This is a genomic window from Mitsuaria sp. GD03876, from assembly GCF_029840635.1.
Classification (GTDB): Bacteria; Pseudomonadota; Gammaproteobacteria; order Burkholderiales; family Burkholderiaceae_C; genus Roseateles.
The window spans coordinates 54,705-108,037 of sequence record NZ_JAOCCU010000021.1; the positions used below are offsets into that span (position 1 = coordinate 54,705).

The window sequence follows — 53,333 nt, forward strand, 5'->3', positions numbered from 1 at the left end:
CGGCGGCGCGTACCCGGACGGCATCCGGCGCATCGTCGATGCCTACGCCGCGGGCGACCGCGAGACCGCCGTGGCCGAGTACGGCCGCTGGCTGCCGCTGATCAACGCCGAGAACCGCCAGGGCGGCATCCTGACCGCCAAGGCGCTGATGAAGGAAGGCGGGGTCATCGCCTGCGACCTGCCGCGGCACCCGTTCCCGACGATGCATCCGCAGGTCCGCGCCGGACTGCTCGACGCGGCGCGCCGCCTCGACCCGCTGGTGCTGCGCTGGGCGCGCTGATCCCGCCGCGGCGCCCCGCGCCGGGCTGCTGCCGATTCCCTTTCCGAGGACCGTGATGAGCCAGATCCCCGAGTTCAAGAACCACATCGCCGGCGAGTGGGTCGCCGGCGCCGACCAGCGGCCCAACATCAACCCGTCGGACACCGACGACGTGATCGGCCTGTATGCCCAGGCCGACGCGGCGCAGGCGGAGGCCGCGATCGCCGCGGCGCAGGCGGCGTTCCCCGCCTGGGCGGCGAGCACGCCGCAGCAGCGCTTCGACGTGCTGGACGCGGTGGGCAGCGAACTGCTCGCGCGCCGCGAGGAGATCGGCCGGCTGCTGTCCCGCGAGGAAGGCAAGACCCTGGCCGAAGGCGTGGGCGAGACGCACCGCGCCGCGATGATCTTCAAGTTCTTCGCCGCCGAGGCGCTGCGCGGCGGCGGCGAGACGCTGGCCTCGGTCCGCCCCGGCGTGTCGGTGGACGTGCTGCGGCAGCCGGTCGGCGTCGTCGGCCTGATCGCGCCGTGGAACTTCCCGATCGCGATCCCGGCCTGGAAGATCGCCCCGGCGCTCGCCCATGGCAACACCGTCGTGTTCAAGCCCGCCGAGCTGGTCCCGGGCTGCGCCTGGACCCTGGCCGAGATCCTCTCGCGCACCGCGCTGCCCAAGGGCGCCTTCAACCTGGTGATGGGCGCGGGTTCGCAGGTGGGCCAGGCGCTGGTGGACTCGCCCCGGGTCCGGGCGCTGAGCTTCACCGGCTCGGTCGCGACGGGACGGCGCCTGATCGCCGCCGCCGCCGCGCGCCAGGCCAAGGTGCAGGCCGAGATGGGCGGCAAGAACCCGCTGGTCGTGCTCGACGACGCGGACCTGGGCGTCGCGGTCAACGCGGCGGTGCAGAGCGCCTTCTTCTCCACCGGCCAGCGCTGCACCGCGTCGAGCCGGATCATCGTCACCGACGGCATCCACGACCGTTTCGTCGAGGCGGTCGTCGCGAAGATGAAGACGCTCAAGGTCGACCATGCGCTCAAGGCCGGCACCGACATCGGACCGGTCGTCGACCAGCGCCAGCTCGACCAGAACCTGCGCTACATCGACATCGCGCGGCGCGAGGGCGGCACGCTGGCCTTCGGCGGCGAGGTCGTCGAACGCGAGACCCGCGGCTTCTTCCAGGTCCCCGCGCTGATCACCGGAACGACCAACGCGATGACGATCAGCCGCGAGGAAGTCTTCGGCCCGGTCGCCAACGTCGTGCGCGCCGGCGACTACGACGAGGCGCTCGCGCTGGCCAACGACACCGAGTTCGGCCTGTCCGCCGGGATCTGCACGCAATCGCTGAAACACGCCGCCCACTTCAAGCTGCATGCGCAGGCCGGGATGGTGATGGTCAACCTGCCGACGGCCGGCGTGGACTACCACGTGCCGTTCGGCGGCACGAAGGGCTCGAGCTACGGCCCGCGCGAGCAGGGCAGCCATGCGCGCGAGTTCTACACGACGGTGAAGACCGCCTACACCTTCCCGGGCTGACGATGGGCCTGCCCTGCATTGGCCTCGCCGGCGCCCGTCAGGGGAGGGCCGCCGAGGCGCGACATGGCCGCCGCCCCGGCGCCCGGCTTGTCCGCGCCCTCGTGGTGGCTTCGGCGGCGACGCTGGCCCGTGCCCAGGGTGTCGAGGACCCGGCCCCGGCGCACGACCCCACGCTGATCGAGCAGGGCGGCGTCTTCCACGTCTTCACGACGGGCCAGGGCCTGCAGCACCTGCGCTCGGAGGATGGCCGCGGCTGGCGGCGGCTCGCGCCGGTGTTCAGCCAGGCGCCCGCCTGGTGGGCCGAGGCGGTGCCGGCGCATCGCGGCCTCGATGTCTGGGCGCCGAAGGTGGTCGCGCTCCAGGGACGCTACTGGCTGCTGTACTCGATCTCGACCTTCGGCAAGAACCGCTCGGCGATCGGGCTGACGAGCAGCGAATCGCTCGACGGCCCTTGGCGCGACGACGGCCTGGTGGTCCGCAGCGTCGAGACCGACGACTTCAACGCGATCGACCCCGACCTGTTCATCGACGCGAAGGCCGACGGCGGCGACGGCCGGCTCTGGTTCAGCTATGGCTCGTTCTGGGGCGGCATCCGCCTGGTCGAGTTCGATGCCGCGACGATGCGCCCGCGCGGCCCGGCGCGTTTCATCGCGCGCGGCCGCGGGAAGGATGGGGCCGGCGGCGGCGGCGGCGGCGCGATCGAGGCGCCGACGATGGTCCGCCACGGCGGCTGGGTCTACCTGTTCGTCTCGCACGACTTCTGCTGCCGCGGCCTCAAGAGCACCTACAACATCCGAGTCGGCCGGTCGCGGACGCCGACGGGCCCGTTCCTGGACCGCGACGGCCGCGCGCTGATGGACGGCGGCGGCACGCTGGTGGAGCAGGGCGCCGGCCGCTGGATCGGGCCCGGTCACCAGGACGTGGTCGGGCGCTGGATCGTGCGCCATGCCTATGACGCCGAGGACGGCGGCAAGCCCAAGCTCCGGCTGGACGAACTCCGCTGGGACGAGGACGGCTGGCCGCGGCTCTAGTGGCGACCCGCTCCCGGCGCGCCGGGAAGATCGAAGAAGATCCGCGGCGCCCTCAATAAGAAAACATCAGGAGACATTCCGTTGGCTGCCCTCAAGCTGGAGCAGATCTGCAAGCGCTATGGCGCGGTGCAGGTCATCCCCGACCTGTCGCTCGACGTCGCGACCGGCGAGTTCATCGTGTTCCTCGGCCCGTCGGGCTGCGGCAAGACCAGCCTGCTGCGGATGATCGCCGGGCTGGAGGAGGTCACCGCCGGCCGCATCCTGATCGACGGCCAGGACGTCACCCATGCCGCGCCGGGCCTGCGCCAGCTGGCGATGGTGTTCCAGCACTACGCGCTGTACCCGCACATGACGGTGCGCGAGAACCTGGCCTTCGGCCTACGCAACATCGGACTGCCCGGGGACCAGATCGACCGCCGCATCCAGGAAGCGGCGCGGATGCTGGAACTCGACGCTCTGCTGGCCCGCAAGCCGGGGCAGCTGTCCGGCGGCCAGCGCCAGCGCGTCGCCATCGGCCGCGCGGTGGTCAAGGAGCCCGGCATCTTCCTGTTCGACGAGCCGCTGTCCAACCTCGACGCCGCGCTGCGCGGACGCACGCGGCTGGAACTGGCGCAACTGCACCGCCGGCTCGGCGCCACCATGGTCTTCGTCACCCACGACCAGATCGAGGCGATGACGCTGGCCACCCGCATCGTCGTGATGAACGCCGGCCGCATCGAGCAGGTCGCGCCGCCGTCGGAGTTGTACCGCCGGCCGGCGACGCGTTTCGTCGCCGGGTTCATCGGCACGCCGGGCATGAACTTCGTGCCGGTGCGGCGGCTGGCCGACCGCGAGGGCATGGCCGCCATCGAACTCCCCGGCGGGCAGGCGATGGCGACCCATGTCGCCGCCTCGGTCCCCGGCAGCGAGCTGACGCTGGGCATCCGGCCCGAGCACCTGGTCACCGACGCCAGCGGCCCGCTGCCGGCGCAGGTCGAGATGGTCGAGTTCCTCGGCGAGCGCACGCTGGCGCATGTGCGCCTGGTCGACGGCACCCGCGCCATCGCGACGGTCGCCGCCGGAGCGTCGCCGTCCGCCGGCGAGCCGGTGCGGCTGGCGCTGGCGATGACGGAGGCGCATCTGTTCGACGCGCAAGGCCGCGCGCATCACGCCGTCGACGGCCAAGGACCGACCCCGTGAGCGGCGCCGTGTCGTCGTCGCTCCCGCCCGCGGGAGCGGACCGGGGCGAAGCGCCTCGGGCGGGGCGCCGGGGTGTCGGGCTGCGCGCTTCGCGGCCGGCCCACCTGCTGTTCGTCGCGCCCTTCCTGATCGTCTATGTGCTGTTGCTGCTCTGGCCGCTGGCCAAGGGCTGGTTCATCAGCTTCCACGACCATGACCTGCTGTCCAACGACAGCTTCTTCGTCGGCCTGCAGAACTACCGCGAGCTGTGGGAGGACGACGTCTTCCACCAGGTCGTGTGGAACACGATCCGCTTCGTGCTGATCAGCGTGCCGGTCTTCGTCGGCCTGTCGCTGATGCTGGCGCTGGCGCTGAACCGGCCCGGCCGGCTCGCGGCGATGCTGCGCGCGGTGTTCTTCTGCGCCAGCGTGTTCTCGGTGACGCTGATCACGCTGGTGTGGCAGCTGGCGCTGATGCCCGAGCGCGGCCTGGTCGCGCAGGGCAGCGCGGCGCTCGGGCTGCCGCAGCTGCCCTGGCTGACCAGCGACCTGCTGGCCCTGCCGACGCTGGCGCTGGTGACGGTGTGGTGGATCATCGGGCTGCCGATGATGCTGTTCCTGTCGGCGCTGCAGCAGATCCCGTCGGACGTCTACGAGGCCGCCGCGCTGGACAACGCCAGCCGCTGGCGCACCCTGACGCACGTGACGCTGCCCGCGCTCAAGCGCACGGTGGCGCTGGTGGCGGTGATCGAGGTGATCCGCCAGTTCCAGGTCTTCCCGCAGATCATGCTGATGACCAACGGCGGCCCGAACAACACGACCCGGCCGATCGTGCAGTTCATCTATGAGCAAGCCTTCATGCAGCTGTCGCTGGGCTACGCGACGGCGGCCTCGCAGGTGCTGCTGGTGGTGATGCTGCTGGGCGTGTCGGTGCAGATGTGGCTGGAGCGGCGCGAGGCCGCGCAGGGAGGCCGGCGATGACCCCGATGCTGCGCAAGGGCGCCTTCGACCGCGCGGTGATGGCGGCGCTGGTCGTGCTGGCGGCGCTGTGGATGCTGCCGCTGGCGTGGGTGCTGGCCCTGTCCTTCAAGCCCAACGAGCTGCTGATGGTGCGCACCGACGTGTTCCTGTCGCCGCCGTACACGCTGGCCAACTACGCGGACATCCTGCAGACCTCGCAGGTGTTCCGCTGGCTGGGCAACAGCGCGCTGGTGGCGGCGCTGCAGACGCTGGGGGTGCTGGTGCTGTCCTCGCTGGCCGGCTACGGCTTCGCGCGCTGCGAGTTCCCGGGCCGCCGCCTGCTGTTCCCGCTGGTGCTGTTCGGGCTGGCGATCCCGGCGCAGAGCGTGTTCATCCCGCTGCACCGGCTGTTCTCCGACTGGGGCCTGCAGAACACCGTCGCGGGCCTGGCGCTGCCGGGGCTGGCGGCGCCGTTCGGCGTGTTCCTGATGACGCAGTACTTCAAGGCGGTGCCGATCGACCTGGAGGAGGCGGCGCTGCTGGACAACGCGTCGCGCTTCAAGACCTTCTGGCGCGTCGTGCTGCCGCTGACGCTGCCGGCGCAGGCGACGCTGGGGATCTTCACCTTCCTGGCTTGCTGGAACGACTACCTGTGGCCGCTGGTCATCGCGACGCAGCCCGAGATGTACACGTTGACGCGGGGCCTGGCCTCGACGCAGACCAACTTCGCGCAATCCGAGGGACTGGGCTTCCTGATGGCGCAGGCGGTCTTCGCCGGGGCGCCGGTGCTGATGATCTACCTCTTCTTCCAGAAACACCTGGTCACGGCCGTCGCGGGGACGGGCCGGTCATGAGGGCGACCTTGCGTTCGATGGCGCTGGCCGCCGCCGTCGCCTGCGCCGCGCTGCTGGCCGCTTGCGGCGACCCCCACACCGGCCCGGCCGGCAAGCCGAAGACCGAGATCACGCTGATGCGCTTCTTCGGCAGCTGCGACGCGAAGTTCGGCGCGGTCAACGACGCGAGCCAGGGCGTGGGCGAGTGCGGCATCGTGACCGCGCTGGTCAACGAGTTCAACGCGACCAACCCGGACGGCATCGTCGTGAAGACGCAGGTGGCCGAGTGGGCGCCGTACTACGACCAGTTGACGGCGCGGCTGGTGGCCAAGGACATCCCGACGGTGGCGGTGATGCACGAGTCGGCGCTGGGCGACTACGTGCGCCGCCGCCTGATCGAGCCGCTGGACGCGGAGCTGCCGGCGCTGGGCATCGACACGGCGGACTTCACCGACCACGCCCGCCGCGGCGTGACGCAGGACGGCCACGTCTACGCGCTGCCCTTCGACACCTGGGCCTGGCTGTGGCACGTCAACACCACGCTGATGGGCCAGGCCGGCCTGATGGGCGCCGACGGCCAGCCGCGGCTGCCGCGGTCGCCGGACGAGCTGCTGGCGATGGCGCGGCAATTCAAGCAACGCACCGGCAAGCCGTACTTCGCCTGGGCCATCGTCAAGGAGACGGCGGCGACCAACCGCACCTTCCAGACGCTGATCGCGCAGCAGGACACGAAGCTGTTCAGCGACGACGGCCGGCGCATCGACATGCACCAGCCGCAGGTCGTCAACGCGCTGACGCTGATGCAGCGGCTGTATGCCGAGGGGCTGGTGAAACCCGACCTCGACTACGGCGCCGCCAACCAGGCCTTCCTCAACGGCGAGGCCGGCGTGGTCGTCGTCGGGACCTGGACGATCGACCAGTTCCTGCGCGAGGCGAAGAAACCCGGGTCGCCGCTGCGCGGCGGCTACACCGTCGTGCCGTTCCCGCAGCTGTACCAGCGCCCGGCGGTCTTCGCCGACGGGCACAGCTGGGCGCTGTTCAAGGGCGGCGCGGCCACCCCGGCGCAGCACGCCGCGGCGCTGCAGCTGCTGCGCTTCATCTGGCGGCGCAGCGCGGAATGGGCCCGCACCGGGCACCTGCCGGTGCGGCGCTCGGTGGCCGACAGCGCCTCGTTCAAGGCGCTGCCGTTCCGCGAGCACCTGGCCGAGATCACCCGCACCGGCACCTCGATGCCGGCCAACGTGCCCACGCAGCGCGCGATCGAGCTGCTGATCGGCGAGGACGTCAGCAACCTGCTGGTGTCCGGCAAGCCGGTCGCGGAGGTGCAGGCCGATGTCGAGAAGCAGGTCAACAAGGCCTTGAAGAAGGTCAGGCGCTGAGACGATGCGTCCCGCGATCGTTCCCCATCCCCGTCCCGAACCCCATTGATCGTCGATCCCATGTCGCTGAACTGGTCCAACCCGCTGATTCCCCAACGCGCCGATCCGCACCTGTCGCTGCACGACGGGCGCTACTGGTTCACCGCGTCGGTGCCCGGCTTCGACGCGATCGAGCTGCGCGGCGCCGCCCGCATCGAGGACCTGCCGCACGCGGCGCCGAAGATCGTCTGGACGCGCCATGAGCGCGGTCCGGCCAGTTGGCACATCTGGGCGCCGGAGCTGCACCGCGTCGACGGCCGCTGGCTGATCTACTTCGCCGGCGGCGAGCGCGAGGACATCTGGAAGATCCGCATGCACGTGCTCGAGAACACCCACGCGGACCCGACGCAGGGCGAGTGGATCGAGCGCGGCCAGATCCGCACGCCGCTGGACGACTTCGCGCTCGACGCGACCACCTTCCACCACGGCGGCGAGCAGTACCTGTGCTGGGCCGAGGCGGACGCGTCGCGCCAGGGCAAGACCAACCTCTACCTGGCGACGCTGGCCAATGCCTGGACGCTCAAGAGCGCGCCCACCCTGATCGGCGAGGCGGTGCTGCCGTGGGAGCGCGTCGGCTTCGCGGTCAACGAGGGGCCGGCGGTGCTGCAGCGGCACGGGCGGGTGCTGATCGCGTACTCGGCGGCCGCGACCGACGCCAGCTACTGCATGGGCCTGCTGTGGGCGGAGGCGACGGCCGACCTGCTCGACGCCTCGGCCTGGCGCAAGTCGCCGGTGCCGGTCTTCGCCAGCGCCAACGGCCAGTACGGGCCGGGGCACAACAGCTTCACGACGACGCCGGACGGACGGACCGACCTGCTGGTCTTCCATGCCCGGACGTATCGCGAGATCCTCGGCGATCCGCTGCACGACCCCAACCGCCACGCGCGGGTCCAGCCCTTCGGCTGGCGGGCCGACGGGCTGCCGGACTTCGATCAACCACGGCCGGACGGTCCGGTGCAGGAGTGGGGCGCATGAGCATGAGCGTCAGCAGGAAGCGCTTGAGGCGATGGGTCGCGGCGATGGCGGCCTCGGTGGCGGGCGTGTCGTTCATGCCCGCGGCGACGGCCTTGAGCCCCGTGGGACCGCCACCGCCGGCGCCGCCGTCGTCCGAGGCCGTCGCGCACGCGGCCGCGGCGCCGGCCTTCGCCAGTCCCGACGGCCGACTCAGCGTGCGCTTCTCGGCGGCCTGGAACGACGGCCTGAACTACGAGGTGCTGCGTGACGGCAAGCCGGTCGTGCGGCCGTCTCCGCTGTGGATCACGACGGACGGCGCCGAGTTCTTCTCCAGGCTGTCGCTGGTCGACTGCACGGCGCCCACCGAGGGCCGCGAGCGCTACACGCTGGTGGGCAAGCGGCGCGACATCGACCGGCCGTATCGCGCGATGCGCTGCGAGCTGCGCAATGGCGAGTCCCAACGCGCCGCGATGGAGTGGCGCGCCTTCGACGACGGCGTCGCGTTCCGCTACGTGCTGCAGGACCCGGCGCCCAAGCGCAACGTGCACGACGGCAGCGGCGTGCGTTTCCCGCCGGGCACGCGGGCCTTCCTGCAGCCGATGCAGGTCTGGCGGACCGGCTGGAAGTCCACCAACCCGGCCTACGAGGAACACTACGCCCCCGAATCGGCGGTCGGCGCCGAGGCGCCGGCGCGCGAGGGTTTCGTGCTGCCCGCGCTGTTCCGCAGCGGCGACACCTGGATCGCGGTGACCGAGGCCGGGATGGACGGCCGGTACCACGCCTCCCGGCTGCGCCCGACGATGTCGAGGGACGGCTATGACTTCGACGGTCCCCAATGGGGCGAGACCTGGCCGGGCCGGGAGCGCTTCGGCAACGCCGACGGACCGCTGACGACGCCGTGGCGGGTGCTGGCGATCGGCGAGCTGAAGACGCTGGTCGAGTCGACGCTGGGCACCGACCTGGCCGCGCCGGCGATCGACTTCCCGAAGGACAAGGTCCAGCCGGGCCCGGCGTCCTGGAGCTGGGCGCTGCTGAAGGACGACGGCACGGTGGAGGAGGTGCAGCGGCGCTTCATCGACTACGCCGCCGACATGCACTGGCCCTACACGCTGATCGACGCGGACTGGGACCGCAAGATCGGCTGGGACCGCATCCAGGCGCTGGTGGCCCATGCCGCCAGGCGGCACGTCGGGATCTGGCTTTGGTACAACTCCTCGGGCGACTGGAACGAGACCGAGTACACGCCCAAGGGCCGGCTGATCGACCCCGTCCAGCGCCGCGCCGAGTTCGCCAAGCTCGCCGCCGCCGGCATCAAGGGCGTGAAGATCGACTTCTTCGGCGGCGACGGGCAAGGCTCGATCCGCTACTACGTCGACCTCCTCGAGGACGCCGCCCGCGCCGGCCTGCTGGTCAACTTCCACGGCGCGACGCTGCCGCGCGGCTGGAACCGGACCTACCCGAACCTGATGACCGCCGAGGCGGTCAAGGGCTTCGAGTTCGCCACCTTCGAGCAGGCCGACCAGGACGCCGTGCCGCGCCACCTCGCGATGCTGCCGTACACCCGCAACCTGTTCGATCCGATGGACTTCACGCCGGTGGTCTTCGGCGACATCCCCGGGATCCGGCGCGCCACGCGCAACGGGTTCGAGCTGGCGCTGTCGGTGCTGCTGGTCTCCGGCGTCCAGCACTACGCGGAGACGCCGCAGGGCATGGCCCGGGTGCCCGCGCCGGTGCGCGCCTTCCTGCGCGACCTGCCGCGGCAGTGGGACGACGTGCGTTTCCTGGCCGGCCAGCCCGGCGAGACCGTGGCGCTCGCGCGCCGGGCCGGCGACCGCTGGTTCGTCGCGGCGATCAACGCCGGCGACGCGCCGCGGGACCTGACCCTGGACCTCGGGTTCCTCGCCGGCCGCACCGGCGCCGTCATCGGCGAGGGCAAGGGCCCGCGCGACTTCCGCTTCGACACGCTGCGCGGCGGCGGCCAACACCGCGTGACGCTGCCCGCCAAGGGAGGATTTGTCGCGAGTTTCGGGCCGGGTCGCCCGTGATAGCCTGCCGCCCGATATGAAGACCCGCGCCGACCATTCGACCTACAGCCCCCGCGCGCGCCGCGCCGAGGGCAAGAGCCAGCACGGCCGCATCGTCAGCGAACTGGGCCTGGCGATCGTCTCCGGCGAGCTCCGGCCCGGCGACCGCCTGCCCGGCGAGCAACAGCTGCTCGACCGCTACGAGATCAGCCGCCCGGTGCTGCGCGAGGCCGTGCGGGTGCTGGTGGCCAAGGGACTGGTGGTGTCGCGCCAGCGCGCCGGCGCGATCGTGCGGCCGCGCAACGAATGGCATCTGCTCGATCCCGACGTCCTGTACTGGCTGATCCAGTCCAAGCCGCAGCAGGAGTTCCTGAACACGCTGATGGAGGTCCGCCGCGTGTTCGAGCCGGCCGCGGCCGCGCTGGCCGCCAAGGCCGCGACGCCGGAGCAGCTGCGGCGCATCGAGACCGCCTTCGGCGGCATGTCCGCCGCGACCGACACCGAGGAACTGCTCGAGCCCGACCTGGCCTTCCACCGCCACATCGCCGAGGCCACCAACAACGACCTGATGGCCTACATCGGCAACATGCTGTCGCTGGCGCTGCGCGAGTCCATCCTGCTGAGCAGCCAGCTGCCCAACACGCATGCGCTGTCCTTGCCCCGCCATGAGGCGATCCTCACGGCGATCCGCAACCGCGACCCGCTGGGCGCGCGCCAGGCGACGCTGGTGCAGCTGCAGGAGACCGGCGACGACCTCAGCAGCGTGCTGTCGGCCAAGGGCATCGTCGACCTGGCCTGAAGCCGCACGACCACGAGCGCGATGACCCGCATGGACCCGAACGACTCGAACGACCCGAGCGACGCGAGGACGCCCCTGGACGAGACGTCCATGGACGACGCGCCCAATCCCAACTGGTTCCTGCGCGCGCGGCTCAAGACGCGCCAGCTGCTGCTGCTGATCGCGCTGGACGACCACCGCAACATCCATCGCGCCTCGGAGGCGCTGTGCATGACGCAGCCCGCGGCGTCCAAGCAGCTCAAGGACCTGGAGGACATGCTCGAGGTCCGGCTGTTCGAGCGGCTGCCGCGCGGCATGGCGCCGACGCTGTTCGGCGAGACCATGATCCGCCACGCCCGCATGGCGCTGACCAGCCTGGCGGCGGCGCACGACGACATCGTCGCGCTGAAGAAGGGCCTGTCCGGCCAGGTCGAGGTCGGCGTGATCATGACGCCGGGCATGGCGCTGCTGCCGCGCGCGATCGCGCGGGTGAAGGCCCGGGCACCGCTGCTGCGCATCGGCGTGCAGATGGAGACCAGCAAGGTGCTGCTGGAACAGCTGCGGCGCGGGCTGCTGGACTTCATGATCGGCCGCATCCTCGAGGAGGACAGCGCCGGCGGCCTGCAGTACGAGGAACTCAGCGGCGAACCCGCCTGCGCGGTGGCGCGGCTGGGGCATCCGCTGCTCAGCCGCGACGACCTGACGCTGGCCGACCTGGCGACGCAGCCCTGGATCCTGCCGCCGCCGGGCAGCGTGCTGCGGCATCGCTGGGAACTGATGTTCCGGCGCGCGGCGATCGAGCCGCCGGCCGACGCGGTCGACACGACCGCGCTGCTGGTGATCACCGCGCTGCTGCAGCAGACGGACTCGCTGCATGTGATGCCGGTCGAGGTGGCGCGCTACTACGCGTCGCTGCGGGCGCTGGCGATCCTGCCGATCGAGCTGCCGTGCAGCATGGACGCGTTCGGGATCATCACGCGCGAGGGACATTTGCTGTCCCCGGGGGCGCGGGCGCTGCTGCATGAAGTGCGGGCGGTGGGGCGGGAGCTCTACAAGGATTGAGCGCGGTCGACGCGCGGGCTCAGCCCGCGCAGCCGGGCGAGGGATTCGGCGCCGGACCGGCCTCGGTCTGCGGGATGAACCGGATCGTGCCGTCGGCGTCGTAGTGCAGCTCCTCGATCGCGACCGAGCGGCGGAACTCGCCGCCGCCCGGCAGGTCCGCGTTGTGATACGCGATGTAGCTCCTGCCGTTGAACTCGAAAATCGCCTGATGGATCGTCGGGGTCCGCGTGTTCTTCGCCATGATCACGCCGCGCGGCGTCCACGGGCCGGTCGCGCTGGGGCCCGTCATGTAGGCCGTCTCCTCGGGGAAGTGCTGCGAGTAGGACAGGTAGTAGGTGCCGCGATGCTTGTGCAGGTAGGACGCCTCGGTGAAGTCCTTGACCGGCACCACGTCGATCGGGCCGGCCAGCTCGGTCATCGACGCCTTCAGCCTGGCGTGCTTCAGCACCGTGTTGCCGAAGTAGAGATGGGCCTGGCCGTCGTCGTCGATGAAGACCGCCGGGTCGATGTCGTCCCAGGCGATGTCCGTCTGCCGCGTCATGTCGTTGGTGATCAGCGCCGAGCCGCGCGCGTCCTTGAACGGACCGGTCGGGCTGTCCGAGGTGGCGACGCCGACGGCGAAGCCGGGGATCGTCGCGTGCTCGACGGTGGCGTAGAAGAAGTAGGTCGGCTTGCCGTCGACGACGCGCCGCGCGATGTCCGAGGCCCAGGCGCGGCCCTTGGCCCAGCGGAAGTCCAGCGCCTTCATCGGTGCGCCGTGGTCGGTCCAGTGCCGCAGGTCGCAGCTGGAGAAGACCCGCCACTCGTTCATGACGAAGTCCTTGCCGTCGGGCGGGGCCTCGTCGTGGCCGACGTACAGGTAGACGCGGCCGTTGTCGACCAGCACCGCGGGATCCGCCGTGTAGAGCTGCGGGAACAGCGGGTTGGCCGCGCGGGCGGGCGTCGCGGAGAGCGTGGCGATCGCGAGGGTCGCGGCCAGCGCGGTGGCGAGGCGGAAGGTCAGCGGGAATGCGGTCATGCGGTCATGCGGTGGGATGGCGGGTGAGGGGAGCTGCGGGCATCAAGGACGCGAAACGCGGGCGCGGCGGGAGCGCCGCGTGAGTGACAGGCGCGGCATGAGCGGCCCTCAGGCCTGGCCGGCCGGTCGAGCCAGCACGCGCTGCACGACGCAGAACACGAACAGCAGCGCGCCGATGACGATCTTGGTCCACCAGGAGCTGAGCGTGCCGTCGAAGGCGATCAGCGTCTGGATCACGCCGAGCACCAGCACGCCGGACAGCGCGCCGGCCACATGGCCGTAGCCGCCGCTGAGCATCGTGCCGCCGATGACGACCGCGGCGATCGCGTCGAGCTCCGCGCCCTGCGCGTGCAGCCCGTAGCCGCTGAGCATGTAGAACGCGAAGAGCAGGCCGGCCAACGCGGCGCAGAAGCCGCTGATGCCATAGACCGTCAGCTTGGTGCGGCCGATCGGCAGTCCCATCATCAACGCCGACTGCTCGTTGCCGCCGAGCGCATAGACCGCGCGGCCGAACGCGCTGCGATGCGCGACCCAGATGCCGGCGGCCAGCACGGCGATCGCGATGACGGCGCTCGGCGAGACGAAGCCCCCGGGCACCGCCCATTGCGCCTGAGACACGGCGACGAAGGTCGGATCGTCGATCGTGATCGAGTCGACGCTGATCAGGTAACACAGCCCCCGCGCCAGGAACATGCCGGCCAGCGTGACGATGAAGGGCTGCAACCTGAAGGCATGGATCAACGCGCCCTGCAGCACGCCGAAGGCCGCGCCGCCGCCCAGCACCAGCGCGATCACCGCCCAGGCGGGCCAGTGGGCGTGATGCAGCAGCCAGGCCGCCACCGTGGTGGACAACGCGAGCACCGCGCCGACGGACAGGTCGATGCCGCCTGACAGGATGACCAGGCTCATGCCCACGGCCAGGACCAGCAGGTAGGCGTTGTCGATCACCAGGTTGAGCATCACCTGCGCAGAGGCGAAGCCGGTGTAGTGCGCGCCACCGCCGGCGATCAGCGCCAGCAGCAGCACGACGGTGATCTGCGCGCTGAACGCGGGATGGGCGAGCCAGCGGCGCAGCGGTCCGGTGGCATTCATTGGGGTCATCGCGCACCTCCGCGGCGGGACAGGCGTCGCAGCATCGGACGGAGCTCGCTCGACTGCAGGATGCACAGCAGGAACACGACGACCGCCTTGACGACCATGTTGATCTCCGGCGGCACGCCGAGCGAATAGATCGTCGTCGTCAGCGTCTGGATGATCAGCGCGCCGACCAGCGCCCCCGCCAGGTGGTACTTGCCGCCGGCCAGCGACGCGCCGCCCAGCGTCACCGCGAGGATCGCGTCCAGCTCCAGCAGCAAGCCGGCGTTGTTGGCGTCGGCGCTCTTGATGTTGGAGGCGATCATCAATCCCGCCAGGCCGGCGCAGGCGGCCGCGAAGACATAGGTGCCGAAGATCAGCGTGGCGGTGCGCAACCCCGCCAGGCGCGAGGCGACGGGGTTCAGTCCGACCGCCTGGATGAACAGGCCCAGCGCGGTCTTGCGCAGCAATGCCGTGGTGGTCAGCGCCAGCGCGGCGACGACCCACAAGGACACCGGCAGGCCGAGCAGGTAACCGCCGCCAAGGACGAAGAAGTCGTCGCGGTAGACCGTGAGGATCTGGCCGTCCGACAGCAACTGCGCCAGACCTCGACCGGCCACCATCAGGATCAGCGTGGCGATGATCGGTTGCAGCTTCAAGCCCGCGACCAGCACGCCGTTCCAGGCGCCGCAGAGCAGCGCCGCGGCGATGGCGCCCGCGTAGGCAATGGGCAACGAGTGGTCCGCGTTCGTCAGGGACGCCGCCACCGTCGCGGAGATCGCCACCACGGCGCCGATGGACACATCGATCCCGCGGGTCGCGATCACCAGGCTCATGCCGAGAGCCGCCAGCATCAACGGGGCCGCCCGGTTCAGGATGTCGATCAGCGGGCCGTACAGGTGACCGTCCTTGATCTCCAGATGCCAGAAACCTGGCAGGCAGATCACGTCGACCAGCAACAGGATCAGGAGCGCGGCAAGCGGGCGCAGCAGCGGGTGCTCGGCGAGGAGCGCGATGGCGCGGCGTCGATGCGGGACTTCGGCGTCAGGGGGCGCGCTGCTCATGGGGAGGGTGTCAATCACGGGTTGCCTTCGCCAGCGATTACTTCGAGGACCGAGCGTTCGTCGAGTTCGCCGCGTGCGTAGCTGCCGATCGCCTGTCGGTCCCGCAGGACCACGATGCGGTCGCTGCAACGCAAGACCTCGGGGAGCTCGGATGAGATGAAAAGGACCGCCATGCGGCGATCAGCCTCGTCGCCCCGGGCACACAGGCGACGGACCTCGTCCATGATCTCCTCCTTCGCGCGGACATCGATGCCACGCGTCGGCTCGTCCAGGATGAGCAGACGTGGCTGCGTCAGCAGCCACCGGGCCAGCAAGGCCTTCTGTTGATTGCCGCCAGACAGCAAACCGATCGGCGTCTCGATGTCGGAGGTCTTGATGCCCAGCCGCTTCACGTAGTCCTCGGCCACGGCCTGCTGACGCTTCAGCGGAATCGCGCGCCACCAGCCCTGGCGCGCCTGCAGGGCCAGCACGATGTTCTCCCTGACCGACAAGGCCAGCACCGCGCCCTCGAGCTTTCGGTCCTCGGAACAAAAGGCCAGGCCGCTCGCGATCGCCTGGCGTGGCGACGCGAAGCGCTGCCGGCGGCCGTCAATCTCGATCTCGCCGGCATCGGCGCTGTCGGCACCGAACAGCAGTCGCGCCGCTTCGGTGCGGCCAGAGCCGAGCAAGCCGCACAGGCCCAGGACCTCGCCGCGATGGATCTCGAGGTCCAGCGGCTGCAGGGCGCCCTTGCGCGCGAGACCATGGGCCGCGAGCGCGATCTCGTCGCTGCGGGTGCAGGCGTCGAGCGGCGGCGCGGCGGCGGCATGCGGCCCGACCATCTTGTGGACCAGCTCCAGTCGACCCAGTCCGGCGGCGGGGTACTCGCCCTCGGTGCGGCCATTGCGCATGACGGTGATGCGGTCGGAGACGGCGTAGACCTGGTCGAGGAAATGCGTGACGAAGAGGATCGCGAGTCCTTGCTCCCGCAGTCGTCGCATCACGCGGAACAGGTGCTGCACGGCCGCCTCGTCGAGGCTGGACGTCGGTTCGTCCAGGATCAGCACCCGCGCCGAGATGTTGAGCGCCCGCGCGATGGCCACCATCTGCTGGATCGACAGCGAGTAACGCGCCAGCGGCGTGTCGACGTCGATGTCGAGCTCCAGCTCGGCGAGCAGCTGGCGGGAGCGTTCGCGCATCCGTCGCCAGTCGATCTGGCCCCAGCGCCGTGGGTAGCGGCCGATGAAGAGGTTCTCGGCCACGGAGAGGTTCGGGACGAGGTTGACCTCCTGGTAGACGGTGCTGATGCCGAGGTCCTGCGCGTCGGCGGTGGAGCGCGGCGCGATGGGCTGACCGGCCAGGTGGATCTGGCCGGCGTCCGGTGCGTACAGGCCGGTGAGGACCTTGATCAGCGTGGACTTGCCGGCGCCGTTCTGTCCCATCAGCGCGTGGATCTCGCCGCCGAACAGGCGCAGCCCGACGCCCGAGAGCGCCTGCACGCCGGGGAAGCCCTTGTCGATGCCGCTCAGGTGCAGCAGCGGTGCCGGCTCGCTCATCAGTACTTGCGGTTGGGGAGTTCCTTGGCCGCGACGTCGGCGGTGAAGACGCCTTCCTCGGTCGTGATGCGCTTGGCGACGGGCTTGCCGGCGACGACGTCCTTGGCCAGCTGCATCAGCTGCGGGCCGAGCATCGGGTTGCATTCGACGGTGACGTTGAGCTTGCCGGCGGCCATCGCCTGGAAGGCGCCGCGCACGCCGTCGATGGAGACGATGGCGATGTCCTTGGACGGCTTGAGGCCCGCTTCCTCGATCGCCTGGATGGCGCCGATGGCCATGTCGTCGTTGTGAGCGAAGAGGACGTGGATCTTCTTGTCCTTGGCCTTCAGGAAGGCCTCCATGACTTCCTTGCCCTTGGCGCGGGTGAAGTCGCCGGACTGCGAGCGGACGATCTTCAGGCGCGGCTCGGCCTGGAGGACTTCCTCGAAACCGCGCTTGCGATCGAGCGCCGGCGCGGAGCCGACGGTGCCCTGCAGCTCGACGACGTTGACGTCGCCGGTGGGGGCGTTCTTCCTGGCCCAGTCGATCAGCCAGCGGCCGGCCTTGCGGCCTTCCTCGACGAAGTCGGAGCCGATGAAGGTGACGTAGAGGGAGGGGTCGCTGACCTTGACCGCGCGGTCGGTCAGGATGACGGGGATCTTGGCGTTCTTCGCCTCGCGCAGGACGGTGTCCCAGCCGGACTCGACGACCGGGGAGAAGGCGATGACATCGACGCGCTGCGCGATGAAGCTGCGGATGGCCTTGACCTGGTTCTCCTGCTTCTGCTGCGCGTCGGCGAACTTCAGCGTGACGCCGGCCTGCTTGGCGGCGTCCTTGATGGAGTTGCTGTTGGCGGTGCGCCATTCGCTTTCGGCACCGACCTGGGAGAAGCCCATGACGAGCGGCTTGTCGGCCGCGAAAGCGGGCAGGGCGGTGATCGCGGTGCCGGCCAGCGCCAGCGCGGACGCGCCGATGGCCAGCAGATGACGACGCGTCGTCTTCATGTCGTTGTCTCCTCTTGATGTTGCTGTGTCGGTCGTGCCGACAGGACGGCGCGCCGGGTGAGGTGACAGCGATCGTAGGGAGCCCGTTCATGCCGGGCCAATCACATTTGCACCGGCTGTGATATCGAAAACGCTATCGATCTGGCCTGGAACGCCTGCGACACTGGCCGGTCGCGGCCGCTGGGCAGGCGGCCGAATCACAGGGACGGACGTGATGAATGCGATGAAGACGATTCGGTCGGCGGGCGTGGGCCTGCTGGCGGTCACGTTGCTGGGGCAGGGCGGTGCGGCCTTCGCCGGCACTGGCGAGGACCTAGTAAAGACGATGGAACGCGAGGAATCCACTTGGCACAAGCACGACGTCTTCACGACGGCCGCGTCGGCAGTGCTTCCGCCGGACAAGGCGCCGGTGCTGGCGTGGCTACGGGGCCGCCTGGACAGCGGCAAGGCGAGCGACAGTCGCTACGCCCTGGTGTATTCGTCGCTGCTGATGGAGTCGCCGCGGCAGGAGGACCAGGACACGGGGATGCTCTACGCGGTGGCCGGCTACATGGCGCTGCAGTTCGAGTCGGGACGCTGCGAGACGCGCAACGAGTCGATCCAGGTCGCGCGCCAGTGGTACGGGCCGGTGACGCCGCAGATCCGCGCGTTCGTCAAGCTGCCGAAGGAGCGCAAGGCGGAGATCCTGGCGGCCGCCGAGCCGATCGCGGATCGTCTGAGCACGGTGCCTGTCACGGCGGAGATGCCGGGCTCCGCCTGGATGTGCTACCTGTTGCCGTCCTATGCCCGCCAGATCGGGACTGGTCCGGATGTCGAGGTCGACCGCCGCACGCAGGGCCCCGTTTCCCGCATGTTCGTCCGCAATCGGGCGATCCAGCCGACGCTGGCACCGGAAGAGAAGTTCCAGTCCCGCCGCAAGGGCGTCCTGGACGACATGAAAAGCTGGTGACCCATGGCCTTGCTCGCAGGCGGCAATCCGCAGATCCCCAAGGGCCACGGCGACGCGCCGGTGCAGGCCTACATCGACGCGTTGTCGGATTGGAAGCAGGCCGCGGTGCGTCGGATCGACGCGCTCGTCGTGGAGACCGTGCCGGGCGTGCACAAGGCGGTGAAGTACAACTCGCCGCTGTACGGGATGGACGGGATGACCTGGTTCCTGGGCATCCATGTGATGACGCGCTACGTGAAGGTGGCCTTCTTCAACGGCAAGTCGCTCGATCCGATGCCGCCCGTCGACTCCAAGACCCCGCACGCGCGCTACCTGCACGTGAGCGAGAAGGAGCCGCTCGACGAGGCGGCCTTCGTCGCGTGGGTGCGCGCCGCGAGCGCGCTGCCCGGCGAAAAGATGTGACGAGTCGTCAGCCCGGACGTCCTTGGGAGCGCCTCTTGCTGAGCCAAGCCCAGCAAATGAGGAGCACCCCATGGCCGACACCCAGCCGACCGAGTCCGAACGCCGCGCGAAACTCTGGAGCCTGATCAAGGACATCCGGATCGGACTCCTGACCACGCAGCACAGCAACGGGCACCTGCACTCGCGCCCGATGACGCTGCAGAACCAGGACCTCCATGAGGACGAGTCCCTCTGGTTCTTCATGTCGCGCAGCGGCGATCCGTTCGGCGACATCGTCGCGTCGCCGCAGGTCAACGTGGCCTTCGCGAACCGTGACGACGACACCTACGTGTCGGTCTCCGGCAGCGCCGCGCTCAGCGAGGACCGCGCCAAGCGCCAGCAGCTCTGGAACAAGGCCGCCGAAGCCTGGTTCCCCAAGGGCATCGACGACCCGGACCTGGCGCTCGTCCAGGTCCGCATCAGCCACGCGAGCTACTGGGACGTGAAGTCGTCCAAGCTGATGCAGCTCTACGCGATGGCGAAATCCGCCGTGACCGGCAAGCCACCGACCGACCTCGGCGAAACCGGCAAGGTGCGCATGGACCGATGACCGGGAACCTCCCCACCGTTGACGCCGCCTCGCCCCAAGGGCGGCGAATGGCCTGTTCCCCACGCTGACCTCAAGGACCCACGCCCCATGGAAGCACCGACCCTCCGACGTTCGTTCTCGACGGCCGCGGCCAGCGCGGCGCCGTTCTTCGCCGAGGCGGAAGTCGCCCCCGCGCCCGCCGCCGCGGAACGCCGCATCGATGGCCAGGGCACGCCCGAATGGGCCTGGCGGCAGTGGCCGCCGCTGTGGGGCCGGCCGCTGGTCTCGCTCGAGGACCTCGCGCCGCAATGGCGCCGGCTGGTCGTCGTCGCCACGCATCCGGACGACGAGGTCATCGGTTGCGGCGGCCTGCTGTCGCTGCTGGTCGCGCGCCACCGCGCCGGATTGCCGCCGGACCGGATGGCGCCGCCGCCGGTCGAGGTCATCGGCGTGACCTCGGGCGAGGCGAGCCATCCCGGCTCCTCGCGCTGGACGACCGATCGCCTCGCGACGCAGCGCCGGCAGGAACGGCTCTCCGGCCTGCGGCGCCTGGGCCTGCATCTGCCCGTGGACGAACTCGGCATCCCGGACGGGACCGTGGCCGCGCATGAAGGCCCGCTCGCGATCGAGCTCCACCACCGGCTCCGCCGCGGCGATGTGGTGCTCGCCCCCTGGCGGCTCGACGGCCACCCCGACCACGAAGCCACCGGCCGCGCCTGTGCCCGCGCGGCGGCCATCGCCGGCGCCACGCTCCTGGAGATGCCGATCTGGGCCTGGCACTGGGCCCGGCCCGGCGATGTCGTCGTGCCGTGGCACCGGATGCGCCGCCTGCCGCTGGCGGCGCGGGCCTTGCGCGACAAGCGCGCCGCGCTGGCCGCCCATCGCAGCCAGTTGCTCGCGGACGGCGAACGCCCGCCGGTGCTGTTCCCGGAAGCCGTCAACCGGCTGCTGCGCCCGTTCGAGTTCTTCCTCGCGCCCGATTCCGCGTCCTGAACCTCAGGGCTTCTTCGTCGCCGCCGCCCACAGCTCCCGCAGCGTGGCGGCGATGACGCCGCGCGCCTCGGCGTCGCCGTGCAGCAGCGCCTTCGCGTACTGCAGCATCTGCTTCTTCTCGACGTGAGGCGGCAGCGGCGGGACGTCAGGGTCGACCACCATCTCCAGCAACACCGGCCGGTCCGCGGCCAGGGCACGGGTCCAAGCCGGTGCGACATCGTCCGGCCGGTCGACGCGCACGCCGTCGATCCCCAGCATCCGCGCGTACTCGGCGTACGGGAACGCCGGCAGGTCCTGCGAGGCCTCGAACTTCGGATCGCCGGCGGTGACGCGCTGCTCCCAGGTCACCATGTTCAGGTCGGCGTTGTTGAGCACCATGACCACCAGGCGCGGGTCGGCCCAGTCGCGCCACCGATGCGCGATCGTGATCAACGCGTTGATGCCGATCATCTGCATCGCCCCGTCGCCGACCAGCGCGATCACCGGGCGTTCCGGATGGGCCAGCTTCGCGGCCAGCGCGTACGGCACCGCGCAGCCCATCGAGGCCAGGCCGCCGGAGACCGAGCCCATCATCCCGGGCCTGGCCTTGAGGTCACGCGCGTACCAACCCGCCGCGGTGCCCGAGTCGCTGGTCACGATCGCGTCGTCGGGCAGGCGCGGCGACAGCTCCCAGAACACGCGCTGCGGGTTCACCGGCTTGGCCTCGGTCATCGCGCGGGCCTCGAGCACCCGCCACCAGTCGCGCACCTCCTGCGCGATGCGGTCTTGCCAGCCGCGGTCCTCCTTGCGATCGAGGAAGGGCAGCAACGCCTCCAGCGTGAGGCGGCTGTCGCCGATCAGGTTCGCCTCCATCGGATACCGCGTCGACACGCGCCGCCCGTCGATGTCGATCTGCACGCCGCGCGCCTGGCCTTCCTTCGGCAGGAACTCCGAATAGGGGAAGTGCGAACCGACCATCAGCAGCGTGTCGCATTCGTTCATCAGCGTCCAGCTCGGCCGGGTGCCGAGCAACCCGATCGAGCCGGTCACGAAGGGCAGGTCGTCCGGCACGGCCATCTTGCCGAGCAGCGCCTTGGCGATGCCCGCGCCCAGGCGGTCCGCCACCTGCACCAGCGCGTCCCCGGCGTGCAGCGCACCGGCGCCGGCGAGGATCGCCACCCGCTGGCCGGCATTGAGGATCGCGGCGGCCGCGCGCAGCTGCGCCTCGTCCGGCACGCCGGGCGGTGCCGTCCAGCCGATGCCGGTGTGCACCGTGTCGTGCGCCCGCGGCGGCTCGGGCACCGCGTCGAGTTCCTGCAGATCGTGCGGCACGATCACGCAGGTCACCGTGCGCTGGTCCCGCGCGATCCGCACGGCGCGGTCGACCAGGTGCCGCACCTGCGCCGGATGCATGGCCGTGTGGACGAACTCATGGGCGACGTCCTTGAACAGGCTGTGCAGGTCCACTTCCTGCTGGTAATCGCCGCCGATCGCGCTGCGCGCGCTCTGGCCGACGATCGCGACCACCGGCATGTGATCGGCCTTGGCGTCGTACAGCCCGTTGAGCAGGTGGATCGCCCCCGGCCCCGACGTCGCCATGCAGACGCCGACCTCGCCGGTGAACTTGGCATGCGCGGTGGCCATGAGGGCGGCCAGCTCCTCGTGCCGCACCTGGACGAAGGCCATGCCGAGCTTCTGCCGCCCGAACGCGCCCATCAGCCCGTTGATGCCGTCGCCGGGATAGCCGAACACCCGGTGCACGCCCCAGGCATGCAGCCGCTCGAGGATCTGGTCGCTGACGGTGGCGGACATGCTGGCGTGCTCCGGAAGCGTGGGCGGGACCAGCACCAGACGGCAAGCGGCATTCCGCCGGGAACGCGGCGATGGCGGACCGGCGGACCGAGGCGTAGCATCGAATCCTCCTCGGACTCATGCCTCCCCCGTCATGTCAGTCTGGCAATTCGACCTGGCCTTCGCGCAGGACGGCATCGCGGCGTCGTGGCTGCCGTCCACGCGATACGACGTCATGCACTACCTCGCGGCCCGCATCGGCCCGAGCACGCCGATGCTGGAGGGCTGGCGCTACTTCGGCAACGACGCCGGCAACTGCATCGACATGGTGTCCCACCCCGACGGTCGTTATGAGCTGCATGCGCGCCTGGACGCCTGCGCCAACGAAACCGACCGCTTCATCGACGCCGTCTGCGATGTCGCCCACGCGCTCGGCTGCGAGTTCTTCAGCCAGGAGCTGTCGGCGCTGGTCTCCCCCAGCTCGCGCGAGCTGAAGGACGCGCTGCAGCGCTCCAGCGCCTGGCGCTTCGCGCTCGATCCCGAAGGATTCCAGCCGGGGCACTGAAGGCCGGGCAGGGCGCCGCGCCCTGGCGGCGGATCAACGCGTCACCGCATCAGCGCATCAGCGCATCAGCGCATCAGCGCGTCGATCGCCGCCTTCAGATGCGGCGCCGTGCGGGATTCGGCGTTCGCCGCCACCTCGTCGGGCGTCCCCGCCGCCACCACGCGCCCGCCGGCGCCTCCCGCGCCGGGCCCGAGGTCGATGACCCAGTCCGCCGCGGCGACGACGCGCATCTCGTGCTCCACGACCACCACCGTGTGGCCGGCCTCCACCAGGTCGCGCAGTTGCCGCATCAGCTTGTCGACGTCCGACGGATGCAGCCCGGTGGTCGGCTCGTCGAGCACGTACAACGTGTGCCCGCGCTGCGAGCGCTGCAGCTCGGTGACGAGCTTGATCCGCTGCGCCTCGCCGCCGGACAACTCGGTCGCGGGCTGGCCCAGGCGCAGATACCCCAGCCCGATCCCTTGCAGCAGGCCGAGCGGCCGCGCCAGCGCAGGTTCGTCCGCGAAGAACTCGGCCGCGGCGTCCACCGTCATGCCGAGCACGTCCGCGATGCTGCGCTCGCGATGTCGGACCTTCAGCGTCGCCTCGTTGTAGCGCGCGCCATGGCAGGCGGGGCAGGGCGCGAAGACGCTGGGCATGAACAGCAACTCGACACTGACGAAGCCTTCGCCCTCGCAGGTCTCGCAGCGGCCCTTGGCGACGTTGAAGGAGAAGCGGCCCGCGTCGAACTTGCGCGCCCGCGCGGCCGGTGTCGCGGCGAAGAGCTTGCGCACATGGTCGAACAGCCCGGTGTAGGTCGCGAGGTTGGAACGCGGCGTGCGCCCGATCGGCTTCTGGTCAACCTGCACCAGCCGCCGGATCGTCTCGACGCCGCCCGCGATGCGGCCGGCGGTCGCCTGCGGCAAGTCCGTGTCGGCGTCGTCTTCGTCATCGGCGGCCACCGGTTCATGGCCGAGATGAGCGCCCACCAGGTCCACCAGCGCCCGGCTGACCAGCGACGACTTGCCGGAGCCCGACACGCCGGTCACCGCGGTGAACACGCCGAGCGGGAAGGCCGCGTCGACGCCCTTCAGGTTGTTCTGCGTGATGCCCTCGAGCGTCAGCCAGCCGGTCGGCGCGCGGCGCGCCGGCCCCACGGCCTCGCTCGCCGTCCCACCGTCGCGCCCGGGGAACAGGTAATCCGCCGTGCGGGAATCGGCGATGCCGCGCAGGCCGTCCGGCGGGCCGCTGTAGAGCACCCGGCCGCCGAGCTCGCCCGCGGCCGGCCCGACGTCGACGATCCAGTCCGAGGCCCGCATCAGCGTCAGGTCGTGCTCGACGACGAAGACCGAGTTGCCCGCCGCCTTCAGCGAGCGCAACGATGCCAGCAAGGCCTCGCCGTCCGCCGGATGCAGCCCGGCCGATGGCTCGTCCAGCACGTAGACGACGCCGAACAGGTTCGAGCAGATCTGCGTCGCCAGCCGCAGCCGTTGCAGCTCGCCGGGCGAGACCGTCGGCGTGGCGCGGTCCAGCGACAGATGGCCCAACCCCAGCGTCAGCAGCGGCCGCAACCGCATCAGCACGTCGTCGACGAGGCGGTGCGCGGCGAGCCGCTTCTCCTCGCTGAGCCGCTCGGCGGCGGCGCCGTCGAGGCTGTCCGCCAGCGTCCGCGCGAGCTGTCCCAGCGGCAGCTGCGCCAGCGTGCCGATGTCCAGCCCGCCGAAGGTGACCGACAAGGCCTCGCGCTTGAGCCGCCGGCCGTCGCAGACCGGGCAGGCGCCGCCGATCATGTAGCGCGAGACCCGGCGCTTCATCAGCGCGCTCTGCGTCGTCGCGAAGGTGTGCATCACGTAGCGGCGCGCGCTGCTGAAGGTGCCCTGGTAGCTCGGCTCCATCTTGCGGCGCAGCGCGTCCCGGGTCTCCTCGGGCGTGAAGCCGGCATAGACCGGCACCGTCGGCTGCTCGTCGGTGAACAGGATCCAGTCCCGCGTCTTGCGCGGCAACGCGCGCCAGGGCTTGTCGACGTCGATCCCCAGCGTGACCAGGATGTCCCGCAGGTTCTGCCCGTGCCAGGCGGGCGGCCAGGCGGCGACGGCCCGTTCGCGGATGGTCAGCGTGTCGTCGGGGACCATCGAGGCCTCGGTCACCTCGTACACGCGGCCCAGGCCGTGGCAGTGCGGGCAGGCGCCCTGCGGGGTGTTGGGCGAGAAGTCCTCCGCGTACAGCATCGGCTGCTTCGCCGGATAACGGCCGGCGCGCGAGTACAGCATCCGCAGCAGCGACGACAGGCCGGTGACGCTGCCCACCGAGGACCGCGCGCTCGGCGTGCCGCGCTGCTGCTGCAACGCGACGGCCGGCGGCAGTCCGTCGATGGCATCGACCGCCGGCACGCCGACCTGGTCGATCAGGCGGCGCGCATAGGGCGCCACCGATTCGAAGTAGCGTCGCTGCGCCTCGGCGTAGATCGTCCCGAAGGCCAGCGAGGACTTGCCCGAGCCGGACACCCCGCTGAACACCACCAGCGCATCGCGCGGCACGTCCACGTCGACGTTCTTCAGGTTGTGCTCGCGGGCGCCGCGGACCTGGACGAAGGCGGCGCGCTCCGCCCGAGGGCCGGGCGAGGCGGATCGGGCCGGCTCGGTGGCGTCGGCGGGCGAGCGTGGTCTGGCCGATGCCGCCTTGCGATCGCGGGCTGGCTTCACGACGCGCGGCTCACCGGCGCCACGAGCGACTGGATGTACTCGTCGATGGTGATGCGGCCGCGGATCGGATTCGCGGACAGGTCGAGCGCGTCCATCGCGACGCCGGTCATCCGCGCGTAGGAGTCGGCCGCGGCCTGCGAGAAGCCTTGCTTGAGGAAGGACGCGACCCACTGCTCCCGCGGCACGACCGTGACCTGCACCGGCCGCTCCAGCGCCTTCGCGAACGCCTGCGCGACGTCGTTGGCGCTGTAGCGCGCCGGACCCTCCGCATCGCGGATGCCGACCTCGTCCACGGGCGAGAGCAGGCGCTGCGCGGCCGTCTCGCCCAGGTCGCGTGGCGCGGCCATCGGCAAGGCCAGGTCGGCGGGGAACAGCGAGACGAGCTGGCCGGTCTCGCGCACGCTGTCGAGCTGCGCGTCCCAGTTGCTCATGTAGAAGCCGGCCCGATTGATGGCGGCGGGGATCGGCTGGCGCTGCAAGCCTTGCTCCAGCTCCCACAGGACGTTGAGGTCACCCAGCCGTTCGCCGGGGCGGGCGCCGCCGGTGGACTCGGCCACGACCTTCTCGAGCCCGCTGTCGCGCAGCGCTTCGAGCAACTGGGCGACCGAATGCCGCTCCGTCGCGTCGGTGTCGCCGTCGACCGGCGCGGGGGGATTGAGCAGGAACGCGCGGCGGCCCTGCCTGAAGACCGCCCGCAGCGCGGCGGGATCGTTCACGTCCGCCAGCGCGACCTGCGCGCCGGTGCCTTGCCATCGGAAGGCGTGCCGGGGGTCGTGCGTCACCGCCAGGACCTCCTGCTCCCGCTCCAGCAGCGCGTCCACCACGGCGGACCCCACATGCCCGTAGGCGCCCATGATCACGAACATCGTCGGACTCCTTGCTCCAGCCCTCGTCATCGAGGTCCTTCCGGTCGGGCAGCCCGCGTGCCCGCGGCTGCCCAGGCGCGGGCCGAGGCCCCGCGCCCACGCGTCAGCGCATCCGCCCTGGGCGCCACGGCGGCGCTCAGTGGCCGGTGGCCCAGGCCTGCAGGTCCTCGTAAGTCGCGCAGGCGCCGCCACACAGGATCACGAGCACGTCGCGGGCGGCCTGGAGCACCGGCGCGGACCGCTGGAGCGCCACCGCGACCGCCGCGCCGCAGGCGGGCTCGACGACCAGGCGGTGTTCCTTGGCCACGTCCAGGCAGGCCTGCACGGCCTCGGCGTCGGTCACCGTGGCGCTGACGACCTCATGCCGCCTCGTCCAGTCGAAGGCCTGCTGGCTGACCCGCCGGGCGCCCAGCGAGGTCGCGATGCTGGTGATCGCGTCCAGCGTCACCAGCTCGCCTGCCGCCATCGCGGCATGGAGCGATTCCGCGCCGAGCGTCTCGGCCGCGACCAGCGGCACGTCCTGCCAGCCCGCGGCCTGCATGCCTTGCAGCACGCCGCTCATCAACCCGCCGCCGCCGACCGACAGCACCACGGCGTCCGGCTTGGGCGCCTGCGCCGCGGCCTCCGCGATCATCGACGCGTGGCCTTCCCACAGCAGCGGATCGTCGAACGGATGGATGAAGGCATCGGTGGGCTGGCGCAGCGCCATCAGGTGGTCGTTGGCTTCCATCCAGCTCTTGCCGTGGACGATGACCTCGGCGCCCTGGCGGCGGATCAGCGTCTTGGGCCATTCGCGCGTGGTCTCTGGCACCACGACGACGACCGGCACGCCCAACCGCCGGCCCGCATACGCGACCGCCATGCCGGCATTGCCGCCGGAGGAGGTCAACAGGCGCTTCGCGCCGCGCGCGGCGTGGACCTCGCAGGCGTGGCCGATGCCGCGCAGCTTGAACGAGCCGCTCGGCTGCAGGGCCTCGAGCTTCAGCCAGACGCGCTGGTCGGCGGTGCTGAAGGCGTCGGACTGGACGGTCGGAGTGGTGAGGTGGATGGCCATGGGCGGGGATCGTAGGCGATCCCCGCCGCGCCGGAACACATCCGGCCTTCGGCGCGCGCGCTGCGCGGACCGGGTTACTGCTCGACCATCTCCACGCGACGGTTCTTCGCGCGGCCGGCCTCGCTGCCGTTGCTGGCCACCGGCGACACGTTGGCCACGCCGCGCGCGGCCAGGCGCTTGGCATCGACCTTGTAGTCCTTGGCCAGCGCCGCGACGATCGCCTCCGCGCGGCGCTGCGACAGCGCCAGGTTGGCGTCGAACTGGCCCTGGTTGTCGGTGTGGCCGACGATGAAGACCTTCAGCGCGGGACTGGCCTGCAGCACCTTGGCCATCTCCGCGAGCTGCGGCTTGGACTCGGGCTTGACGTCGGCCTTGCCGGTGTCGAAGAAGATGCCGTAGAGCGAGATCTTGCCTTCGGCGCTCAGCCCGCTGCCGATCTGCTTGGCGTCGAGCAGGCTGACCTTGCCGGTCTCCACCGCCTTGGGCTGCACGATCTGCAGGTAGGTCGCCGCGGAGCCGCCAAAAGGCTTGGAGTCGTTGGGCGAGTCCACCGAGTAGACGGTGATGAAGGTGTCGACGCCGGCGCGGCTGAGCTTGAACACCGACAGGCGCAGATTGGTCGACAGCGCGCCGAAGGCGTCGTACGTGCCGCTGCCTTGCTGCTGGTTGGGCGGCACCTGCTGGTTGAGCAGCAGGTCGCCGGCGGGACCGCCGCGCGAGTAGCAGCCCCACGAGCCATCCTGGCAGCTGTAGATCTGCGCCGCGCCGCCTTGCTTGAGCGCGGTCTCGTAGTTGCGCTGCACCTCCAGCGCGTTCTTGCCCTTGGGGGAGAGGTAGAACAGCTCGGTCATCTCGCCCTCGAGGCTCAGCGCGGGATCGAGCTTCTTCTCCTTGGCGATGTCCTCGGTCAGCATCTTCAGCGGCTTGACCTCGGCAAAGGGGACGGTCCGCCAGGCAATCAGGCGCGAGCCCTGGTAGCGCGAGATCAACGGATGGTCCTTGCCTCCCTTGACGTCCTGCGCGCTGGCGGCGACGGTGGTCAGGACCAGGGCGACGCCCACGAACACGGCACGAATCCCCATGCGGTTTCTCCTCGAATGAAACGCCATGACTGGCGCGCGGAGGGTAGCCGCCGGGCATGACACCCGCGCATGCCTTCGGTCATGGAGCCGCTACCATCCGCCCCGACATGAACGATCTCTTCGAACGCTCCTGGCAACGCGCCTGGTCCGCCTTGGCCGGCGACGCCGATGGCATCGCATTGCGCGACGAGCTGCTCGCGCGCTACGCCGAGCCGCAGCGGAAGTACCACACCCGGCAGCACCTGGCGGAGTGCCTGGCGCTGTTTGAAGAGGCCGCCACGCTCGCGCCGCATCCGGCGGAGGTCGAGATGGCGCTGTGGTTCCACGACGCGATCTACGAGGTCAAGGGCTCCGGCAACGAGGATCGCAGCGCCGAGTGGGCGCATCGGGCGCTGCTCGACGCCGGGGTGGCGGAGGCTTGCGCGGCGTTGGTCCGCCAGCTGGTGCTGGTGACCAAGCACGACGGCGTGCCGGTCAGCGCCGACGAGCAGGTGCTGGTCGACATCGACCTGGCGATCCTCGGCGCCGAGCGTCCGCGCTTCGACGAGTACGAGCGCCAGATCCGCGACGAGTATGGCTACGTGCCGGGTTTCCTGTTCCGCCGCAAGCGCAAGCAGATCCTGAAGACCTTCCTGGATCGACCGGTGCTCTACAGCACCGCGGTGCTGCGCGAACGGCTCGAGACCCGCGCGCGGGAGAACCTGAAACGGGCGATCGGCTGATCGCCCGGCGGCCTTGCCGCGCTTTGCCGGGCCTGGCCGGATCCGAGCTCAGCGAACGGCGTCGCGTTCCGCGATCGCCACGGCCTGCGGCACGTTGCGGAAGCTGATCGCGAGCCGGTTGTAGGTGTTCATCAGGCCGATCGCGATCGTCAGCTCGACGACCTCCTTCTCGGAGAACACCGCGCTGACGGCCGCGAAATCGGCATCCGGCACGCCGGTCGTCGCCACGCGGGTCACCGACTCCGCCCAGGCCAGCGCGGCGCGCTCGCGTTCGTCGAACAGCACGCCGCCTTCCTCCCAGGCCTGCACCAGCGCGAGCTTCTCGATGGGAACGCCTTTCTTGAGTAGGTCGCGGGTGTGCATGTCCAGGCAGTAGGCGCAGTTGTTGATCTGCGAGATGCGCAGGAAGACCAGCTCGACGAGGGCCGGCGCCAGGCCGCTCTGCATCACGTGGCCGTAGACGCCGCCGAGCGCCTTGACGCCCGCGGGCGAGATCTGGGTGTAGTCGAGACGGTGGGACATGGGGAGCTCCTTGAACGAAGGGGAAGGTGAGGGGCATCGGGAATCGATGACCGGATTCTTCCCCCGTCGTGGTGCAAGGCACAGTCCCGAGAGGCGACGAAAGCGCTGTACCACGCGGCTCGTCGCGGTCAGCCCTCGCTCAGCAGCTCCCGGAACCGATCGCCCTCCATCGGGCGGGAGAACAGGAACCCTTGCCCGCGATCGCATCCCATCGCGTAGAGCAGCGAGGCGCTCGCCTGGTCCTGGATGCCCTCGGCCACGACCTGGATGCCGAAGACGCGACCGAACTCGATGGTCTCCTTGACGAAGGCCCGCGAGAGCTCGCAGGTCATCAGGCGCCGAACCAGGGAGGCGTCCACCTTCAGCTCGTCGAAGGCGAGGTGCGAGAGCAGCTGCGGCGTCGAGTGCCCGCTGCCGAAGTCGTCAAGCGACAGGTTCAGGCGCGCGCACCGGAGCTCGACCATCGCGCCCTCGAGGTGCGGCAACGACGGGGTCTCGACGTCCTCGGTCATCTCGATCTTCAGCAGCGACGCGGGAAGGCTCGCTTCGCGAAGGCTGGTCGCGAGGCTTCGCGCCAGGCCCGGCGCGCACAGCACGTTCGACGAGGCATTGATGGCGATCGGCACCGCGAGCCGGCGCGCGTTCAACGCCGTCAGTTGACGGATCACCTGCGACTGGACGAAGGCCAGCAGCTCGCCGCCCAGGTGCAGGCGATGGACCGCCGGGATCATCACCGCGGGCGAGATGTCGCCAAACACGGGATGACGCCAGCGCACGAGTGCCTCCGCGCTGACGATCCGGCGCGTCAGCAGGTCGTGCACCGGTTGGTAGACGACGCGCAAGCCCTCGCCCTGCTCGAGGGCACGGATCAGCGCCCGGTCGATCGGGGCGTCCGAGACGGTCGGGACCTTCGTCCTGGCCTGCGCCCGCAACATTGGATCCAGGCGCGCCTGCAACTCGTTGAGCACGGCGATGCGGCGCCGGAACTCGCGCGGCGTCGGCTTGAGATCCGCCGACGGCGCGAGCGCGGGCTCCGTCCGGAGGAGATCCGCCACCCGGCGGATCGACGCGACCCAGTCGAATCCCGAGTCGGAATCCTCGGCATTCGAGGCCGTGTCGGCAGTGGTCAGGCGTTGAGCGATCGCCATCGGGAACTCCTCTTGAAGCATGCGGCGAATGCTAGGAACGGCGCGCTCCGCGGGCCATCGGACTGGGACTAAAGCGGGAGCGCCGGCGCACTTTCGGACCAGTCCGATTGGTCGCCCTCGGCGGGCGCGAGACGCTGCGCGGCCCATCGACCCTCGGACCTGCCTGATGCGACATCCCGCCACCTCCCTGTTTCCAACGCCCTCGGCGAAGGCCGGCCACGACATCGCGGCGCTGTTCAAGGCATTGACCGACGAGGTCATCGAGACGAGCACCGCCGCGCGCCACGAGGCCGCCGACGGCGACACCGCGCTCGTGCTGCTGTTGTTGCGGCTGGCGTCGCTGTCGCCGCTGCGCGCCGCACTCGGCCGGCATGCGCTGCGGCAGGCCGAGCTCGTCGGGTTCCAGGGTGGAGACGCCGCGGCGCTCTCGCTGGCGGGCGTGGCGCTGCGACTCTGGATCGACCGCAACCTGCTGAGGCCGCTGGGTTGGCCGGGCGCGGACCTGCGGATCGCGCGGGCGGCAGAGGCGATCACCGAAGCGGCCGACTACGGCTTCGTCATCGACCTGATGAACGACCTGGACCGGTGGGCCTTCACGAACTGACGCCGCCCAGCCGCGTCGGCGGCGCTTTTAGGACGGGTCCGATGGCCTCGCCGGCTCACGATTTCTAGAGTCTTGGTTTGCCTCCAACCAACCCTCCGTGAGCCCTGAAGTGAAGTCCTCGATCTCCGCGACCGTGCTGAACGGCGCCCGTCTTCCCGTCTCCCTGCGCCTGACGCTGCTGGCGAGCGCCTTGCTGCTCGCCTTGCCCGCCCGGGCGCAGAGTCCCGCGCCCGGCGTCTACATCAACGCCAATCCAAGCGGCAACTGCGTCAGCATCGGCGATCCGCAGAGTGCCTACGCGACGGGCGGCACCTGGCAGCGAGTGGGGGAGGAGAACATCAAGTTCGCCGACACCAGCACGAAGTGCGACTCGAGCCGCAAGGCCACGCAGAAGGACAGCGTGCTGTTCTATACCGTGGGCGGCACCGGGGCGACGTCGCTGACGCTGGGCGACGAGTTGTATGTCAACGGTGGCTTCCTCGGGCTGACGAGCAAGGTGCCGCTGGGGGCCTCGGACGTGTGGGGGTCGATGCGCATCGGCGACGCCACGACGCTGGCCGACGGACGGCAGGCGACCGCGATCGGCGTGGGCGCCTCGGCCAAGGGCGACTATTCCGTCGCGTTCGGGCCCAAGGCCGTGTCGACCGGGGTCAGCAGCGTGGCGATCGGCCGCAACGCCAGCGCGAGCAATGGCAACAACATCGCGATCGGCTTCAACGCGCAGGCCACCTCCTCGGACATGAGGAATGGAGGGGTCGCGATCGGCGATTCGGCCTACGCGCAGCTGACTTCCATCGCCATCGGCTACCAGGCCAAGGCGGGAGCGGCGGCCGCGGCGGGGAGCGCGGAGGTGGGCTACGCCGTGGGCATCGGTTTCCAAGCCGCCGCGACTGGGGAACGGGCCGTCTCGATCGGCTCGGGCACGGAGGGCTCCGGCGCCGGCAGTCTCGCGGTCGGACGCGTCGCCCAGGCGATCGGGAATTCGAGCGTGGCCCTGGGCCGCAGCGTCAAGGCGGAATCTCTCGAGGGCATCGCCATCGGCAACGGCGCCAACGTCGCCAAGGACCACGATGGCGCGGTCTCGATTGGCGCGAACGCCGTCAGCAGCGCGGTGAGCGCCGTCGCGCCGGTGACGCTCAACGGGACGACCTACACGCCGGACATGTCGCTGGTGAGCAGCACCGTCAGCGTGGGCTCCGCGGCGAAGAAGCGTCAGATCGTCAACGTCGGCCCGGGCGCGGTCAACGCCACCAGCACCGACGTGGTCGTGGGCCAGCAGCTGCACGCGGCCTACACGGAGATCAACAAGCTCGGCGCCAAGGATGTCGATCTCGACGCGAAGGCGCGAGGCATGCAGGTCCAGATCGACGAGTTGAAGGCCCGTCCCGCGCCGCCACCGGCCGACCTCGGCTCCGTCGCCGCGGCACTGGGCGGCACGGTGAACGCGTCGGGCCAGGTGTCGTTGCCGCCGATGAACCTCGACAGCATCGGCAACCAGGCGGCGCAGCCCACGACGGTCGTCGGTCGACCAAGGGCACCGTCGACACGCTGAACGCCGGTCTGACCGCCACCAATGGCAAGGTCGATGCATTGAACACCGGCCTCGCGACGGCGAACGGCAAGGTGGAAGCGCTGGGTTCCGGCCTCGCGGCGACGAATGGAAAGGTCGATGCGCTGAGCACCGGGTTGTCGGCTACCAATGGCCGGGTGGATGCGCTGTCGACTTCGCTCAACGACGGTCTCGCGGCCGCGAAGAGCAGCGTCGACGCTGTCGCCGCCGACCTGTCTTCGACCAAGGGAGCCGTCGACACGCTGAATGCCGGCCTGACCGCCACCAACGGCAAGGTCGACGAGTTGAGCTCCGGCCTCGCGGCCACCAATGTCCAGGTGGACAAGCTCGGCTCGGACTTGAGCGCCACCCATCAACAGGTCGAATCCCTCGCCACGGACGTGGCCTCCACCAGCGGCAACCTGAACGCGCTGTCGACGACCGTGAACCAGGGCTTCGCCCGCACGGGCAGCCAGATCGCCGCGCTTTCCACCGAAGTGGCCGGCGCGATGGGCTCGATCAACACGCTGTCGACCGCCCTGGGCGACACCAACACCCAGGTGTCGCAACTGAGCACCTCCGTCACCCAGCTGGTGACCGAAGGGCCGCGCTACTTCAAGGCCAACTCCACGCTGGAGGCCGCATCGGCGCAAGGCCGGGACGCGATCGCCATCGGCGCGCAGTCCGTCGCCAGCGGGGACAGCGCCTTCGCGGCGGGCCATGGCGCCCAAGCCACTGGAGCGCACGCCGTCGCCATCGGCCGCGGCGCATTGGCGACCGGCTCCCAAGCCATCGGCGCCAATGCCCGCGCGGGCGGCGGCGGTACGGCGCTGGGCGACGGCGCTGACGCCGGGGGGACGCCGCTGAGCCGCGCCACCGCGATCCAACGGGCCACGGCGCTCGGTCACGGCGCACTGGTCACGCAGAGCGAGGGCGTCGCCCTGGGCGCCGGTTCCGTGGCCGCCACCGGACCCGGCGTCGCCGGCCACGTCCCCTCGGGCGCGAGCGCGGACGCGGCGGCCGCCGTCGCCGCCACGACCGCCACCCGCGCCGCGGTCTCGGTCGGCGACGCGGCCAACGGGCAACTGCGCCAGGTCAACGGCGTCGCCGCCGGCACGGCCGATACCGACGCCGCCAACGTCGCGCAGGTGAAGGCGGCGGCCTCCGCCGTCTACTCGACCAGTGCCCAGTACGAGATGCTCCCCGACGGCGGCGCCGACTACGGCCACCTGGCACTCGGCAACGGCCAGGCGCCCAACGGCACCCGTGTCTCCAACGTCGCGCCCGGCACCGCGCCGATGGACGCGGTCAACGTCAGCCAGCTGCGCGAAGTGCAAGGACAGATGGCCAACGCCTCGCGCATCGCGTACACCGGCGTCGCCATGGCCGCCGCCATGGCCGGCATTCCCGAACCGGACGCCGGCAAGCGCTTCTCCGTCGGTGTCGGCCTGGGCCACTACGCCGGCTACACGGCCATCGCCTTCGGCGCCACCGCGCGGGTCAAGCACAACGTCCAGATGCGGGTCGGCATCAGCACCCAGAACGGTCGCCGCGCCCTGGCCAACGGCGGCATGAGCGTCTCCTGGTGACGCTCGGAATCCCCCTTCGCGGCGCCTCCCGGGGCGCCGTCTTTTTTCCGCGTCGACGCTTGTCTCCCACGGGGGCCTTCTCCAGAATCCGCCGAACACCTGCTGGGGGAGGCCGCTTGAACACTGCTCACCGATGGCGCGTCGCGCTGCTGGACGATCACTCGATCGTGCGGCACGGCCTGGTCGCGCACCTCGCGACGGAGCCCGAGGTCGAGGTCGTCGGCGTCTACGAGACCGCCAAGGCGCTGATGGGCGACCTCGCGCAACGCGCCCCGCACGTCCTGCTGCTGGACTACTCGCTCGGCCGCGACGACCTCGACGGCGTGTCGCTGATCCGCGCGCTGCGCGTGCGATTCCCGGATTGCCGGATCCTCGTCCTGTCCGCCCACCAGGAGCCGGCCACCGTGTCGCTGGCCTTGCGCGTCGGCGCCCAGGGATTCATCGGCAAGGGCGAGCCGGTCGCCGACCTGATGAAGGCCATCCGTGCCGTCGCCGCCGGCCGCACCTACCTGAGCGACAAGCTCGGCTTCGAGGTCGGCGAGGCGAAGACCTCCCCGGCACCCGCCGACGCGCCGGACACGCCCGAGGCTTTCTCGCTGGCGAGCCTGTCGGCCCGGGAACAGGAGGTGATCCGCTGCTTCCTCGCCGGCATGACGGTCACCGAGATCGCCGAGAAATTCCACCGCAGCATCAAGACGGTCAGCACCCAGAAGTCCTCCGCGTTCCGCAAGCTGGGCGTCGCGTCGGACCAGGCCCTGTTCAAGCTGATGGCGGAGATCGACACGCGGCCCGCCGCATGAGGGGCGTCGACACGAGTCAGCCAGGCGCGCCGCGCCGCCGATCGGCACGACCGATGGCCACGATCCGCGTGGCGATCGTTCCCGCGGTCGTCGCAGTCGCTGCGGTGGTCGCGGTGATCTTGCCGCTCTTCGCCGCGGCGTCGCCCGCCTCGACCCGATCCGGCGACGACATCGGCCTGGACGCGACGGAGCGCGCCTGGATCGCCACCCATCCGACACTGCGCATGGCGATCATTCCCGACGCGCCTCCGCTCGAGTACGTGACCGGCGGCACCGCGCGGGGCCTGACCGTGGAGTACACCCGCCAGCTGTCGCTGCTGACCGGGCTCAAGATCGACCACGTCGCCGTCGCCACGCTGCCCAAGCGGGACATGCTGCGACAGGGCCAGGCCGACCTGACCTTCGCCATCACCTTCGACGAGCAGGCCTCCACTTCCGGCGGCCTGAGCTACCAGCCGATGCAGATCGCCGGCGCGATGCTGGTGGTGTCGGCGAGCGGCGCCCCCGTCGTCGACACGCCCGCCGTCCTGGACGGCAAGCGCGTGATGATCCCGGTGGGCTGGCCGCTGCGCCGCGAGCTCGAACGCTTCGCGCCCACCGCGACGGTGGTCGAAGCCGGCCCGCTGTCGAGCCTCGAGGCCGTGGACGCCGGCAAGGCCGACTACGCGCTGGGATCGGAGATCCAGTTCCAGCCCTTCCTCTACCGCCGCATGGAAGGCCGCCTGCAGATCGCCGGTGTCTTCGGCAACCGCATGGCGCGGGTCACGGCGATCACGCGCGAGGACGCACCGGTGCTGACCTCGATCGTGCGCAAGGCGCTGGCGGCCATGCCTTCCGATCGCAGCCACGAGGTCTACAACCGCTGGCTGGACACCGATTCCCTGGACCTGCCGTCCGCAAGCGCGCTCGGTCGTCACTACGCCATGGAGATCGCCGGGGTCGTCCTGATCGTGGCCCTGCTGGCGCTGCTCGGCCTGCAGGCCAATCGCCAGCGGCTGCGCGCGCGGCGCAACGAGCGCGAGAAGGCGGAGTTCGTCGCCATGGTCAGCCACGAGATCCGCTCCCCGATGCATGCGGTGCTGGCGGCCATCGAGCTGCTGTCGTTGACGCGGCTCAGCGCGGAGCAGCGGCACTTCGTGCGCCTGGTCGACACCGGCGGCAAGACGCTGCTTCACCTCGTGGACGACGTGCTGGACGCCTCCAGGATCGAAGCCGGCCGCCTGCCGCTGACGCTCGCGCCGGTGGACCTCGCGGCGCTGACGGCCGACGTGGCCGAACTCCATCGCTTGCGGGCGCAGGCCAACGGCACCGTGCTGAACGTCGAGTTCGACGCGCCGGCCGGCGGCTCGTCGACCTTGCGGGTCGATGGACCGCGTCTCAGCCAGGTGCTGCACAACCTGCTGTCCAACGCCATCAAGTTCACGCACGGCGGCACGGTGCGGCTGTGCGTCGCGCTGAGGCCAGGCACGCGTTCCGGCCTCGCACGAGTGGTCATCGACGTGGCCGACACCGGCGTCGGCATCTCGCCGGAGGCCCAGGCGCGCCTGTTCAAGCCCTATGAGCAGGAAGCCGGCGCCGGCCGCCGCGCTGGCGGCACCGGACTGGGGCTGTCGATCTGCCGCGGCCTGGTCGATCTGATGGGTGGAGCGATCTCCCTGAGCAGCAAGCCCGGGCAGGGTACGACCGTGTCCGTGACCTTCGAGGCCGAGGCGGTGGACCCGTCCGCGCAACCGCCGCTCGCCGCCACCGACGACGACACGGGCCACGCCGCCGGCGGCGACCGCGGTTACCGCGGTGGCAGCAACGCTGGCGCCGTGACAAGCGCCGTGTCTGGCGTCGGCGGCGTGACGGAACCCGTTGACGCGTCGCGGCCGCCGAGCGCTCCCCGCCCGCGCGTGCTGGTGATCGAGGACACGCCCATCAATCAGCAGGCGCTGGCCTCCCAGCTGCGGCAACTGGGCTGCGAGACGACGCTCGCCGCCGACGGCGCCGCCGCGCGCGGGCGATTCGAGGACGACGCCTTCGCCCTGGTGCTCATGGATTGCGACCTGCCCGACACCGACGGCTACACGCTCGCGCCGATGCTGCGTGACGCCGAGCAGCGCCTCGGGCGCGCGCGGACGCCGATCATCGCGATCTCCGCCGCGACCGGGACGACGCATGTGGAGAGGTGCTTCGCCGCCGGCATGGACGGCGTGATGAGCAAGCCGATCCGGCTGGGCAAGCTCCAGAGCACGCTGGAACTCTGGGTCGACATGCCGGACCCCGCCGACAGGACCGGCCTCATCGCCCGAACGGACGGGGAGGGCGATCGAGTGCCCGATGCGCCTCCGGCTTCCGCGGAGGCTGATGAGACTGCGGTCGGAGACGCGGGACACGCGAGCGAAGCGGAGGACGCCCTGGCGCTCGACATCGAGGCTTTGCGCGCGCTGGCGCCGCTCCAGGACGAGGACGCCGTCCGCCATCTCGCCCACCGGTTGCATGGCGCCGGACTGACGCTCGGGTGGACCGCGCTGGCCGCCGCGGCAGCCGACGTGGAGCGGCAGTACTCGCCTGGACGCCAGCCCGATGTCGCGGCCCGCCAGGCGGCCCTTCAAATCCTGTTCAAGCTCTGGGACGCCGGACACCTCCGATGAACCCGATGACCACGCCGCTCGCCCTTCACATCGACAAGACCTCCGCCGTCCCGCTGACCGACCAGATCCAGCGCGGCATCGCCGCCGCCATCGAGCAGGACACGCTGACCGCCGGCATGCGGCTGCCGTCCTGGATCGACCTCGCGGCGCAGCTTGGCGTGGCGCGCGGCACCGTGCGGATCGCCTACGAGAAGCTCGCCGCCGCGCAACTGATCGAGGCGTCGCGCTCCGCCGGCACGCGCGTGGCGGAACGTCCCCCGACCGCGCGCCGCTCCGAGGCGACGCTCGATCCCGGGCCGTTCGTCGCGATGTACCGGGAGCTCACCGCCGGTCCCGGGCTCTTCCAGCCCGGCATTCCGTCCCGCGACAGCCTGCCGTCCAAGCTGATGAACCGGCTGCGCGCCCGCGCGCTGCTCGCCGAGACCAGCGGGGCGCCGCTGTATCCCGACCCGCGCGGCGAACCGGCCCTGCGCCGCGAGATCGCCGGCTACCTCGCCGTCGCGCGCGGGCTGGTGTGCTCGCCGGACCAGGTCCTGGTGACTGCGGGCTACGCCGCCGGACTCGGCCTCGTCCTTCGCGCACTGGGACTTGAAGGCCGTCGCGCGTGGACCGAGGAACCCGGCTTCTTCTTCACCCGGCACGCGCTGACGCTGGGCCGGCTCGACCCGGTGCCGGTGCCCGTGGACGAGGAGGGGCTCGATGTCGACGCCGGCTGGGCGCTGGCGCCGGATGCCGCGCTCGCGGTGGTCACGCCGGGCCAGCAGGCGCCGCTGGGCGTGACGATGTCGCTGCAACGCCGGCTGCGGTTGCTGGACTGGGCCTCCGCCGCCGGCGCCTGGATCGTCGAGGACGACTACCTGAGCGAGCTGCAGCTCCAGGGCCGCGCCGCGCCGGCGCTGGCCTCGCTCGACGAGCGCGGCCGCGTGATCCACATCGGGTCGTTCAGCAAGACGATCGATCCGCGCCTGAGGCTCGGTTTCGTGGTGGCGCCCGCCGCGATGACGGCGCGTTTCGCCGAGGTGGCGGCCTGCCTGGCGCCGCCGCCGGGACCGGCCGCGCAGCTGGCGATCGCCGCTTTCATGCGCGACGGCCACTACCTGCGTCATCTGCGGCGCACCAAGCGTCTCTACCTCGCCCAGCGCGACGCCTTGCTGGCGCGGCTGCGCGACCTGGGCCTGCAGACCCTGCCGGCGGCTTTGGCCGTGCTGGTGCGCACGCCGGAAGGCGCCTCGGACGTGGCGATTGCCCGCGAGCTGTTCGCCTTCGGCATCGCGCCGGCACCGCTCTCGGTCTGGTATGCGCGCGCCGGATCCGAGCGCTCCGGGCTGATGCTCAGCGTGGCGACCGCGCCGACGGCGCACCTCGCCCGCGCCTGCGACCGCCTGGCGGAAGTGCTCGCCCGGGCGTGATCGACATCCCGCCCGGCCGAGGCACGAGCCTTGCCACAAGGCCGTTTCCGAGACCGATCTCCACAGGAACGCCCATGGACACGCCGCGCGATCAGCTCCACGACCACAGCCCCTCCGAGGTCCGCGCCACGACGGACGACCTGTGCCTCGGCGCGGTGTCCGGCCTGTGCGGCGGCCTCATCGGTGCCGCCGCGATGACCGCTTTCCAGGAATTGCTGGAGCGCGCCGGCATCACGTCCGGCGTACGGGGATGGCCGTCGACCGAACGCGCGGCGGACCGCCTGGCCCGGCTGACCGGCCGGCGGCTCCGGTCCCGCAATCGCCCGGCCGCCGGCGAGGCGGTGCACTACGCCGTCGGGTCGCTGGTCGGCGGCCTGTACGGCACCGTCGCGGCGCTCGACCCCCGTGTCACCCGCGGTGGCGGGACAGCCTTCGGCGTCGTCTCGGCCGCGTTGGTCGACGAGACGCTCGTGCCCGCCATGCGCTTCGGCGATCCGGTCACGCGGGCGCCGCTGCGCTCGCATCCCTATTCGCTGGTCTCGCACCTGGTCTACGGCGCCTTCACCGAGTCCGCGCGCCGCTTGTTCCACCGCTTCTTCGGCCAGGTGTGCCAGGGCGTCGCGGTCGTCCAGGCGGCGAGGGCGCAAGGCGTTCCTGTTCCGGCACGCAAGCCGCCCGATTCCCGCCGCACGCTGGCGATGGCTTTCCTGCTCGGCAGCACCGCCGGGCCCCGCACGAGCGCGCCGCTCACCGTCGCCGCGTGGGCCGCGCATTGCGGCTGGATCGACGTGAAGGACTCGCCGCTGGCGTTCCTCGCCTCGACGCACGCCGTCGCGGTGACGACGCCGATGGCGATCGGTGAACTGATCGTCGACAAGCTGCCGGCAACGCCGGACCGGACCGATCCGCCGGGGCTCGCCGCGCGCGCGGTCAGCGGCGCGATCTCGGGCGCGGCGCTCGCGGGCGGCCGCTCATGGCCCGCGGCGCTGGCCGGCGCGATGGGCGCCGTGCTGTCGACCTACGCCTGCTACACGCTGCGCGACCGCGTGTCCAAGGCGCTGGGGCATGACCTGCCCGTGGCGGCGGTCGAGGACGCGCTCGCCTTCGGCGGCGCGGCGATGGTGTGCCTGGCGTCGCTTGGGACGGAAGCGTCGACGTCCTCATCGCCGATCTCATCGTCAACTGCCGAGACCTTGACCTCGCCGCCATCTGGCGCCGACGTCACGCCGCCGCGCGACAGCAGCGCCCCGACGCCGTAGAGACCCGCCACGACCACCGCCGCGGCGATCAGGTTCCGCGCCTCGCCCAGGTCATCGGCGGCATCGAGCCACACGGCCAGTGCGCCCGCTGTCGCGATCAGCAAGCCGATCGCGCCCCAGCGGTGCCACCGGCCCACCGGCGGATCGAAGCGCGCTTGCAGCAACCGAGCGCCGTCCGGTTCCGACGCGACGGCCACACCCGGCGGCGCCCAGCCCGGCGACTTGAACAGCACCTTCGCGCGATCGCGCCAGCGGGGCGTGGCCCGCGCCCGCTCGAACAGTTCGCCGTAGACCTGCCCGACGGCCTTGAGCGGATTCCAGCTGCGCAGCGGCTTGACCGTGCCATAGACGCAGGGCTCCGTCTCCTCGGCGAAGGTGCCGAACATGCGATCCCAGATCACCAGCACCGCGCCGTAGTTCTTGTCGAGGTAGCCCGGATTCACGGCGTGATGCACCCGGTGGTTGGACGGCGTCGAGAACACCCGGTCCAGCCAGCCGAGCCGGCCGATGTGCTCGGTGTGGATCCAGAACTGGTACAGCAGCACGAACAGGCCCGCGGCCAGGTACTGCTCCAGCGGAATGCCCAGCAGCGCCATCGGCACGAAGAACGGCCAGCCCATCACCGCGTAGAAGCTCTCCTGGCGCAGCGCGGTCGTCAGGTTGAAATGCTCGCTCTGGTGGTGCACCGCGTGGGCCGCCCAGAACAGCGCGCTCTCGTGGCTGACGCGATGCAGCCAGTAGTCGAGGAAGTCGTACAGCACCACCGCGACGATCCAGCCCCACCAGCCGTCCCACGCCGATGCGGGCAGCAGCGAGGCATGCGGCAGCAGCCACGCGTAGAAGCCGGTCTGCACCAGCGGCGTCACCGCGGCGACGGCCAGGCTCATCAGTCCCTGGCTCAGGCTGCTGATCGAGTCGGCGAAGCCGTAGCCGCCGCGACCCGTCCAACGTCCCCACAGCCATTCGAACGCGATGCAGAGCCCGAACAGCGGGACGGCGATGAGGAGGACGCTGTGCATGAAGGGCAGGGATGGCGGGCGGGGGCAGAGGCTAAGGGAGCGGGCGTCAGCACCGCATCAAAGCGTCGTCAGGATCGCGTCAACACCGATGCCGGAGCGCGAATCTGTCGGGGCGACGCATCAGCGGCCCGAGCCGACAGCAGCTCTTCAGCGGCGCAGCAGCCGCAGGTCGTAGAGGCCGCCCGCGACCGAGCCCGGCTCGGCGACGAAGCGCACGCGCAGCGCGCCGTCCTCGGGGCGCGGCCAGTCCTCCGGCAGCGGCACATCGCGGGCGTAGATCGTCGTGCCACCGGCCGGCTCGCCGGAGGGAGCAGCGGCATCACCCGCCCGCAGCGTCAGGTCGATCAGGCGCCGGTCGTTGACCCAGATCGAGAAGCGCCGTCCGTCGTCCGATGGCGAGAACGCCAGCCGCAGCAGGAGGCCTTCGCGTTTCGGGTCGTTCAGGCGATAGCTGAACCACGCGGTCGCGTGCCGCCATCGCCGGCCCTGGTTGAGCCCCGTCTCGACGCCTTCGCCCTCGAAGCCATGGTCGCTCTCGGGCTGCTGTTCGCCCGGGGCGACGGCGTCGACGGTGCGGGCCTGCAGCGCGAGGCGCTCGCGTTCCTCCTGGGCGAGGCGCTCACGACGTGTCTTCGCCTTGGCCGGCGTGCTGTAGGGCCAGTAGAGGACGTAGCGCGCGTCGTGCAGGCGGAAGAAGGGCTCGAGCACCAGGTCCGTGGCCGGCGCGCCCGCCGCGTCGCGCAGCAGCGCGCCCGCGCTGAAGCTCAGCGAGCGCCCGGGCACCGGCGCGAGCCGGCCGCCGAAATCCGCCCGGTCGCTGACGAACAGCGGCGCCTGGGCCAGCGGCACGACGGCGCCATGGGCGACGTGGTCCATGCGCGCGTCGCCGGCGCGGAACGCCAGGTGCTCGCCCGCGATCGGCGTCGTCCGCGCGGCCAGCACGATCGGGCCGTGCAGCACCGCCAGGTAGTCGCTTCGCGTGGGCAGCATCTCCAGCGTCGTGCGCATCGGCAGTCGGACCTCGACGACATCCCCCGCGCGCCACTCACGGGTCACGCCGACGTAGCCGCCGGGGAGGGCGTCGGCGCCGCTCAGGCGCATCGGCTGTCCGTTCACCTTCAGCTTCAGCGCGCCCGGCGCGACCCAGCCCGGGTATCGGACCTTCAGCGTGAAACGGGTCGCCTCCGGCGCTTCCTCGATGACGAGCCGAGTCGCCGCTTCGTCCGGAAATCGCGTGCGTTGGGTCAGCCGAACGCCGCGCTCGCGCCAGTCGAGCGAGGACGCCGCGAACAGGTTGACGTGGAGGACCGGGCCGCCGGGCGCGGCCTCGTCGCGCGTGTAGATGAACTGCCCATGCCGCGCGTGGCTCTCCAACCCGGAACCGACGCAGCACCACATGCCCAGCTCGACCTGCGAGTACACGCGGTAGTGGTTCGGCCGCATCGGCGTGAAGTACACGAAGCCGCCCGCCGGGTGCTGCGACGCCAGCACGTGGTTGAAGAGCGCGCGCTCGTAGTAGTCCGCATAGCCCGCCCGCTCGCGGTCGTCACCGGCATGCGCCTGCAGCAGCTCGGTGAGCTTGAGCATGTTGTAGGTGTTGCAGGTCTCGGGCCCTTCGACCTCGTCGAGCATTGGCTGGAAGTCGGTCAGCGCATGGAAGTGCTCCCTGACGCTGTTGCCGCCGATGGCGACGCTGCGGCGCTCGCGCACCGTCCGCCAGAAGAAGCGCGCCGGTTCGAGCCAGTCGGCGTCCACCGTGGCACTGTCGCCGCGCGCGGCGTGGTTGCTGCCCATGCCCGCTTCGATGCCACCGGCGGGGAGCATCGTCCCGACCCGCGCTTCGGCAATGCGCGCGAAGCCGATCACCTTCGGGATCTGCGTGTTGGCATGCAGGCCGGTCAGCGCGTCGCGGCGCTCCCGCAGCGGATCCAGGATCGCGCGATGCGAGAAGCGATCGGCCAGGCGCAGGTAGCGGGAGTCGCCGGTGATCCCCGCGACGTCCGTGAGGATCTCGTTCATGCCGCCGTGCTCGGCGCGCATCATGTCCTGCAGCTGCGCGTCGCTCAGCGGCGCCAGCAGCGCCAGCGCCCAGCCGGCGAAGTCCACCAGCATCTCGCGCGCCAGCGCTTCCTCCGTCAGCACCCACGCGTCGCGCAGCCCGGCGAAGGTCTTGTGCAGGTTGTACCAAGGCACCCAGCGCCCGTTGACGGAGAAGCTGTCGACCTTCAGCTCACCGCGCGCGAGCGCGCGCCAGGCGCTCCGCCCGTCGGGGATGCCGCCGAGATACCCGTCGCCATGCGCCAGCTGGCAGCCACGCCACTCGCGCAGCACCTGCCGCAGCCGCTCGCGGACGGCCTCGTCGCCGGTGCTGGCGGCCATCATGGCCAGCGCCGACACGTAGTGCCCGGCCATGTGGCCGTCCAGCCCGCTGCTTTCCCAATTGCCGTACGACGGCTTGGGCAGGGGCAGGCCGGCCTCGCGGCGGAACGGCGCGAGCAGCCGGTCCGCATCGAGCGCCATCAGGTAGCGCAGGTCGACGCGCTGCGCGTCCCGCAGCGGGCCATCGAGCAGGCGCACGCGCGACAGCGGGAACCGGGCCGCCTCGGCCGTGCGGGACGGCAAGCCGCGCATCGCGGAGGCCGCCGCTGCGGAGGAGGGCACGTCGGCGGAGAGGTCCGCCGACGTGCCGTCGCCAGCCAGCAGCGCGCCGAACGCCGGCCCGCTCATCCCGCCGAGGCCACCGGCCGAGGCGCTCGCGGCGCCGCACAGGCAACTGCGCAGGAAGCCGCGCCGAGGCAGGTCGCGTCGCATCAGCCGCCCTTGCGCGCCGCCGGCATCACATCGCCCGTGCTCGCGACCATGCTCAGTCCAGCGCGACGACGACGATGGACTTCGGCGGCAGCGGCAGGCTCAGCGCGCCGTCCCGCACCTGCGCCTCATACGCCTTGGGGGCCACCACATCCGGCTTGGCGAAGGTGTTCTCACTGTCCATCGCGTCGGCGCTCAGCACCTGGCCGACGGCACGCTTCGCGGCCGCGCCCTGCAGCGCCACCGTCACCGTCTGCGCCTCGCGCGGATTCACGTTGACCAGCGCGAGATAGAGCCTGCCGTCCTTGCCGCGCGCCGCCGACGCGCTCACCGCCGGCATCGACTTGCCGCCCAGCGCGTACTCGGGATTGCCGCTCAGCGCCACCGGCAGCGAGGTCGCGTCCTGGAACGGCGTGTACAGCGCGAAGGCGTGGTACGTCGGCGTCAGCACCATGCGGGTCTTGTCCGTGTGGATCATGGCCTGCAGCACGTTGACCATCTGCGCGATGTTGGTCATGTGCACCCGGTCCGCGTGCGCATGGAACATGTGGAAGTGCAGGGCGGCGAGCACCGCGTCGCGCAGCGTGTTGCGCTGGACCAGGAAGCCCGGGTTGGTGCCCGGCTCCGGGTCATACCAGCTGCCCCACTCGTCGAGGTAGAGCCCGAGGCGCTTCTGCGGGTCGTTCTTGTCCAGGACGGCGATGTTGGCCGCGACGGTCTTCTCGAAGTCCTGCGTGTAGGACAGCAGCGAGATCCACTGCGCTTCCGCGAAGCCGGCCGCCGGGCCCTTGCCCTCCCACTGGCCGCTCGGGAACACGTAGTAGTGATGGCCGATCGCGTCGAAGTTGAACTTCAGGTTCTGCGTCGACAGTACCTCGGTCCAGCGCGTGTCGTTGGCGTTGCCGCCGCTGGCGATGAACTTGGGCCGGTTGTTCTCCGGCGTCTTCAGGAAGGTGGCGACCTGGCGGTACTGGTTGACGTAGTACTCCGGCGTCATGTTGCCGCCGCAACCCCAGGCCTCGTTGCCGACGGCGAAGTAGCTGACCTTGAACGGCTTGTCGCGACCGTTCTTGCGGCGCAGCTGCGCCAGCGTCGAGTTGCCCTCGGCGGTCATGTACTCCAGCCACTCGGCCATCTCCTGCGCGCTGCCGGTGCCGAGGTTGCCGTTGACGTAGGCCTCGGCGCCGAGCTGCTCGACCAGGTCGAAGAACTCATGCGTGCCGACGGCGTTGTTCTCGGCCACGCCGCCCCAGTGCGTGTTGACCTTGACCGGACGCCTGGCGCGCGGGCCGATGCCTTCGCGCCAGTGGTACTCGTCGGCGAAGCAGCCGCCGGGCCAGCGCACCAGCGGCACGTGCAGCGCCTTGAGCGCGCCCACGACGTCCTTGCGCCAGCCCCGCACGTTGGGGATCTTCGAGTCGGGACCGACCCACATGCCTTCATAAATGCCGGTGCCCAGGTGCTCGGCGAACTGCCCGTAGACATTGCGGTGGATCACCGGGCCGGGCTTGCCGGCGTCGATGCTCACGCGCACGTCGGCGGCGCGCGCCGCGGGCAGCGTCGCGCCCACCAGGGCGCCCATGGCGAGCAGTCCCGCCTTCCATGCGAATCTCATGAGGTCTCCTTCGTTCTTGTGGATGTCCGTGCCCATCGCAGGGCCGGGCGATGCGTCGTCGCCCGAAAGCGCGAAGGACCGTTGCCGGTCCTTCGTCATGTTCACTGGCGCGCGGTCAGTGCGAATGCCTCGGCACCGCCGAGCCGCGGCAGCCGCGCAGGAAATCGAAGTCGCAGCCTTCGTCGGCCTGCAGCACATGCTCGACATAGAGCTTGCGATAGCCGCTCAGGTCCGCCGGATCGGGCTGCTGAGTCGCCGCCCAGGCGGCCAGGCGGGCCTCGAGTTCCGCTGGCGGGATGTCCAGGTGCAGCCGGTTGGCGGCGCAGTCCAGCTCGATCCAGTCGCCCTCGCGGACCACCGCGAGCGGCCCGCCGGCCTTGGCCTCCGGCGCCACGTGCAGCACGACGGTGCCGTAGGCGGTGCCGCTCATGCGGGCGTCGGAGATGCGCACCATGTCCTTGACGCCCTGCGCCAGCAGCTTGGGCGGCAGGCCCATGTTGCCGACCTCCGCCATGCCGGGGTAACCGCGCGGGCCGCAGTTCTTCATCACCAGGACCGAGTCGGCATCGACCTCCAGCGCCGGATCCATGATCCGCGCCTTGTAGTCCTCGAAGTCCTCGAAGACCACCGCCCGGCCGCGATGCTGCATCAGCGCAGGGGTCGCCGCCGACGGCTTGAGCACCGCGCCGCGCGGCGCCAGGTTGCCGCGCAGCACGCAGATGCCGCCGTCCTCGATCAGCGGCTTGGCGATCGGGCGGATCACTTCCTCGTCATAGATCGGCGCGTCGTGGCAGTTCTGCCAGAGCGTCCGGCCATTGACCGTCAGCGCGTCCTTGTGCGGCAGCAGGCCGTGCTCGCCCAGCCGGCGCAGCACCGCGGGCAGGCCGCCGGCGTAATAGAACTCCTCCATCAGGAAACGGCCCGACGGCAGCAGGTCGACCAGCGTCGGCGTGCCGCGGCCGATGGCGGTCCAGTCCTCGAGCTCCAGCGGCACGCCGACGCGGCCGGCGATCGCCTTCAAATGGATCACCGCGTTGGTCGAGCCGCCGATCGCCGCGTTGGTGCGGATCGCGTTCTCGAAGGCCTCGCGGGTCAGGACCTTGGACAGGCGCAGGTCCTCCCAGACCATCTCGACGATGCGCATGCCGGAGAGATGCGCCAGCACGTAGCGGCGCGCGTCGACCGCCGGGATCGCGGCGTTGTGCGGCAGCGAGGTGCCCAGCGACTCCGCCATGCACGCCATCGTCGAGGCCGTGCCCATCGTGTTGCAGGTGCCCGCCGAACGCGAATGGCCCGCCTCGGCGGCGATGAAGTCATGCATCGACAGCTCGCCGGCCTTGACCTGCTCGTGCAGCTGCCAGACGGCCGTGCCCGAGCCGATGTTCTTGCCGTTCAACTTGCCGTTGAGCATCGGCCCGCCCGTCACGACGATCGTCGGCAGGTCCACGCTGGCCGCGCCCATCAGCAGCGCCGGCGTCGTCTTGTCGCAGCCCACCAGCAGCACCACCGCATCCATCGGGTTGCCGCGGATCGACTCCTCCACGTCCATGCTCGCCAGGTTGCGCGTCAGCATCGCCGTCGGACGCAGGTTGGACTCGCCGTTCGAGAACACCGGGAACTCGACCGGGAAGCCGCCAGCCTCCAGGATGCCGCGCTTCACATGCTCCGCCAGCTTGCGGAAATGCGCGTTGCAAGGGGTCAGCTCCGACCAGGTGTTGCAGATGCCGATGATCGGCTTGCCCTCGAACTCATGATCCGGAATCCCCTGGTTCTTCATCCAGGACCGGTACATGAATCCATTCTTGTCCTGCGTCCCGAACCACTCGGCGGAACGCAACTTGATCTTCTTCTTGGCCTCGGTCATTGCGGTTGTGGTGTGTTGTCTCCGAGGACGATCCTAGGGAGGGGGGTGATTCGGATCCAATCAAAACTTCTTGGGTTCTGATATCAAGTTTGGTATCTGTCGGGGGAGCCCCGTCTTGCGTGGGGCGGGGCGTTGGCCGCCATGGCATGGGGCCACAGGCGGCAAGCGCCTGAACCCCACGCCATGCCGTCCCCAACCAGTACCGTCCTTCGACGGATTTGCCACCGAGGACGCCGTCAGGTGGCCAGGCCGGCATCGCCGAAGGTGGGGTGGCCCTCGGCGGTCCATTTCATTCGTTTGACGAAGGTGTGGCGGTCGGGGTTCCACAAGGGATCGCCGACGATCTCGGTGTAGGTGCGGGCGTGATAGACCAGCAGCACGGTTTCGCCGTCCTCGTCCAGCGCGAAGCTGTTGTGGCCCGGGCCGTAGACCGGCTGCGTCGGACTGGTGGTCAGCACCGGCGTCGCGGACTTGGTCCAGCTCGCCGGATCCATCGGATCGGCAGCCGCGTCCATCCACAACAGGCCCATCGCGTAGTTCTCGTCGGTCGCGCTGGCCGAGTAGCTGATGAACACCTTGCCCCCACGCTGGAGCACCGAGGGCCCCTCGTTGACGAGGAAGCCGCGGCACTCCCAGTCGTGCTCGGGCCGGCTCAGCATCACCGGCGCGCCGTCGAGCTGCCACGGCGTGCGCATCGGCGCGATGTACAGGTTGGAGTTGCCCGGGATCGCGACATCCTTCTGCGCCCACAGGTAATACAGCCGCCCGCCATGCTCGAAGGTCGTCGCGTCCAGGCAGAAGGTGTCGATGCCGCTGTCCACCTGGCCGAGGAACTCCCACTCGCCCGCCATCGGATCGGGCGACACGTTCCTCAGCGCATACATGCGGTGCTGGAAGAGGCCGCCGACGATCTCCCGGCTCGGCGCCGCGGCGAAGTAGACGTACCAGGCGCCCTGGCGGAAATGCAGCTCCGGCGCCCAGATGAGTTCGGACCAGCGCCCGGTGTCCGGCTTGCGCCAGATCACCCGGGGCTCGGCCGCCGGCAGGTCCCGCCACCGGTCGGCGGCGCGCAGCTCGATGTGGTCGTAGGCCGGCACCGAGGCGGTGAAGAAGTAGCGCGCCCGGCCCGCCTCGTCGACGTGACGGGTGAGGTGGGGATCGGCCCGCTGAGGGATCAGCGGGGTCAGGACTTGCGGGACGTCGGTCATCGCGGGGCGGTCAGAGCTTCCAGCGCAGGCCGACGGCGACGGTGCGGTCGTAGTAGCGGACGTCGCGGACCAGCGACGGGTTCTTGTCGAAGTAGTCGTGATAGGCCTGGTTGAGCAGGTTGGTCACGTCCAGCGACACCGTCAGCGACTTGGTGATGTCGTAGCCGAAGGTCGCGTCCAGCGTGCGCAGCGGCGCGACCCACAGTTCCCGGCCGGTGGTGCGGTACGGGTACTCGGCCAGGAACTTGCCGCGCCAGTTGTAGGCCAGGCGGGCATAGATGCCGTTGCGCTCGTACATGCCGACCACGTTGTAGGCCTTCTTCGACTGGCCCAGGAACGGACCCTCGGTGCCGTCCGGCGCGGTCTGGTTGCCGGTCATGAAGGTGAAGTTGGCCTCCAGCCCGAAGCCGCCCATCCAGCCCGGCAGGAAGTCGTAGAACTGGCGGTAGCTCAACTCGTAGCCGTGCAGGTCGGCCCGGTTGACGTTCACCGGCTGCGTGACGCGGTACAGGACGTTGTTGATCGTCGTCTCGGTCGTCTGCGTGGTGACGCGGTTCTTGAACTTGTGCTGGAACACCGTGCCGGTCAGCGAGCCGGCGCGGGCGAAGTACCACTCCAGCGCCAGGTCGGTGTTGTCGGACTCGGTCGGCTTCAGGCCGGGATTGCCGCCGGCCAGCGTGCCGTAGGTGACGCCGCCGCCCGGCGGGGTGTTGGTCTGGCCGGGGTTGTAGTCGACGAAGTTGGGCCGCTCGATCGTCTTGCCCCACACCAGCCGGCTCACCAGCCGCGGCGTCAGGTCCGCGCGCAGCGACAGCGTGGGCAGCGTGTCGGTGCGCGAGGTGTCCACCAGCACCGGCGTGACCAGGTTGGTGGACGCGTCGCGGGAGTTGCCGCGCAGCGTCTGCTCGGTCCGGACCACCCGCACGCCGGCCACGCCGGAGAAGGGGACGCCGAAGGCGTCGAAGCCGAACTTGGCGCGGCCGTAGATCGCGCGCGTCTTCTCGGTGTCGTCGAAGAGCGTCATCGGGTCGTAGGGCGTCAGCGCCGTGCTGCCGGTGAGCATCTGGCGGAAGGCCTCGCCGTTGTCCAGCAGCCAGTCCCGCGACGCGAAGACGTATTGCTTGACGCCGAAGTCGCCCGAGGTCTTGGGCGCCACCTCGTAGAGGCCGGGGAAGTTGCTCAGCGTCTGGCCGACCGCCGAGAACGAGGTCGTCCACGGCATGTTGGTGTTGATCGACATCGCGTCGCGCTTGGCCAGCCGCACGCCGGCGCTGAGCTCCTTGAGGAAGCCGTCGCCCATGTCGTAGTCGGCGTCGGCGCGCCAGTCGGTGGACCTGCCCTCGCGGCGGCCGCGCACGTCGACGCCGCCGTTGACGTGGAAGTTCGCCGCGTTGGTCAGGTCCAGGTTCGGGTAGTCGATGTAGCCGCCGCCGTCGCGCACCGCCGCGACCGTGCTGGTCGGGTTGTAGCCGGTGTCCAGGATGCGGTTGACCCAGTCGATCTTGCTCTTGGTCTGCGCCAGCTCGGTGCTGAGCTTGAGCCGGTCGGTCGCGCGCCAGTTGCCGCCCAGCGCCAGTTGGTGGTTGGAGGCCTCGTCATGCTTGGCCTGCGTGGAGGTGAAACCCCAGCCCGGGTAGTTCGTGTTGGTCGCGGTGTCCAGGTTGTTCGTGCCCGGCTTGGTCGTGATCACCGTGCCCGGCGCCGGCACCCAGCCCAGCACCGGATCGTTGTTCATGCCGATGCCCGCGACCAGGAAGGACTGCTGGTAGCGGTGGTCGATGCGGGTGCCGAAGCCTTCGAAGTACAGCTCGGCATCCTTGCTGGGCTTCCACTGCAGCGCGAAGTTGCCGGCCAGCCGCTTGCGGTCGCCCAGGTCGAAGACCCGGCCCATCGAGTCCGTGCCCAGCACTTTCTCGGCGCGGCCCGGCACGGTGATCAGCGCCGGATCGCCGACGAAGGCGCGCTCGTCGTGGTACTGGCCGCGCTGGTAGGACAGGCCGACCAGGGCGCCCATCTCGCCGAGGTCGGTCTTCCAGCGCTGCGAGCCCATCGCCGACAGGTCGGGATTGTTCTTCTCGGCCTTGTCGCGGTGCTCCATGCGGCCGGTGACGAAGAACTGGCCGTCCTTGAAGTCCAGCGGCCGGTTCGTGCGCACGTCGATGACGCCAGCGGTGCCGCCCTCGGGGAGGCTGGCCTCCTGCGTCTTGTAGACGGTGATGCGCTGGATCATCGTGGCCGGCATGTCGGCCAGGTAGAGGCTGCGGCCCGAGTCGGAGAAGAACTCCCGCCCGTTGAGCAGCGTCACCACGCCGCCCAGGCCCCGGATGATCACGCTGCCGGCCTCGCCGTTGCCGCGCTGGATCTGCACGCCGGTGACCCGGCCCAGCAGCTCGGCCACGTTCTTGTCGGGAAACTTGCCGATGTCCTCGGCCACGATCGAGTCGACGACCTGGTCCGAGTTCTGCTTGATCGTCTGCGCCGACTCGGCCGAGCGGCGCATGCCCGACACGACCACCGTCTCCAGCTTGCCGTCGTCGGCCTTCTTCTCGTCGGGGGAGGGCTGGTTTTGCGCCTGGGCCTGGCACGCCACCGTCAGCAGGGCCGCGGCGGCCACGGTGCCGCGCAGCGCGAATCGCATCTTGCTCATGTTGTCTCCGTCGTTCTTTTGGCTTGTCAACCCGTCGAGCGGGTGACTCCACAACTGCCGTAGGGTTGTTGTCGAGCGGAGCAGATGCTAGGGAGGCGTGCGATTCGGGGCCAATCACATTTTCCGGCCCGCCAATGCCGGTTCCGGCATCAGGGCTGGCCCGGATGGCCCGGAAACGGAATGTCGGGCGGGCAAGGCCTGACCCTCCAAACAGGGGGTGGGCGCGCGCCGCGAAGACCTATAAATAGGGATGGCGCCTGACAACGTTGCCGATCTATATCGGCAACATGTCGACACAAGTGTTTCCGAACTCACCCCTCAGGGTTCCCCCTGAAGAGGGGGCGACGCAAGTGACCATCGGCCTATCATGCGGGCCTTCTCCGGCATGCAGTAAAGGGTGCTGACGGCCGCGCCGGAGACGATCGGCCAGTCGAAGAAGGGAGGCCCTATGGAAGCAGTGTCCGTTGCCCGTTCGTTCGAAACGGCTGGAAATGGCGGCTATGCGCTGCCGGCGGTGAAACGCCGGGTGTTGCTGGTCGACGACCACGAACTGGTGCGCGCGGGGATCCGCACGCTCTACCAGACGCTGGACGAGATCGACATCGAGTGGATCGAGGCGGCCTCGCTGCAGGAAGGCCTGTCGGCCTACGGCGAGCGCGGCGCGGTCGACGCGGTGCTCCTGGACCTGAATTTGGGGGACTGCAAGGGCCTGCAAGGCCTGCGCCAGTTCATGGAGGCCTTCCCCGAGGCCCGCGTCGTCGTCTTCAGCGGCACGCAGGATGAATTCGTCGTCCGCCAGGCGCGGGCGCTGGGCGCCGTGGGCTACCTGCCCAAGGGCGCGCTGATGGCCGAGATGCGCAGCACGCTGCGCGCGCTGCTGGCCGAAGGCCCGCGGCATCGCGCCGCGCAGGCGGGCTCGCTGTTCCCGCGTTTCCCGTCCTCGGCGATGTACGACCGCGTGGCCGAGCTCGGCCCGCGCCACCTGGAGATCCTGGAGCTGGTCCTGTCGGGCTGCAGCAACCAGGAGATCAGCAACTCGACGCAGTTGTCGCTGGGCACGGTGAAGAACTACGTCTCGTCGCTGCTGCTGGCGCTGGACGTCAAGTCGCGCTCGCACATGATCAGCCTGTTCCGCTGACGGAGTGGCCACGGCTCACCGCGGCGATCGCCGGGTCGAGGAACGCTCCCCGGACACCACCTTCCCGCCGACCGAGATCCTGATCGACTCGCCGGACGTCCCTGACGTGCCGGCGAGCGCCATTTCGGGCGTCCCCTCCGCCGCGTCCCCGCTGTCCGACGTGTTCTCGCCGTTCGCGAGCGCCGCGCCGG

General features: G+C 70.5%; 42 protein-coding genes and 1 pseudogene (1 of these 43 only partly in view). 25 read left to right on the plus strand and 18 right to left on the minus strand.

The genetic code is table 11. From position 1 onward, the window contains the following. From N5D62_RS14830 to N5D62_RS14880, 11 genes are all read left to right on the plus strand, one after another. Positions 1-280: the 3' end of a dihydrodipicolinate synthase family protein gene (locus N5D62_RS14830; protein ID WP_279758610.1), read on the plus strand. It extends 650 nt beyond the left edge of the window; 280 of the gene's 930 nt are visible here — the last part of the coding sequence; the start codon falls outside the window, past its left edge; it ends in the stop codon at positions 278-280. Positions 281-335: 55 nt separating this feature from the next. Further along, positions 336-1,784: an aldehyde dehydrogenase family protein gene (locus N5D62_RS14835; RefSeq protein WP_279758611.1), complete on the plus strand. Its 1,449-nt coding sequence runs from the start codon at positions 336-338 to the stop codon at positions 1,782-1,784. A gap of 101 nt (positions 1,785-1,885) precedes the next feature. Next, the gene (locus N5D62_RS14840; protein WP_279758612.1) at positions 1,886-2,815 is read left to right on the plus strand and encodes an arabinan endo-1,5-alpha-L-arabinosidase; all 930 of its coding nucleotides are present in this window, start codon (positions 1,886-1,888) and stop codon (positions 2,813-2,815) included. An 81-nt stretch (positions 2,816-2,896) separates the two neighbouring features. Next, positions 2,897-3,994, plus strand: a complete 1,098-nt coding sequence (gene ugpC / locus N5D62_RS14845) for a sn-glycerol-3-phosphate ABC transporter ATP-binding protein UgpC (RefSeq protein WP_279758613.1) — start codon at positions 2,897-2,899, stop codon at positions 3,992-3,994. Further along, positions 3,991-4,953, plus strand: a complete 963-nt coding sequence (locus tag N5D62_RS14850) for a sugar ABC transporter permease (protein ID WP_279758614.1) — start codon at positions 3,991-3,993, stop codon at positions 4,951-4,953. The genes ugpC and N5D62_RS14850 overlap by 4 nt, the downstream gene beginning before the upstream one ends. Next, a complete protein-coding gene (locus tag N5D62_RS14855; protein ID WP_279758615.1) occupies positions 4,950-5,786 on the plus strand; it encodes a carbohydrate ABC transporter permease in 837 nt (278 codons plus the stop codon). The genes N5D62_RS14850 and N5D62_RS14855 overlap by 4 nt, the downstream gene beginning before the upstream one ends. After that, entirely contained in the window at positions 5,783-7,144 is a 1,362-nt protein-coding gene (locus N5D62_RS14860; RefSeq protein WP_279758616.1) for an extracellular solute-binding protein, read from the plus strand. Before N5D62_RS14855 ends, N5D62_RS14860 begins: the two co-directional genes overlap by 4 nt. Positions 7,145-7,204: 60 nt before the next feature. Continuing rightward, positions 7,205-8,158: a family 43 glycosylhydrolase gene (locus N5D62_RS14865; RefSeq protein ID WP_279758617.1), complete on the plus strand. Its 954-nt coding sequence runs from the start codon at positions 7,205-7,207 to the stop codon at positions 8,156-8,158. After that, entirely contained in the window at positions 8,155-10,182 is a 2,028-nt protein-coding gene (locus N5D62_RS14870) for a glycoside hydrolase family 97 protein (RefSeq protein WP_279758618.1), read from the plus strand. The genes N5D62_RS14865 and N5D62_RS14870 overlap by 4 nt, the downstream gene beginning before the upstream one ends. A 16-nt stretch (positions 10,183-10,198) precedes the next feature. Continuing rightward, positions 10,199-10,960: a FadR/GntR family transcriptional regulator gene (locus tag N5D62_RS14875; RefSeq protein ID WP_279758619.1), complete on the plus strand. Its 762-nt coding sequence runs from the start codon at positions 10,199-10,201 to the stop codon at positions 10,958-10,960. A 90-nt stretch (positions 10,961-11,050) separates the two neighbouring features. Continuing rightward, positions 11,051-12,001 carry a LysR family transcriptional regulator gene (locus tag N5D62_RS14880; protein WP_279758651.1) on the plus strand — a complete coding sequence of 317 codons (951 nt, stop codon included), beginning with the start codon at positions 11,051-11,053 and terminating at the stop codon, positions 11,999-12,001. Positions 12,002-12,020: 19 nt separating this feature from the next. Here N5D62_RS14880 and N5D62_RS14885 read toward each other — a convergent pair whose 3' ends face one another. The 5 genes from N5D62_RS14885 to N5D62_RS14905 all read right to left on the minus strand — a co-directional run bounded on the left by N5D62_RS14885 (position 12,021) and on the right by N5D62_RS14905 (position 17,675). Continuing rightward, a complete protein-coding gene (locus N5D62_RS14885; protein WP_279758620.1) occupies positions 12,021-13,019 on the minus strand; it encodes a glycoside hydrolase family 43 protein in 999 nt (332 codons plus the stop codon). A gap of 108 nt (positions 13,020-13,127) precedes the next feature. Beyond that, complete coding sequence (gene yjfF / locus N5D62_RS14890) at positions 13,128-14,111, minus strand: galactofuranose ABC transporter, permease protein YjfF (RefSeq protein ID WP_279758652.1); 984 nt, start codon at positions 14,109-14,111, stop codon at positions 13,128-13,130. A 5-nt stretch (positions 14,112-14,116) separates the two neighbouring features. Continuing rightward, positions 14,117-15,157 (minus strand): ABC transporter permease, encoded by a 1,041-nt coding sequence (locus N5D62_RS14895; protein WP_279758621.1) that lies wholly within the window; start codon positions 15,155-15,157, stop codon positions 14,117-14,119. Positions 15,158-15,171: 14 nt separating this feature from the next. After that, on the minus strand, positions 15,172-16,692 hold the full coding sequence (locus tag N5D62_RS14900) for a sugar ABC transporter ATP-binding protein (protein WP_279758622.1): 1,521 nt from the start codon (positions 16,690-16,692) through the stop codon (positions 15,172-15,174). After that, complete coding sequence (locus N5D62_RS14905; RefSeq protein WP_279758624.1) at positions 16,692-17,675, minus strand: ABC transporter substrate-binding protein; 984 nt, start codon at positions 17,673-17,675, stop codon at positions 16,692-16,694. The genes N5D62_RS14900 and N5D62_RS14905 overlap by 1 nt, the downstream gene beginning before the upstream one ends. A 223-nt stretch (positions 17,676-17,898) precedes the next feature. Here N5D62_RS14905 and N5D62_RS14910 point away from each other — a divergent pair, with 223 nt between their 5' ends. The 4 genes from N5D62_RS14910 to N5D62_RS14925 all read left to right on the plus strand — a co-directional run bounded on the left by N5D62_RS14910 (position 17,899) and on the right by N5D62_RS14925 (position 20,587). Next, entirely contained in the window at positions 17,899-18,624 is a 726-nt protein-coding gene (locus N5D62_RS14910; protein WP_279758625.1) for a hypothetical protein, read from the plus strand. Between the two features lie 3 nt (positions 18,625-18,627). After that, positions 18,628-19,026, plus strand: coding sequence for a DUF1801 domain-containing protein (locus tag N5D62_RS14915; protein ID WP_279758626.1), 399 nt, complete (start codon positions 18,628-18,630; stop codon positions 19,024-19,026). Positions 19,027-19,096: 70 nt separating this feature from the next. Beyond that, positions 19,097-19,615, plus strand: a complete 519-nt coding sequence (locus tag N5D62_RS14920; RefSeq protein WP_279758627.1) for a pyridoxamine 5'-phosphate oxidase family protein — start codon at positions 19,097-19,099, stop codon at positions 19,613-19,615. A gap of 87 nt (positions 19,616-19,702) precedes the next feature. After that, positions 19,703-20,587 carry a PIG-L family deacetylase gene (locus N5D62_RS14925; protein ID WP_279758628.1) on the plus strand — a complete coding sequence of 295 codons (885 nt, stop codon included), beginning with the start codon at positions 19,703-19,705 and terminating at the stop codon, positions 20,585-20,587. Between the two features lie 3 nt (positions 20,588-20,590). Here the strand turns inward: N5D62_RS14925 and N5D62_RS14930 are convergent, their stop codons facing one another. Then, positions 20,591-22,378, minus strand: coding sequence for a thiamine pyrophosphate-requiring protein (locus N5D62_RS14930; protein WP_279758629.1), 1,788 nt, complete (start codon positions 22,376-22,378; stop codon positions 20,591-20,593). A 133-nt stretch (positions 22,379-22,511) separates the two neighbouring features. Here N5D62_RS14930 and N5D62_RS14935 point away from each other — a divergent pair, with 133 nt between their 5' ends. Next, the gene (locus N5D62_RS14935) at positions 22,512-22,922 is read left to right on the plus strand and encodes a hypothetical protein (RefSeq protein ID WP_279758630.1); all 411 of its coding nucleotides are present in this window, start codon (positions 22,512-22,514) and stop codon (positions 22,920-22,922) included. A gap of 65 nt (positions 22,923-22,987) precedes the next feature. Here the strand turns inward: N5D62_RS14935 and N5D62_RS14940 are convergent, their stop codons facing one another. The 4 genes from N5D62_RS14940 to N5D62_RS14955 all read right to left on the minus strand — a co-directional run bounded on the left by N5D62_RS14940 (position 22,988) and on the right by N5D62_RS14955 (position 28,605). Further along, positions 22,988-25,459, minus strand: coding sequence for an excinuclease ABC subunit UvrA (locus tag N5D62_RS14940; protein WP_279758653.1), 2,472 nt, complete (start codon positions 25,457-25,459; stop codon positions 22,988-22,990). Positions 25,460-25,599: 140 nt separating this feature from the next. Beyond that, entirely contained in the window at positions 25,600-26,469 is an 870-nt protein-coding gene (locus N5D62_RS14945; protein ID WP_279758631.1) for an NmrA family NAD(P)-binding protein, read from the minus strand. Between the two features lie 136 nt (positions 26,470-26,605). Continuing rightward, on the minus strand, positions 26,606-27,523 hold the full coding sequence (locus tag N5D62_RS14950) for a pyridoxal-phosphate dependent enzyme (RefSeq protein ID WP_279758632.1): 918 nt from the start codon (positions 27,521-27,523) through the stop codon (positions 26,606-26,608). Between the two features lie 74 nt (positions 27,524-27,597). Then, entirely contained in the window at positions 27,598-28,605 is a 1,008-nt protein-coding gene (locus tag N5D62_RS14955; RefSeq protein ID WP_279758633.1) for an OmpA family protein, read from the minus strand. Positions 28,606-28,712: 107 nt separating this feature from the next. Between N5D62_RS14955 and N5D62_RS14960 the strand changes: the two genes are divergently transcribed. Then, on the plus strand, positions 28,713-29,327 hold the full coding sequence (locus N5D62_RS14960) for an N-methyl-D-aspartate receptor NMDAR2C subunit (RefSeq protein ID WP_279758634.1): 615 nt from the start codon (positions 28,713-28,715) through the stop codon (positions 29,325-29,327). A 48-nt stretch (positions 29,328-29,375) separates the two neighbouring features. On the opposite strand, the gene N5D62_RS14965 is transcribed toward N5D62_RS14960, so the two are convergent. Together N5D62_RS14965 and N5D62_RS14970 are read right to left on the minus strand one after the other, a co-directional pair. Next, the gene (locus tag N5D62_RS14965; RefSeq protein WP_279758635.1) at positions 29,376-29,849 is read right to left on the minus strand and encodes a carboxymuconolactone decarboxylase family protein; all 474 of its coding nucleotides are present in this window, start codon (positions 29,847-29,849) and stop codon (positions 29,376-29,378) included. 128 nt (positions 29,850-29,977) lie between these two features. Then, positions 29,978-30,997: an EAL domain-containing protein gene (locus N5D62_RS14970; protein ID WP_279758636.1), complete on the minus strand. Its 1,020-nt coding sequence runs from the start codon at positions 30,995-30,997 to the stop codon at positions 29,978-29,980. A 166-nt stretch (positions 30,998-31,163) separates the two neighbouring features. Between N5D62_RS14970 and N5D62_RS14975 the strand changes: the two genes are divergently transcribed. The 7 genes from N5D62_RS14975 to N5D62_RS15005 all read left to right on the plus strand — a co-directional run bounded on the left by N5D62_RS14975 (position 31,164) and on the right by N5D62_RS15005 (position 40,843). Further along, positions 31,164-31,601, plus strand: coding sequence for a hypothetical protein (locus N5D62_RS14975; RefSeq protein WP_279758637.1), 438 nt, complete (start codon positions 31,164-31,166; stop codon positions 31,599-31,601). A gap of 97 nt (positions 31,602-31,698) precedes the next feature. Further along, positions 31,699-33,153, plus strand: a complete 1,455-nt coding sequence (locus tag N5D62_RS14980; protein WP_279758638.1) for a hypothetical protein — start codon at positions 31,699-31,701, stop codon at positions 33,151-33,153. Positions 33,154-33,191: 38 nt separating this feature from the next. Next, entirely contained in the window at positions 33,192-34,739 is a 1,548-nt protein-coding gene (locus N5D62_RS14985; protein WP_279758639.1) for a YadA-like family protein, read from the plus strand. A gap of 116 nt (positions 34,740-34,855) precedes the next feature. Then, complete coding sequence (locus N5D62_RS14990) at positions 34,856-35,539, plus strand: response regulator transcription factor (protein WP_279758640.1); 684 nt, start codon at positions 34,856-34,858, stop codon at positions 35,537-35,539. Positions 35,540-35,592: 53 nt separating this feature from the next. Next, positions 35,593-38,175: an ATP-binding protein gene (locus tag N5D62_RS14995; RefSeq protein WP_279758641.1), complete on the plus strand. Its 2,583-nt coding sequence runs from the start codon at positions 35,593-35,595 to the stop codon at positions 38,173-38,175. Continuing rightward, positions 38,172-39,584, plus strand: a complete 1,413-nt coding sequence (locus N5D62_RS15000; RefSeq protein WP_347881814.1) for a PLP-dependent aminotransferase family protein — start codon at positions 38,172-38,174, stop codon at positions 39,582-39,584. Before N5D62_RS14995 ends, N5D62_RS15000 begins: the two co-directional genes overlap by 4 nt. 74 nt (positions 39,585-39,658) lie before the next feature. Next, complete coding sequence (locus N5D62_RS15005) at positions 39,659-40,843, plus strand: DUF4126 family protein (protein ID WP_279758642.1); 1,185 nt, start codon at positions 39,659-39,661, stop codon at positions 40,841-40,843. 386 nt (positions 40,844-41,229) lie between these two features. On the opposite strand, the pseudogene N5D62_RS15010 reads toward N5D62_RS15005, so the two are convergent. The 6 genes and pseudogenes from N5D62_RS15010 to N5D62_RS15035 all read right to left on the minus strand — a co-directional run. Then, positions 41,230-41,862: pseudogene (locus tag N5D62_RS15010) on the minus strand (sterol desaturase family protein); the annotation flags it as partial. 147 nt (positions 41,863-42,009) lie between these two features. Beyond that, positions 42,010-44,673: a glycoside hydrolase family 127 protein gene (locus N5D62_RS15015; protein WP_279758643.1), complete on the minus strand. Its 2,664-nt coding sequence runs from the start codon at positions 44,671-44,673 to the stop codon at positions 42,010-42,012. 52 nt (positions 44,674-44,725) lie between these two features. Continuing rightward, a complete protein-coding gene (locus N5D62_RS15020; RefSeq protein WP_279758644.1) occupies positions 44,726-46,285 on the minus strand; it encodes an alpha-L-arabinofuranosidase C-terminal domain-containing protein in 1,560 nt (519 codons plus the stop codon). A gap of 115 nt (positions 46,286-46,400) precedes the next feature. Next, the gene (locus tag N5D62_RS15025; protein ID WP_279758645.1) at positions 46,401-48,149 is read right to left on the minus strand and encodes a dihydroxy-acid dehydratase; all 1,749 of its coding nucleotides are present in this window, start codon (positions 48,147-48,149) and stop codon (positions 46,401-46,403) included. A gap of 236 nt (positions 48,150-48,385) precedes the next feature. Beyond that, complete coding sequence (locus tag N5D62_RS15030) at positions 48,386-49,357, minus strand: glycoside hydrolase family 43 protein (protein WP_279758646.1); 972 nt, start codon at positions 49,355-49,357, stop codon at positions 48,386-48,388. A gap of 10 nt (positions 49,358-49,367) precedes the next feature. After that, on the minus strand, positions 49,368-52,004 hold the full coding sequence (locus tag N5D62_RS15035; RefSeq protein WP_279758647.1) for a TonB-dependent receptor: 2,637 nt from the start codon (positions 52,002-52,004) through the stop codon (positions 49,368-49,370). A 448-nt stretch (positions 52,005-52,452) separates the two neighbouring features. Here N5D62_RS15035 and N5D62_RS15040 point away from each other — a divergent pair, with 448 nt between their 5' ends. Further along, positions 52,453-53,142 carry a response regulator transcription factor gene (locus N5D62_RS15040; RefSeq protein WP_279758648.1) on the plus strand — a complete coding sequence of 230 codons (690 nt, stop codon included), beginning with the start codon at positions 52,453-52,455 and terminating at the stop codon, positions 53,140-53,142. Positions 53,143-53,333 lie beyond the last annotated feature (191 nt).

Bases quoted from the DNA above. Each gene is read 5' to 3' on its own strand.
- N5D62_RS14835 (WP_279758611.1), top strand. From the start codon at position 336: ATGAGCCAGATCCCCGAGTTCAAGAACCACATCGCCGGCGAGTGGGTC.
- N5D62_RS14855 (WP_279758615.1), top strand. From the start codon at position 4,950: ATGACCCCGATGCTGCGCAAGGGCGCCTTCGACCGCGCGGTGATGGCG.
- N5D62_RS14860 (WP_279758616.1), top strand. From the start codon at position 5,783: ATGAGGGCGACCTTGCGTTCGATGGCGCTGGCCGCCGCCGTCGCCTGC.
- N5D62_RS14865 (WP_279758617.1), top strand. From the start codon at position 7,205: ATGTCGCTGAACTGGTCCAACCCGCTGATTCCCCAACGCGCCGATCCG.
- N5D62_RS14870 (WP_279758618.1), top strand. From the start codon at position 8,155: ATGAGCATGAGCGTCAGCAGGAAGCGCTTGAGGCGATGGGTCGCGGCG.
- N5D62_RS14875 (WP_279758619.1), top strand. From the start codon at position 10,199: ATGAAGACCCGCGCCGACCATTCGACCTACAGCCCCCGCGCGCGCCGC.
- N5D62_RS14880 (WP_279758651.1), top strand. From the start codon at position 11,051: ATGGACGACGCGCCCAATCCCAACTGGTTCCTGCGCGCGCGGCTCAAG.
- N5D62_RS14885 (WP_279758620.1), bottom strand. From the start codon at position 13,019: ATGACCGCATTCCCGCTGACCTTCCGCCTCGCCACCGCGCTGGCCGCG.
- yjfF (WP_279758652.1), bottom strand. From the start codon at position 14,111: ATGAATGCCACCGGACCGCTGCGCCGCTGGCTCGCCCATCCCGCGTTC.
- N5D62_RS14895 (WP_279758621.1), bottom strand. From the start codon at position 15,157: ATGAGCAGCGCGCCCCCTGACGCCGAAGTCCCGCATCGACGCCGCGCC.
- N5D62_RS14900 (WP_279758622.1), bottom strand. From the start codon at position 16,692: ATGAGCGAGCCGGCACCGCTGCTGCACCTGAGCGGCATCGACAAGGGC.
- N5D62_RS14905 (WP_279758624.1), bottom strand. From the start codon at position 17,675: ATGAAGACGACGCGTCGTCATCTGCTGGCCATCGGCGCGTCCGCGCTG.
- N5D62_RS14910 (WP_279758625.1), top strand. From the start codon at position 17,899: ATGAAGACGATTCGGTCGGCGGGCGTGGGCCTGCTGGCGGTCACGTTG.
- N5D62_RS14915 (WP_279758626.1), top strand. From the start codon at position 18,628: ATGGCCTTGCTCGCAGGCGGCAATCCGCAGATCCCCAAGGGCCACGGC.
- N5D62_RS14920 (WP_279758627.1), top strand. From the start codon at position 19,097: ATGGCCGACACCCAGCCGACCGAGTCCGAACGCCGCGCGAAACTCTGG.
- N5D62_RS14925 (WP_279758628.1), top strand. From the start codon at position 19,703: ATGGAAGCACCGACCCTCCGACGTTCGTTCTCGACGGCCGCGGCCAGC.
- N5D62_RS14930 (WP_279758629.1), bottom strand. From the start codon at position 22,378: ATGTCCGCCACCGTCAGCGACCAGATCCTCGAGCGGCTGCATGCCTGG.
- N5D62_RS14935 (WP_279758630.1), top strand. From the start codon at position 22,512: ATGTCAGTCTGGCAATTCGACCTGGCCTTCGCGCAGGACGGCATCGCG.
- N5D62_RS14945 (WP_279758631.1), bottom strand. From the start codon at position 26,469: ATGTTCGTGATCATGGGCGCCTACGGGCATGTGGGGTCCGCCGTGGTG.
- N5D62_RS14950 (WP_279758632.1), bottom strand. From the start codon at position 27,523: ATGGCCATCCACCTCACCACTCCGACCGTCCAGTCCGACGCCTTCAGC.
- N5D62_RS14955 (WP_279758633.1), bottom strand. From the start codon at position 28,605: ATGGGGATTCGTGCCGTGTTCGTGGGCGTCGCCCTGGTCCTGACCACC.
- N5D62_RS14960 (WP_279758634.1), top strand. From the start codon at position 28,713: ATGAACGATCTCTTCGAACGCTCCTGGCAACGCGCCTGGTCCGCCTTG.
- N5D62_RS14965 (WP_279758635.1), bottom strand. From the start codon at position 29,849: ATGTCCCACCGTCTCGACTACACCCAGATCTCGCCCGCGGGCGTCAAG.
- N5D62_RS14970 (WP_279758636.1), bottom strand. From the start codon at position 30,997: ATGGCGATCGCTCAACGCCTGACCACTGCCGACACGGCCTCGAATGCC.
- N5D62_RS14975 (WP_279758637.1), top strand. From the start codon at position 31,164: ATGCGACATCCCGCCACCTCCCTGTTTCCAACGCCCTCGGCGAAGGCC.
- N5D62_RS14995 (WP_279758641.1), top strand. From the start codon at position 35,593: ATGGCCACGATCCGCGTGGCGATCGTTCCCGCGGTCGTCGCAGTCGCT.
- N5D62_RS15000 (WP_347881814.1), top strand. From the start codon at position 38,172: ATGAACCCGATGACCACGCCGCTCGCCCTTCACATCGACAAGACCTCC.
- N5D62_RS15005 (WP_279758642.1), top strand. From the start codon at position 39,659: ATGGACACGCCGCGCGATCAGCTCCACGACCACAGCCCCTCCGAGGTC.
- N5D62_RS15015 (WP_279758643.1), bottom strand. From the start codon at position 44,673: ATGCGACGCGACCTGCCTCGGCGCGGCTTCCTGCGCAGTTGCCTGTGC.
- N5D62_RS15020 (WP_279758644.1), bottom strand. From the start codon at position 46,285: ATGAGATTCGCATGGAAGGCGGGACTGCTCGCCATGGGCGCCCTGGTG.
- N5D62_RS15025 (WP_279758645.1), bottom strand. From the start codon at position 48,149: ATGACCGAGGCCAAGAAGAAGATCAAGTTGCGTTCCGCCGAGTGGTTC.
- N5D62_RS15030 (WP_279758646.1), bottom strand. From the start codon at position 49,357: ATGACCGACGTCCCGCAAGTCCTGACCCCGCTGATCCCTCAGCGGGCC.
- N5D62_RS15035 (WP_279758647.1), bottom strand. From the start codon at position 52,004: ATGAGCAAGATGCGATTCGCGCTGCGCGGCACCGTGGCCGCCGCGGCC.
- N5D62_RS15040 (WP_279758648.1), top strand. From the start codon at position 52,453: ATGGAAGCAGTGTCCGTTGCCCGTTCGTTCGAAACGGCTGGAAATGGC.